This window comes from Flavobacterium sp. CF108, assembly GCF_900129795.1.
In the GTDB taxonomy this organism is placed as follows: domain Bacteria; phylum Bacteroidota; class Bacteroidia; order Flavobacteriales; family Flavobacteriaceae; genus Flavobacterium.
Genome location: NZ_FQWW01000001.1, coordinates 576,714 through 634,384 on the forward strand (window position 1 = coordinate 576,714; position 57,671 = coordinate 634,384).

The following is a 57,671-nucleotide window of genomic DNA, read 5'->3' on the forward strand; positions in this document are numbered from 1 at the left end:
GCTGATCCCAGCCAATTGCGGGCAGATTTAAATACGGAACATCGCCTCTTGTTACAAACTGTCCGTAAGCCCAAATTCCGAGAATGTAACGTGGATTTTTCTGCGAAAGCGGAATAAAACTTCGATATTCTGCATACAAAACGTTGCTGTATTTTTGATTGTCAAAAAATACCGGATTAAAACGATAATTGATATTCGCAAACCAGCCTCTGGAAGAATTTACCTGATTGTCTCTCGAATCGTAAACCATATTAAAACTTACTCCGGTTAGAAAATATTCTAAATTATCAAAACCATGTTCCTGATTGTAATTATAATGATAGGTTAGATTTCCGTTTTCAACATCTAATTCTTTGTCTTTTATATTGGTGTACCAATCGATATTGATTCCTGCGCCTACATAAAAATTCTTTCTTACTTCGAAAGAAGCGGTTTGATGAAATTTGAAATAATTATAATCCATTTCCTGTGCCAAAGAATCAACGCTAAAACCAGGTTCCTGATCGTGATGCGGCGGAATTATATCAGTTCCGAGTCCGTAGTTGGGTTGCGAAAATATATAAAGCCTGTAATCGCCGCTTAAAAAGATTCGGTTATTTTTTAGCAGAATATTGTTTTTGACATTAATCAGCCATTGCTTTTTTACAGTATACGTTATGCCCAGATTTGCGACTGAATATTTATCTGATTCTTGTTTTCCTTTAAAAGTATACTGTGCCACGGCTCCAAAAAAGAATCCCGTTGCGGGCTGTGAACCAATTGCGGGAATTACGAGGAAAAAGTTGTTTTTTGTGGGTTTAACCACTAAAGTAGAATCGGTTTTTTTAAAGATTTCTAAAATAGTTTTGGGAGGACATATTTCTTTGTTTTGAGAATCTGTTTCGGTTTGAGCAATTAGAAATAATGGAAATAGAAATAGAAAAAGCAGAACTGCCATTTTAATTTTATGCTGAAAACTTATTTTTTTTAAGAATTTCATTCGGCAAAAATTTTAATTTCTATTTAAAAAATCAAACCTCTTGTAAATATAACTCTTATTTTCAACATTTTTCAGAACAAAACATTCGGAATACCTCTTTCAATAAAATCTTATTCTGCAATTTTTTAAACTTTTACAATCAAAACGAATTTACAGTTGAAATTAATTTTGCAAAATGTTTTAAGAAACATAAATATTTCATTTAAAAACATTTACAAAAAAATAGATACTATAATGAAAAATACTTTTGAATTTAAACTTCCTCATTTTCCAACTGATAATTTTGAATTTGAAAATAATATCTTTTCAGGAAAAGCAACATTAAAACAAAACGGAGTTATTGTAGAACAAAGTAAAGAAAGAGGAAAACCTTTTTTAATAAAAAGAGTTAATGATGAAATTGTAGAAGCTTTTCCTAAAATGAACATTCCGGATATTTCTACGCAGGTATTGAGCATAGACGGAAAAAGATGTGTTATGGCTGCCCAATTAAAATGGCATGAATATATAATTGGTGCACTGTCTTTTCTTTCCTTTTTTAGCGTAGGTGCAATTGGCATTATTGTGGGAAGCACCGCTACTATTATTAATTATAATTTTTTCAGAGAAAATACTTCCCCAAAACATAAATATCTTAAAGTTTTTGGAGTAAACATAATTTGTTTGATTTTATATTTAATAGCAGTAAATCTAAAAATGAATCAATAAATAATTAAGGAATTTAGAAAAAAGCCGCAAGTAAATTGACGGCTTGTTATTATATTTTTTATAGCAATTTTACTTTGTGATAAATTTTGGATGAATTAAATTTTCTAAAGAATAGATTTCATCCCATTTTTCCTGTGTAATCAGCTTTCTTTCTAAAACAGCAATTTGATGTACACTTTTGTTTGTTTTTAAAGCTTCGCCCGCAATACTCGCACTTTCTTCGTAACCAATAATTGGATTTAACTGTGTCACGATTCCTATACTGTTCATGACCATATTATAACAGTGGTCAACATTTGCAGTGATTCCGTTAATACATTTGTCAATTAAGGTTTGAATGGCATTTGAAAGATAATCTAAAGATGTAAACATCGCAAAAGCAATAACGGGTTCCATTACATTCAATTGCAATTGCCCTGCTTCTGCCGCCATTGTTACGGTTAAATCCTGACCAATTACATAAAAACAAGTTTGATTTACGACTTCTGGAATTACCGGATTTACTTTCCCCGGCATAATTGATGAACCTGGCTGGCGTGCCGGTAAATTGATTTCGTTTAAACCTGTTCTTGGCCCTGAACTCAACAATCGTAAATCGTTACAAATTTTAGAAATTTTAACTGCCGAACGTTTTAAAGTTCCCATAATCTGAACATAAGCTCCGGTATCGACCGTTGCTTCGATTAAATCTGGTGAAAGTGTTAAAGGAATTCCAACTTCTTTGGCTAAATAAGCAACACAAATTTCAGGATAACCTTCTGGTGCATTTACTTTTGTTCCAATGGCTGTTGCTCCCATATTGATTTCCAAAAGTAAGTCCTGAGCATTTTTTAAGCGTTGTATATCTTCGCCAATTGTTGTGGCGTAGGCTTTAAATTCCTGTCCTAAAGTCATGGGAACAGCATCTTGCAATTGTGTTCTTCCCATTTTCAGCACTTCTTTAAACTCCACTCCTTTTTTGGCAAAAGCAACTTCTAAGCCTGCAAGTGTTTTAATAAAGCTGTCCATTTTTAAATACAAAGCAATTCTAAATGCCGATGGATAGGCATCGTTTGTAGATTGTGAACAGTTTACATGATTATTTGGATGAAGGAAATTATATTCGCCTTTTTTATGACCTAAATATTCTAATCCGATGTTTGCAATTACTTCATTGGCATTCATGTTAACAGAAGTTCCTGCGCCGCCCTGAATTAAATCGCTTACAAACTCATCATTAAATTTTCCGGCAATAACCTGATCGCTTCCATAGCAAATGGCTTCGGCAATTTTTGGATCGATGGCGCCACAATCTTTATTAGCTAAGGCCGCAGCTTTTTTTACATATCCTAAAGCTTTGATAAACAAAGGTTCTTTTGAAATGGGAATTCCGGTAATATTGAAGTTTTCTACCGCTCTAAAAGTTTGGATTCCGTAGTACAGATGATTCGGAATTTCTAATTCTCCTAAAAAATCATGCTCCTTTCTTGTTGGTTCCATATAATTAAAATTGATGTTTTTTAACTTAAAAAATAAGCGTAAAGCTACATCAAATTCTAAATTTTGTTCACAACTTTTACTTAATATTTTGGCTTAAATTACTACCTTTTCGGTCTTAAAAAATTCAAAATAAACTTGAAAAAAGAGAGCGAATATTTTCTTGATAAAGAATATAATACGATTATTTATGCCAAAGACGATCTTAATTTTAAAGATTTCGAATGCTGTGTTTTTAATAATTGTAATTTTTCTGCCTGCACTTTTTTAGCCGTTACTTTTATCGATTGTGTTTTTAACGACTGCATTTTTACTGAGGCAAAAATTAATTACGTCGCTTTTAGAACCGTGACTTTTAACCAATGCGAAATTAAAGAGGTAAATTTTGCCATGTGTGATAAACTGATTTTTGAAGTTCGTTTTAATGACTGCATTCTTGATTTTTCAAAATTTTATACTTTAAAAATAAAAGGAACACCATTTACGAATTGCAGTTTAATTGCAGTTGATTTTATGGCCGCAGATCTCACAGGCGTTTTATTTGATAATTGCGATTTATACCGTTCAGAATTCGATAGAGCCATCGCCAATAAAACCGATTTTAAAACGAGTTATAATTATACGATTGATCCATCTAAAACTAAACTTAAAAAGGCTGTTTTTGCTTTGAAGGAATTGAAAGGATTATTGTTTAAGCATGATATTCTTGTAACGTAGTTTCTAATAAATAGAACACGGATGACACAGATTTGCTTCGCAAAGACACGGATTTAAACGGGTTTGATTTTTCAAATTATGATAAAAAAATCAGTTTTATCTGCGCTTTTGCGAAGCAAATCTGTGTCATCCGTGTTCTATTTATTAAAGCTTTTTCCCCATCACATAATCTTCCATTAAATAACCATTTCCAATTTCTATATCGACTGTTTCCTTAATTTCGAAACCTAGCTTTTTATAGAAATTTAATGCTGTATTAAAACGGTTTACGTTTAATAAAAGGGCTGTCGAATTGTTTTCTAAAGCTAATTTTTCAATGGATTCAAAAACTATTTTTCCGTAACCTTTTCCTTGTGTTTCCGGCAAAAGATAGATTTTATGAATTTTGGTTATGGCTTTATTATTATAATTATGCTCAATTCCGATAAATCCAATTGTTGATTCTGAGTCTGAAATTAGATAAAATAATTGTTCTTTATTCTCGATTTGCTTTGCTAAAGCTTCTTCTGAATAAAATAAACCCAGCATATAATCTAACTGTTCTTTAGTCAAAATTTCGCCGTAAGTAATTGGCCAAGTTATATTTGTGATTTCCTGAATTATTTTAATGTCACTTAAACCTGCTTCTGAAATGGTAATCATATTATATTCTAAAATATTTTAATTTGTAAAAATCTGATTTTCTTGTTCGCTTACGCGGATGAAAGTGGTACGCTTAGTAAGTTCTTTTAATTTTGACGCACCAACATACGTACAAGTGCTTCGTAATCCGCCTAAAATGTCTAAAACTGTAGCAATAACATTTCCTTTAAACGGAACTTTTACTGTTTTTCCTTCACTTGCTCTATATTCTGCAACGCCTCCAACATGTTTTTCCATTGCGGTTGCTGAACTCATTCCGTAGAACTGTTTGTATTTTTCGCCGTTTATTTCGATTAGCTCTCCTCCGCTTTCGGCATGTCCGGCAAGCATTCCGCCTAACATTACAAAATCTGAACCTGCACCAAAAGCTTTTGCAACGTCACCCGGAGTTGAGCAGCCGCCGTCGCTTATAATATGTCCGCCTAAACCGTGAGCTGCGTCGGCACATTCGATAATGGCAGAAAGCTGCGGATAACCAACGCCTGTTTTGACACGTGTGGTGCAGACAGAACCCGGCCCGATTCCCACTTTTACAATATCGGCTCCAGCCAAAAGTAATTCTTCGACCATTTCGCCTGTAACTACATTTCCGGCAATAATTACTTTATCGGGATATTGTTTTCGGGTTTGTTTTAGAAACTGAACAAAGTGTTCTGAATAACCGTTTGCAACATCAATACAAATAAATCTCAATAACGGATTTGCTGTAATTACTTTACCGATTTTATCAAAATCTTCTTTTCCGGTTCCAGTGCTTATGGCAATATAATTGTAGAAATCAGGCGTTACATTTTTCAAAAAACTATTCCATTCTTCTAAAGTGTAATGTTTGTGAATGGCGGTAAAAAGCTTTTCTTTTGCCAAAACCTGAGCCATTTCAAAAGTACCAACTGTATCCATATTGGCAGCCATTATAGGAATTCCTGTCCAATCTGAAGTGCTGTGTAAAAACTTAAAATTTCGTTCTAATGAAACTTCAGATCTGCTTTTGAGCGTTGACCTTTTTGGGCGAATCATTACGTCTTTAAATCCTAATTTCAGATCGGTTTCTATTCTCATGGCTTTGAATTTTGGTTACTTTCAAAGATAGGAATTTTTAGATTGCAGATTTTAGAATTTAGAATTTAGATTGCTAAACTTTGCGCTTAATTGGCACACGGATGACACGGATTCGCTTTCGCGAAAGCGCGGATTTTGTACGGATTTTTTAATTTGGTTTTGTTTCAAGTTTCACGTTTGTCACGTTGAGCGAAGTCGAAACGCGTTCCAATGAGAAACCTGAAACTTGAAACCTGAAACAAAACTAAAACTACCCGTGAATAGTTTCGTTTTTCCCATAATTTTTAATAATCGATTCTTCAAACTCCAGCCATTCTCTCCAGCGTTTTTCAACGTCGATTCCGGTTCCGTATTTACGTGCGTAAGTGATAAATGTGGTGTAATGTCCAGCTTCGCTTTCCATTAATTCTCTGTAGAAAACAGCTAATTCTTCATCTTGAATATTTTCAGATAAAACTTTGAAACGTTCGCAGCTTCTTGCTTCGATCATTGCTGAGAATAATAATCTTTCTACAAGACCTGAAACACGGCTTCCGTCACCGCTTTTTTTCATGTATTGGTATAGTTCGTTTACGTATTCGTCTTTACGTTCGCGTCCTAGTTTTAATCCTCTTTTGATGATGATATTGTGAACCTGCTCAAAATGATCGATTTCTTCTTTGGCTAAAGCCAATAAATCTTTTACCAAATCCTGATGTTCAGAGTTATTGGTAATAATTGTAATCGCATTTGTTGCTGCTTTTTGCTCGCACCAAGCGTGATCTGTTAAGATTTCTTCTATGTTTTTCTCAACGATATTTACCCATCTTGGATCGGTTGGCAATTGTAATCTTAATACGCCCATGTCATTTATTTTGTTTCAAGTTTGTTTTGTTTCAGGTTGCAGGTTTCTTAAAGCTAAAAAAGTTTAAAGTCATGTAATACGTTTATTTTCGCATTACAAAACTTTAAACTTGAAACCTGAAACTTTAAACTAATTAATATGCAAAAATCGGTCTTTCGCTCATTAATTCGTTTACTTGTTCAGCAACTTCTTCGATAACGTCTTCATTTGTATGATCAGTAAGAACTTTATCGATTAAAGCTACGATAGTTTCCATATCTTTTTCAACTAAACCACGAGTTGTGATTGCAGCTGTTCCAACACGAATTCCAGAAGTGATAAATGGTGATTTATCGTCAAATGGAACCATGTTTTTATTTACTGTAATTTCTGCTTTTACTAATGCGTTTTCAGCTTCTTTTCCAGAAATGTTTTTATTTCTTAAATCAATAAGCATCATGTGGTTATCAGTTCCGCCAGAGATAATGTTGTAACCTCTTTTTACGAAAGCATCTGCCATTGCGTTTGCATTTTTTTGTAATTGCATTGCATAAGTAAAGAATTCATCTTTTAATGCTTCACCAAAAGCAACAGCTTTAGCAGCAATAATGTGCATTAAAGGTCCACCTTGATTTCCTGGGAAAACAGCTAAGTCTAATAATGAAGACATCATTCTGATTTCTCCTTTTGGAGTTTTTAATCCTTGTGGGTTTTCGAAATCTTTCCCCATTAAAATCAAACCTCCACGAGGTCCGCGTAATGTTTTATGAGTCGTTGTAGAAACGATATGACAATGTGGAATTGGATCGTTTAATAATCCTTTTGCAATAAGACCTGCAGGGTGAGAAATATCAGCAAATAAAATTGCTCCTACGCTGTCAGCGATTTGTCTGAAACGAGCAAAATCCATATCACGAGAATATGCCGAAGCTCCTGCGATGATTAATTTTGGCTGTTCTTTAGTTGCAATTTCCTGAATTTTATCATAATCTAAACGACCAGTTTCAGCATCTACACCGTAAAAAACCGGACGGTATAAACGTCCTGAAAAGTTTACAGGAGAACCGTGCGTTAAGTGTCCACCGTGAGATAAATCGAAACCTAAAATAGTATCACCAGGATTTAAACAAGCATGATAAACAGCTGTATTTGCCTGAGAACCTGAGTGAGGCTGTACGTTTGCGTATTCAGCACCAAATAATTCTTTAGCTCTGTCAATAGCAATTTGCTCGATAACGTCAACTACTTCGCAACCGCCGTAGTATCTTTTGCCAGGATACCCCTCAGCATATTTGTTAGTTAAAACAGACCCTGCTGCTTCCATTACCTGATCACTTACAAAATTTTCTGAAGCAATTAGTTCTAATCCGTGAATTTGTCTATCTTTTTCTTCTAGAATAAGATCAAAAATTTGTTCGTCGCGTTGCATTTCTTCGTTTTTCGTTAATTTCCTGCAAAAATACAAAAAAACGTTTGTGATACTGTTAGATTATGATATATTTGACATGTAATTTTTCAACAAATAATTAACATCTCACATGCCAATAACCGCCAACGATACTAAAAGAAAATCATGGTTAGAAGTACCAGAAAATAGCGACTTCCCTATTCAAAACATCCCATTCGGTGTATTTCTTACCAAAGAAAATGTCGTTACAGTAGGAACTAGAATTGGCGATTATGCTATAGATTTAGGGGCTTTACAACAATTAAACTATTTTGAAGGAATAGATTTAACCGATGATATGTTTATGCAGGACACGCTTAATGATTTTATTTCTGATGGAAAAAAAACATGGCGTCTGGTACGAAATCGTATCGCAGAAATTTTCGACGAGACTAATTCACAACTTAGAGATTCAACAAAAGACCGCGATATTGTTATTTTTAATATCGACGATGTCGAAATGCAACTGCCCGTTTTAATTGGTGATTATACTGATTTTTATTCAAGCAAAGAACACGCTACAAACGTAGGTAAAATGTTCCGCGATCCAGAGAACGCGCTTCTTCCAAACTGGTTACATATTCCGGTTGGATATCACGGAAGAAGTTCTACAATTGTTCCGTCTGGAATTCCGGTTCACCGACCAATGGGACAAACGATGCCTGCCGGCGGAGATTATCCTGTTTTTGGTCCGTCCCGTTTAGTAGATTTCGAACTTGAAACTGCTTTTATTACTACTGATGTGAATATTATGGGAGAAAATATCCCAACGTATGAAACAGAAGATTATATTTTCGGGATGGTTTTATTGAATGACTGGAGCGCGCGCGATATTCAAAAATGGGAATATGTACCTCTTGGACCATTCTTAGCAAAAAACTTTGCAACGTCAATTTCTCCGTGGATTGTAACTATGGATGCTTTAGAACCTTTTAGAACAAAAGGGCCAAAACAAGATCCATCACCGCTTCCGTATTTACAAACAAAAGGAAAAAAAGCTTTTGATATTCATTTAGAGGTTTCAATTAAACCTGAAGATCAAGAAGAAACTGTGGTTTCAAAATCTAACTTTAAATATTTATACTGGTCAATGAGTCAGCAATTGGCACATCATACTTCAAACGGATGCCGTGTAAATTCTGGTGACATGATGGGATCAGGAACTATTTCGGGGCCAACTCCTGATAGTTTTGGTTCAATGTTAGAATTGACTTGGGGCGGAAAAAATCCGCTTACCTTAAAAGATGGAAGTGAACGTAAGTTTATTGAAGATAATGACACTGTAATCATTAGAGGTTTCTGTGAAAATACTGAAGTAAGAATTGGTTTTGGAGAAGTTTCTAGTCAATTGTTACCTCCCTTCATTAAACAATGAAGAGCAGATAAATTATCTGAAGAGATATAGAAATAAAAAACCTTGGTTATTGCCAAGGTTTTTTTTATGTTTTTTCTGCCACAGATTAAAAGGATTAGAAATGATTTTTTTTTACAGTTTATGTCATTTCACTTTTAAGGTTGGCTTATTCTGAATGTTTTGAATCTCGCAATCGCCAAGACGCAAAGTTTTTTTTAAGTTGCCTCCTGTTTTAACTGGAGGTATTTATTTGCTATAACGAAAAAAGGCTTTAGCCAAACTCATTTTTTAGCTAAAGCCCTTAATGTGACTTTATTTTCCCTCCAGTTAAAACTGGAGGCTATTTAATAAATTATAAAAACTTTGCGTCTTTGCGAGATTAAATCTGTATACAATACTTTGACGAAAAACTTTGTGGGACTTCGACTTCGCTCAGCCTGACAAGACTACTAAAAAAACTTCGTGTCTTTGTGTCTTCGTGGCAATAAGCTAAGCAGGAATCTGCTGACTTAAGCAATGTAATGTTCCGAATCCCCAGATAAAATCAATACAGTTTATCCCGATTACTTCTCTGTCTGGGAAACATTCTGACAATATATTTAGTGCTACACGATCGTTGCTGTCATTAAATGTTGGAACTAAAACGCAATTATTTAAAATTAAGAAATTAGCATAACTAGCAGGTAATCTTAAATCTTCAAAATCTACACGTTTTGGCATTGGTAAGGCTACAATAACTGGAGATTTTCCGTTTTCTAGTTTTGCGTTTTGCAAACGTTTCAAATTATCCTGCAAAGGTTTGTAATTTGAATCGTTTTTATCTGTTTCTACAATTGTTACGATAGTATCTTCATTTACAAATCGGCATAAATCGTCGATGTGACCGTGTGTATCATCGCCTTCTATTCCGTCTCCAAGCCAGATAACATTGGTAACTCCAAGATATTCTTTAAAAACAGCTTCGTAATCTTCTTTGGTAAAACCTTGATTTCTAACCTGAATTGTTGGATGCATTAAACATTCTTCAGAAGTCAATAAAGTTCCCCTTCCGTTTACATCAATTGCACCACCTTCAACTATTACAGCTTTTCCTTTATAAGTAACCTGAGTTAACGGTACATCAATAAAATCAGCAACTTTACCCGGAACAAATTTATCTAATTGATAGTTTTTATATTTTGCCCAACCATTGAAGTTGAAATTTAATGCTTCTCTTTTTGAACCATCTTTTACAATAATCGGCCCGGAATCACGCATCCAGCTTCTGTTGGTTTTATGAATTATATAGGAAACGTTTTTGATATTTACACGAGCTCTTTCAAGCATTTCGGCTACTTTTTCTTTTAGTTTTTCATCGGCTACGACCAAAAAAACAGTTTCAAACGTCGCTACTTTTTTAATAAATTCTACAAAAGCCCATTGAACTGCTTCGTATTTTCCCGGCCAGTCATTACCGTTATGCGGAAAACATAATACAATTCCTTGTTGTTTTTCCCACTCTGCTGGAAATCTTCTATTATTTGCTGCCATAAAAGGTTCTAATTTTTAAAAGTGTACAAAGATAAGCATTCGTTAGGATTTTAAAACATCTGATTAAAAATGATATATTATTTCACAAATAATATCTTCCAAAAATTAAGTTAAAGATTAAATAATGAAGGCTTAATATTTGACCGAGATTCGCTAATTACTTTTGGCGAAACTAAAAAACTAACAAATGAAAAAAGTAACTCTATCATTATTAGCAGCTTTATTTTTAATGGCTAGCTGTAATAACGATGAAAACTCTAACAACGAAGAACCAGAAGTTGTTGTAAATGAAAATCCTGCCACTTTTAAAGAAATTGGTTCGATTAAAATTGGAGATGCTGCTGCAGCAGAAATCTCTGCTTACTGCGAAAAAACAAAAAGACTTTTTACTGTAAATAACAGTGGAACTAATCAAATTGATGTTATTGATTTAGCTGATCCAACAAAACCGGTTAAAATTGGTAAAATTGATTTAGCTGTATACGAAGGTGCATCAAACAGTGTTTCTGTTTATGACGGAAAACTGGCTGTTGCTTTAGAATCAACGACAAACAAACAAGGAAACGGAAAAGTTGTGGTTTTTAATACAAGCGATTACAGCTTAATAAAACAAGTTACAGTTGGTGCATTACCAGATATGATTACATTTTCTGCTGACGGAAAATATATTATGACTGCTAATGAGGGTGAGCCAAATACTGATTATTCTCAAGATCCTAACGGAACTATTTCTATTATCGAAACTAGCAATTATAGTGTTACAACTCTTGATTTTGTTTCTTTCAGCAGTCAGGCAGCGGCATTGGCTAAAGACGGATTCAGAATTTCTAAGTTTGCTAAAAGCTTCGCTCAGGATATTGAACCAGAATACATTACAATTTCTGATGATTCAAAAACGGCTTGGGTAACTTTGCAGGAAAACAATGGTGTTGCAAAAGTGGATTTGGCTTCAAAAACTATTACTGCAATTTATCCTTTAGGATTAAAAGATTACAATACGGCAGAAAATGCTATTGATGTAAGTGATAGTGACGATAAAATTGCATTTGGCCCATGGAAAGTAAAAGGATTGTATATGCCGGATGCTATAAGCCATTTTTCTTCTAATAGTGTTCCTTATTTTGTTACAGCTAATGAAGGTGATGCGAGAGAATATGATGCTTATACTGACATTAAACGTATGAAAAGTTTGAAGCTTGATGCAACGGTTTTTCCTGATGCTGCTACTTTAAAACTAGACGCTAATTTAGGAAGATTGAATCTTATTACTGATATGGGAGATACTGATGGTGATGGAGATTTAGATGAAATGGTAAGTTTTGGTGCAAGATCATTCACTATCTGGAATGGAAACACTGGAAAAATTGTTTATGACAGTAAAAATGATGTTGACAAAAAAACAAATGAATTAGGAACTTACGATGACAAACGAAGTGATGATAAAGGTTCTGAACCAGAAGCTGTAGTTGTTACAAAAATGGGGAATCAAAATATTTTGTTTGTAGGTCTTGAAAGATCTGACGCTTTTATGACTTATGATGTTACGAATCCTGCTTCGCCTCAATATTTACAAACTGTAAAAACGGGAGATGCTCCAGAAGGTCTTCTTTATATTCCTGCTTCAAAAAGTCCAACTAAAAGAAGTTTAGTTGTTGTGAGCAGCGAAGGCGACGGAACTATAAAAATTTTCCAGCCAGATTTAAAATAACCAGTATTTTAAATATTAAAAAGGCGGTTTCAATAATTTGAAACCGCCTTTTATTTTATATCAAGATAAATCCTAAATTATTTATCAATTGCTCTTTTTGTAATATCTCCAAAAGCATCAATTCTTCTATCTCTGAAGAATGGCCAGTTTTGACGAACATTTTCCTGTAAATCTAAGTCAACCTCAGCAATTAAGATTTCTTCTTTATCGTGAGATGCCTGCGCTAAAATTTCTCCTTGCGGACCAGCGATAAATGACGCTCCCCAAAATTGAATTCCTTCTGTTCCTTCAAGATATTTTTCAAGTCCAATTCGGTTTGCTGCCGCAACAAAAACACCATTTGCAACGGCGTGGCCTTTCATTACGTTCATCCAGGCTCCGTATTGATTTTCTCCGTATTGCTCTTTTTCTTTTGGATGCCATCCAATTGCTGTTGGATAGAATAAAACCTCAGCACCTTTTAAAGCTGTAATACGAGCTGCTTCCGGATACCATTGATCCCAGCAGATTAAAGTTCCAACTGTTCCTTTTTTAGTTTCTATTGCCTGGAAACCTAAATCCCCTGGAGTAAAATAGAATTTTTCGTAGAAATGCGGATCATCCGGAATGTGCATTTTACGATATAAACCAGCCTCTGTACCATCTGTATCAATGATATAAGCGCTGTTGTGGTAAATTCCTGCCATTCTTTTTTCGAAGAAAGGAACAATAATTACTACTCCTAATTCTTTTGCCAATTCGCTGAAAGCAATAAATGAAGTGCTGTAAAGCGGTTCTGCTAATGCAAAATTATCTACATCTTCGCTTTGGCAGAAATAATGACTGCTATATAATTCTGGAAGTAAGATAACTTCTGCGCCTTGACCTGCCGCGTCTCTTACCCAGCTGACACATTTTTTTAAATTATTTTCGGCTACATCATTCAGGTTTAACTGAATTACCGATATTTTATATTTTCTTTTCGACATGACATAAAATTTAGAGTGCAAAAATAGTAAATTTTAGAGGGATTTTAGAACTTATATAAATAGCCCCTTGATAATTTATTTAAGAATAACTTTTTTATTGATTTTTGCACTATTATCTAAAATGAATTCCAGATAATAAATACCTGTAGGCTTATGAGAAAGATCAATTATTTTTAAATCTTCTAAGTTAACATTGTTTCTATGAGAAATCACTCTTCCCGACTGATCAATCACTTTTAAAGAAGTTATTTTTTTATTTTCATTTAATTGAATATTTACCACTCCATTAGTTGGATTAGGATATAGCATAACATTTTTTTCATAATTAAAATCTTCTATACCTAAATTTCCAGTACTAAATGATAAAACATCAGAGTATACAATATTGCTTCCGTTAGAAGCTTTTAATCTATAATAATATTTTTGATTAGGGAGAAGATTTTCTAAATTAACTTTAACAACTGAAGTAGTCGTTCCATAGAAATAAGGGGAACTTACTGGTAAAGCTGACCCAAAATTTTCTGTTGTTCCATACTGAAATTCCACATTTGTTAAAAAATAGCCTGCTGGATTTAGTATACCTTTTAATTCAATAGAATTATTTTGGGGATTGCTAACTGCTTCAGGAGCCAATACTATTGTTTTAGAATAATTTAAAATTTCCGTATTACTGTATATTACCTTATCTCCATTCAGTGCTTTTAACCTATAAAAATATACTTTCGTTTTATCGAGATCTGTTAAAACTGCGTTTACAAAAGTTGGGCTATTCGCTGTAACTTTGTCTGGAGTTGTAGAAATGCTTTTTTCATAATTCATGACTCCGTATTCAAAAACGATATTAGAAATATCTTTATCATTCGAAAGTACATAGGCATTTAAAACTGTTCCATTTTCATTTTCATTAGGATAATATAACATTATTTCGTAATCAGACTTTGTAGTAAAAGAAATAACATCACTGTAAATCACATTTCCATTTTGAACTGCTTTAACCCTAACATAATAAAGTGTTTTAGGCTTTAAATCTAATAATTTCCCATTGATCTTTTCTGTTGTATTTGCCTTAACAATGGTGTTTTTTAAACTGAGTTTTGAAAAATCAATTTCGTTACTACATTCAATTTCAATATCTGAAATATCATCTTCATAAGATGTTATTGAACCTGAAATCACAGCATTTGTGGCAGAAAATTCATTGATTGGATCAATTACAATTTTATAATTCTTTTCGGTTTTAAAATGTAAAGATTCACTGTAAATTTTAATATTGTTATGAATTGCAGTAATTCTATACACATAATATGTATCCGGGTTTAAGTCCCAAACAGGAATCTTGAAATCTAGAGAAGAGTTTGAACTAACTTTATTAGGCTCTACTTCTACTGTTTTTACAATAGCATTATTATTTAAAACTTCTATTTTAATATTATCAATTTCCCCGTCATTAGACATAATAGTTCCTGGCAAATTGGCAAACCTGGTGTGTACATCTACTGCGGGATCTAATTCTAGGTAATATGGTTTAAAATCAACTTGACTTTTCATTATTTTACCATTAACCCCTGCTAAGTAAATATCTTTATCTATAATATGAATACTTTGAGGATTAGTGAAACCTGTTACAAAATTGATATTTTTCTCCCAGGTTATCCCACCATTCTCAGTTTTAAATAATTGCCCTTCTTCGTCAAATATATAGCCAACATTTTTAGAGAAAAACTTCACATATGTGTAATATTCATAAGGAATAGTAAGTTTTTGCCAATTTAAACCTCCATTTTTTGTTTTATAAATCAAAGCATTTGAACCCACAATATATCCATTATCAATATCTGTAAAATCAATTGACTGAATCTCTTCATCTCCGGTAAAAACAGCTCTCCAGTTATATCCTCCATCAATAGTTTTGTATATCTTCTTATCATAACGATTATGAGCATAGGCAATATCTTCAGTTAAAAACTGCATTCGATAAAAGCTATATTGGGAGCGTTCTTCCCACGTATTCCCGCCATCAATACTCTTCATCATTTTTTGCTGATTATAACCGCCGCTTATATATATTGTTTGTTGGTTTATAACAACCATAGTATTGATTCCTTCATCAATAACATCTCCCAGCATCTCCCAAGTAACTCCGCCATCCTTTGTTTTAAAAAATTGTCCTCCATAAGTACCACCAGTTGCGGCATATCCATTATTTTCATCAATGAAATCAAAAGTACTTACACTATAAAAACTTTGTCCGTCAATCTGCCCGACAAAACTCCATTTTTTTCCGGCATTTACTGTTTTGTAAAACGAATTACCTACCTGAGCATAGCCAATATCTTTCGTTAAAAAATCAAGTTTGTTAATACTGTTATAGGTTGGAGAATTCTCAGTCCACGTTTTTCCACCATCTGTAGTCTTTACAATCCTTCCTCTTTGGCCAGTTGCAAATCCGGTATTCTCATCTAAAAAATACAATCCATAAATGTGAGTTCCATCAATTCTACCATTTTGAAAACTAACCCAATTCCAGGTTATCCCTCCATCTGTTGTTTTAAAGAGAGATCCATGCTCACCTGCTGCATAACCAACATTCTCATTCAAAAACGAAAATGAAAACAATGCATCTGTTATATTATTAATCTGGATCCATGTTTCACCACCATCAATAGTTTTGTATAAATCGTCATGTTCTTGTGTTGCAAAACCAATATTTTTATTAATAAAATAAACTGTAAAAAAATTAGAAGGAGTAACATTTGAAGTCATCGTAGCGTACCAATTGACTCCTCCATCTATAGTTTTTAGCATTGTCCCATTTTTGCAAGCTGCATGACCAATCAAATTACTCGTAAAAAAAGTTTTTACTACAGATCCTTTTGAAATTTGTTTGTATTCCCAAGTATTTCCTCCATCTAAAGAAGTAATTAAACTATTCGCACTTGAAACTATAATGGTATTACCATCAATAACATTAACAGTATTAAGATTATCATTATAACCAATTTGTATCTGCGTCCAAGAAGCTCCAGAATCTGTCGATTTTAAGACATATCCCAAATTCCCAACTATAAAGCCAATATTATTATGAAATTTCAAATCATTCCCACTAACAATGTCTTGTTTTTTCTTCCAGGAAATCCCTGAATCTAATGTTTCAAGTATTTCGGTATCTGTTATTATATATCCTATATTATTTGATACAAATTGAACATTTTTACCTGTTTTTGAAGTAGGAGTTGGATTTAATAATTCCCAGTTTTGCTGTGAAAATATATTTGAACTAAATCCCAAAAAGAAGAGTAGGACAATTAACCAACAACGTAAAGTTTTTATCATAAGTAATTTTTATATGTTTAAATAATAGAATTCAAAAATAAGATTTTATTATTAGCAGAAGATTATCATTAATTTAAATACAAAATAAAAAACCATTTTGCTTTAGTTTTAAACTAATGTGCAAAATGGTTCTTTTTCTAGTACCTAAATTTTATTTAAAAAACTAATCGATAACAACTGACTTAGTTATAAATTCTGTTTCTGATTTTTTGAATTTGATAACATACGTCCCTTTTGATGGTGCTAAAAAAGTATATGTTGTATGCAAAGCAGTTGGTGTTTGGTTTGGACAAGTTGTTGTAGGATATTTTGCTTCTACTTGAAATCCTTCGTCTTTGCCAAGTGATATATCAGCGATTCTATCAAATTGACCACATGCGTTATCTACAATAAAAGATATTTCATAATTAATTTCGACATTAACTTTCCCTGTCGCCGGTCCACTGATTGCCGTAACATTTGCTGCTCTAGAAGTAGTTTGAGAGTCTTCTTTTTTATCATCGTCGCTACTGCATGAAACCAAAGAAACAGATAAAAATAATACTGCTAAAACTGACTGTAATTTAAAAATCTTCATATAAAATTAGTTATTGTTTGTTATTATAAGATGAGGCTAAAGTACAAAGGTTGCTTGAAAAAATGCTAAATTATTTACAATATCTTAAAAATAAAAAACCATTTTACATCGGTTTAAAAATTATACGTCTGCAAAATGGTTTTACCACCTAAAGTAATCAACTAAGAAATGTTAGTCTATAACAACTGACTTAGTAATAAATTCTGTTTCTGATTTTTTGAATTTGATATCAAAAGTTCCTTTTGCAGTTGCTTTAAATTTATAAACTGTTTTTTTAGGATCTGGAACTTGCTGCGTGCAAACTCCTGTTGGATATTTCGCTATAACTTGTAATCCAGTTACGGTTCCAATTTTTACTTCAGAAATTTTATCGAATTCTCCACAAGCATTATCAACAACGTAAGTTACTTCATAGCTCAATTCGTCATTCACTTTTCCTGTAGCTGGCCCACTAATCCCAGTAACCAATGCTGCTTTCAAAACTGGATTGTCTACTGGTTTCTCATCGTCGTCATTATTGCATGAAACAAATACAATTGACAAGAATAAAACTACTAAAACTGATTTTAATTTAAAACTTTTCATATAAAATAATAATTTAATGTTATAATATGAAGATGCAGGATAAATAAAATGGTTGCTTTGGCTAAATGTTAATTTGGATAATAAAAAGAGTAAACTTTTGTAATTGAGAAACTTATTCGATAAAAATAATTTCAAAAAGAAGCATAATTTCTTATGAAAACAAAAAATTCTCGTTTAGCCCCGATAGAAACGGTATCCTTTTATGGCGGGGTTCGCCATAAAAGATATAGTGGATAGCGGGACTGCTTTTCTTATGAAAAACAAAAAAACTGCTTCAAAAAAAAACACCAGCCTTAAGACTGGTGTTTCATAATTATTTAATGTTTTTTTTAGACTATTGGTTTTCTCTTTTTGAATATTTTTTTGAAGACATTTACAAATCCTAAAACCACAAGTCCTAAAGCCAATCCAATTACAAATTCTTTAATAATTGAAGGAATATTAATTTCTGCTGCTAAATGATGGAAGTATGGAATGTAATGCACGAAAATACCTCCGGCAACTAGTATTAAAGCGATTGTACCAATTACAGTTAAACTTTTAATAACTAACGGAAGTGCTTTAACCAAAATATTCCCGATGAATTTCGATATACTTTTTTCTCTTTTACTAAATTTGATAAGCTTATACCCTGCTTCATCCATTCTAACAATAAGGGCTACAATACCATAAACTCCTATAGTTGCGATTACTGCAATTATTGAAGTTACGATAATTTGCTGTGAAATAGGTTTACCAATAACAGTTCCCAACGCTATAATTACGATTTCGACAGATAAGATAAAATCGGTTACAATTGCTGATTTTATTTTGCCTTTTTCAGCTTCTAAAATTTGTTCTTCTGTTAAAATTTCTTCGGTAATTCCTTCTGATTCTTCGTGACTATGAGGAAAAATAAATTCGTAAATTTTTTCGGCTCCTTCATACGCCAGAAAAAGTCCTCCAAGAACCAGAATTACAATAATAGCAATAGGAAAAAATGCACTTAATAGAAAAGCGACAGGTAAAATAATGATTTTATTAAGAAGAGAACCTTTGCTTATTGCCCACAATACCGGAAGCTCTCTCGATGAAGCAAATCCAGAAGCTTTCTCGGCATTAACTGCTAAGTCATCGCCCAGAATACCTGCTGTTTTTTTTGCTGCAACTTTACTCATTACTGCAACGTCGTCCATAATTGCTGCTATATCGTCTAATAGTACAAAAAAACCTGATGCCATTATATTTTGTCTTTATTTAAAATTTAGTTGTGCGAATTTAAGACTTTTTATGCTGATGTTTTTAATGATTTCATGGATTTAATTTTTAACTGCACTGACCTAATAAAAGCCAGATAATTACAAATACGAGTATGGTTCCAAAACATCCGCCTCCTAATTTTTTCGCTCCATATCCGGCGATTAATCCTCTAAATATATTGTTCATGATAATTAGTTTTATGTTACAGTAAATTTGAGAATTAAATCAGATTTCTTGTTTATAGGACTTTTGAAAAAAGTTTCATTATTCACGGATATTAAAAAAAACACCAGCCTTTCGACTGGTGTTTCTTCCTCAAAAAATAATTAACTAAACAAATTATAGTGCGGGTTGTGTTTGATTTCTAAAAACCAAATTACCATCAAAAGCATCCAGTAAAATAATACTGTCTGTTGTTATATTTCCTGCCAAAATCTCTTTTGACAATTGATTCAAGACTTCTCTCTGAACCACGCGTTTTACAGGTCTCGCACCAAAATGGGGATCATAACCTTTGTCTGACAAGTAGGCAATTGCTTCTGGAGTTGCATCCATCGTAATACCTTGAAGTGCCAGCATTTTTGTAACGCTTTTTAATTGCAGACTCACAATTTTTGAAATATTCTCAACTGTAAGCGGCGTAAACATTACAATTTCATCAATACGGTTTATAAATTCAGGACGAACTGTTTGTTTCAACAATCCTAAAACTTCATTTTTTGCAGCTTCTGTAGCAGCTTCAACGCTTCCTTTTAGATTTTCAAATTTTTCCTGAATAATATGACTTCCCATATTTGAGGTCATAATGATAATCGTGTTTTTGAAATCGGCCAGACGGCCTTTATTATCTGTTAATCTACCTTCATCCAAAACCTGCAATAAAATATTGAACATATCCGGGTGCGCTTTTTCGATCTCGTCTAACAAAATAACGGAATATGGTTTCCTACGAACGGCTTCTGTCAACTGTCCGCCTTCATCGTAACCTACATATCCCGGAGGCGCACCAACTAAACGGCTCACACTATGACGTTCCTGATACTCACTCATATCAATACGGGTCATCGCATTTTCGTCATCAAAAAGATATTCTGCCAATGCTTTTGCTAACTCTGTTTTACCAACTCCGGTTGTTCCTAAAAACAGGAATGTTCCAACTGGTTTTTTCATATCCTGCAAACCGGCACGGCTTCTGCGAACAGCATCACTCACAGCTTCTATTGCTTCTTCCTGACCAACCACACGTTTATGTAATTCGTCTTCAAGATGTAACAGTTTTTCTCTTTCTGTCTGAAGCATTTTCATAACCGGAATTCCTGTCCATTTCGCCACAACTTCGGCAATGTCTTCTCTTGTAACTTCTTCCTTAATTAAAGAATTACCAGATTGAAATTCTAACAATTGTTTCTGCAATGCTTCCTGACGTTCTTGAGCTTCTTTTATTTTACCATAACGAATTTCAGCTACTTTTCCGTAATCTCCGTCACGTTCTGCACGTTCTGCTTCGTATTTAAAATCTTCGATTTCTAATTTTACAGCCTGAATTCCGTCAACAATATCTTTTTCAGATTTCCATCTTGCGTAGATTTCGTTGCGTTCTTCTTTCAGGTTTGCCAAATCCATACGAAGAATTTTCAGCTTACTTTCTTCTTTCTCACGTTTAATCGCTTCGATTTCAATTTCTAACTGCATGATTTTACGATCCAAAACATCTAATTCCTCAGGTTTTGAATTGATTTCCATACGTAGTTTCGAAGCCGCTTCGTCCATTAAATCAATCGCTTTATCTGGTAAAAAACGGTTTGTAATATAACGCTGCGAAAGTTCAACAGCTGCAATAATTGCTTCGTCTTTGATTTGTACTTTATGGTGCGTTTCGTATTTTTCTTTAATTCCACGTAAAATTGAAATCGCACTTTCGGTATCTGGTTCGTCAATTAAAACTTTTTGAAAACGTCTTTCAAGCGCTTTATCTTTTTCAAAATATTTTTGATATTCGTCTAAAGTTGTTGCACCAATTGCTCTCAATTCTCCACGAGCCAAAGCTGGTTTCAGAATATTAGCCGCATCCATTGCGCCTTCTCCTCCACCCGCGCCTACAAGCGTGTGAATTTCGTCGATAAACAAAACGATATCTCCTTCAGCAGAAGTTACTTCTTTTACCACCGATTTTAAACGTTCTTCAAATTCCCCTTTAAATTTTGCTCCGGCAATCAAAGCTCCCATATCTAATGAGAAGACGATTTTATCTTTTAAGTTTTCCGGAACGTCTCCGTCAACAATTCTGTGTGCTAAACCTTCTGCAATTGCGGTTTTACCAACTCCTGGTTCTCCAATAAGCATTGGATTATTTTTTGTTCTACGAGTCAAAATTTGCAATACACGACGAATTTCCTCGTCGCGGCCAATAACCGGATCCAGTTTTCCTGTACGCGCTAATTCGTTTAAATTTTTAGCGTATTTGTTTAATGAATTATAGGTTTCTTCGGCAGAAGCAGATGTTACTCTTTCGCCTTTACGTAATTCTTCAATAGCAGCTTTTAAACCTTTTCCTGTTACGCCCTGATCTTTTAAAATTTGAGAAACTTTGCTTTTTGAATCGAAAATTGCTAAGATTAAATGTTCGATCGAAACGTATTCGTCGTTCATTTTTTGCGCAATGATTTCGGCTTCATTCAAAGCTTTGTTTGCGTCTCTTGAAAGCAGAATGTCGCCTCCTGAAACTTTTGGAAAACTCTGAATTGTACTGTCTAAAATTTGTAAAAACAACGGCACATTTACATTTAATTTCTTCAAAATAAATGGTGCGACGTTTTCATCAACTTCAAAAATAGCTTTGAAAATGTGCTCATTTTCAATTTGCTGCTGGCCGTTTCGCTGTGCTAATTGCTGCGACAACTGAATGGCTTCCTGCGATTTAATAGTAAATTTATTTATGTTCATATTATTAAGATTTGATTGATTTTTTGTTTTAAATATTCGATTACATTAAAGTTAAGACTTATTGGGATATTTTTTTAACTCAAAAGATTTAACTTTGCTTTCGAATATTCAAATTATATTCCACAGTAAAAACAAAGACAAAATGACGCAAAAACTCTGATTTTAATCAGTTTTAGATGTCAAAAAGTCACAAAACAAGCCAAATATGAGTTTTTTAAATTCAATCTTCGGAAATTCTGAGAACTCAGATGCTCCAAAAAGCAAAGTTAATTGGACAGAATTGACCGATATTCATCAGTTAATGGAAATCGAAGCCATATCTAATGAAAAACCTGTTGTAATTTTTAAACATAGTACAAGATGCAGCATCAGCCGTATGGCGTTGAAACAATTTGAGAGAGAGTTTGATCTTGAAGAAGTTGTTGATGCTTATTTTCTTGATCTAATTGCGCATAGAGATATTTCTAATGAAATTGCAGACCGATTTGGGGTTTATCATGAATCGCCGCAATTAATTTTAATCAAAAACGGAAAAGCAGTTTACAATGTTTCGCATAGTGATATTGACGCTGAAGCATTGAAAAGTAAAGTATAGTTTTTTGCCACAGATTAAAAGGATTAAAAATGATTTTCTACTCTTTGTAAAGTCGCCACGAATTACACAAATTTACACAAATCAATTCGTGAAAATTTGTGTAATTCGTGGCTAAAAAAAATCATTTTTAATCCTTTTAATCTGTGGCAACTTAATTTAAAAGCTCTCTCCAGATCCGCCGCCGCTAAATCCTCCTCCTCCAAAATCTATTGGCGATTCGGTTTTAACTTCTGGTTTCATACCAAAAGTTGAAGCGACGATTAAAGCCTGAGCATTTAAAATTGCAGTTGAATGATTGATTCTGTCCGGTTTAAAAGTTAATCCTGACTCTTTATTTTTTAATTTTTGGATGGAGAAATAAGCAATTACAAACATTACTAATCCGCCAATAGTCAATGCCGCTTCAATTGGCAAAACCGAATAATAAAATCGGATGGTGAAAACGGTAAATGCAATTGCTGCAAAACTAATCCAAAGCATAATTCTGTCTTTGGTTTTTAAAGCCTGAACCAAATACACAATGGGAACTATAAACGTAAATGCGTAAAAGAAATAAGCAAACGGAATATCATGTTCCGGCTGAACGTCAACTCCTAAAAGTTCTGCAGAAAGTTCTCTAACTACTAAATAATTACAGGAAAGATAAAACAGAATCAAACAGAAACTATTGGCTAATAAAAGTCCGTTGTAATAGTAAACTTCTTTTAAATTCTTGATTCTATGCTTCGTAAAAAAATAAAAACCTGCCGAGGCTAACATTGCCACAAAAGGCAAAATTGTTTTGCCAATATCTCCAATTTCAAACAGACCGAAAAATAGAACTGCTGAACTTGCCAAACAAAAAACAAGCATAGAAAGCAGATGCAGGTATCTTTTATAAGTTAAAAAAGAAGCAATGGCAACAAAAATAGCGGGAGTTAATCCCGTTTCAAAATCTTCTGTAAGTATGAAAACTGCTCCGCCTACATTTAAAAGTATCCCTAAAATAAAAGCATCATCTAAGCCGTGTCTGTAATATTTGCTATTCGACAAAAATTCAGCACCTGCAATACCAACACCTGCAAAAAGAAAGCAGCAAATTTTGAAAAAAGATTCCGCGCCTGATAATGCAATTAAAGAGATAAAGCTGCAAATCGATGAATATAGAAATGATCCCAACAGAAAAAATCCTAAACGCACTAAAATATTATTTTGGATTTTGAAAGATGGCAATTGATTTCGGATAATTTTCTTTTGTTCTTTGCTGATAAATCCTCCACTTTCAAGAGAATCTGCTTCTTCGGTTAAAAATAAATTATTTAGTAAATTTTTATCGTGTACTATCATTCGGCTATTTCTTTATTGAAGTTTTTAATCAGTTTAATAAACAATACTATTGAACCGATGAAGTAAGCTGGTAATATCATGATAAATAACACCCATATATCGCCAAAATCAACGTGTTCAAAAATTTTAAATATGAAAATATTAATGCCAATGTAGGCGTAAACAATCATAAAAATGTATAGTGAAATTGCTTTGAGCTGATGACTTATTTTATAAAAGTAAACAGATGAACCTGCTAAAATCACGGAGAAAAGAAGCCAGATAATATCTTCACTAACCATATTGCTTATCGATGCAATACTTATAATATGCAAAGCAAATGTGAGATAGACGAGCGCAAAATGTGTTTTTAAATTAATTCTGAAACTATAAAATGTCCATAAAATAAGTAAAACACCAAGCATAATGGCCGAGTAACTTAAACTCTGGCTGGCATAAAAATTATTATTGCTATTAAAAATATCCTGCGGAGTTACCGAAAGCCCTACATAAGCCGCCAAACCTGTAACTGCAATGGTTAAAACGCTTTTGTTATCAAAATAATAAGCACAAAAGAAGCTGACAATTGTTGGGACTAAAGTCGCCAAACCATAATGTGTTCCAAATAACTCATATTGAACCTGCAGATATCCTATAAAAATACAAGTGAGAACATTGGCTGTTAAAACTATATATTCTAGAAAATAACTTTCCGTAGTAGTTTCTGTTTTCTGGAAACCTTTTGAATTTTTAAAACAGTAATAAAAACAACCGCAAATAAGAACAAACAAAATAGCTAGAAGGGCAATATGACCAACGCTGTCAATATTGTCATAAATAAGAATTCCAATTCCCGATGTGAACATTAAAACCGAAATGGAAAGTAATAGTTTTAATTCGACATTGAGCGAGAAAATATTAAGACTTCGATATTCTTTTATTTCCTGAAATTGATTCTCTGTAATTAAGTTTTTCTCAAAAAGGCCTTGAGATGCCAGTTCGTCAAATTGCGTCATATTTTTGATTTAGAAATAATAGATTCTCAAATTTAGAGAATTAGGTCGAAATTTCTTAACATTCAAAAATATATTTAAAGAAATAAAAAAACCGATTTGCATTAGCAGCAAATCGGTTTCGTATTATTTAGGAAATAAGCTTTTAGAAAGCTGCTTTCATTTTATCTTTAATCGCATCAAGGCATAAGTTATTGATACTTCCCTCATGCGTGTGTTTTGTTTGTTTTGGAGATTTGTATGTTCCAGCTTCTAATTGTTCTGCAACGGCTTTATACGCATCTCTAAACGGCATTCCATCTACAACCATTTCGTTTAAAGTATCTACGGTAAACAAGTAATCATATTTTTTATCTTCCAAAATATGATCTTTAACCGTAATATCTTTTATTGAAAATATAGCAATATCCAAGCAAGATTTTAAAGTTTGAATTGCCGGAAACAAACCTTCTTTTAAAAGCTGCAAATCTCTGTGATATCCGCTTGGAAGATTATTGGTAATTAAAGTGATTTCGTATGGAAGTGCCTGAATTTTATTACATTTTCCTCTGATCAATTCGAAAACATCCGGATTCTTTTTATGAGGCATAATACTTGAGCCTGTTGTAAGATGCGCCGGTAAACCAATAAAATCAAAGTTTTGGCTCATATACAAACAAACGTCCATTGCAAATTTTGATAACGTTCCAGCCACGCTTGTCATGGCAAAAGCAACTGTTTTCTCTGCTTTTCCACGGCTCATTTGTGCTGCTACAGCATTGTATTTTAAGGTTTCAAAACCTAATTCTTTTGTTGTAAATGTTCTGTTTATTGGAAACGAACTTCCGTAACCTGCCGCAGACCCTAACGGATTCTGATCTACAATTTTTGAAGCTGCATTCAACATCGTGATATCATCAATTAAACTTTCGGCGTAAGCCGAAAACCACATTCCGAATGATGATGGCATTGCGATTTGTAAATGCGTATAACCTGGCAATAATACATTTTGATGTTTTTCTGCTGATTCCATCAACAAATCAAACAATGTTTTTACCTGCTCTTTTATAGCTTTTAATTCGTCTTTTAAATACAAATGAACATCTACTAAAACCTGATCGTTACGAGAACGTGCCGTGTGGATTTTCTTTCCTGCATCGCCAAGTTTTACGGTTAGCAGATATTCTATTTTAGAATGTACGTCTTCAAAACTGTCTTCGATTTCGAAATTTCCAACTACGATATCCGCGATGATTTCGTTTAAGGCATCAACCAAAGAAGTTGTTTCTTCCTGAGTCAATAAACCAATCTGCCCCAACATTTTGGCATGTGCGATTGAACCTAAAGCATCATATTTTGCTAAAACTAAATCCAGTTCACGATCGTTTCCTACTGTGAATTGTTCGATTTGTTTATCTGTTGGTATTCCTTTTTCCCAAAGTTTCATAAGATGTATATTTTTTGTTTCACAGAGATACTCAAAGTAAGCCCAGAGATTTACAAAGTTTCTTTTTTTACGTAATGTTTCTTAATTCCTGAGTGTCCTAGCCCCGATAGTAGTGGAAATCCTTTTTCTGGCTTCTTTATCCAGGAAAAGATTGTAACGGATAGCGGGATTAGCTCCTAAAAAATATTATAATTTAAAGAAATCAGTTAGTATTTTAATGTACAAGTCGACTCCTTCTTCAATTTCATTTACAAAAATAAATTCGTCTGCTGAATGCGAACGTAACGTTTCTCCTGGGCCTAATTTCAAAGACTGACAGCTTAAAACTGATTGATCTGAAAGTGTCGGCGAACCATAAGTTGTTCTTCCTAATGCAATTCCCGCCTGAACTAAACCATGTGAAACTGGAATAGAAGATGCGTTTAAATGCATTGATCTTGGCGTTACTTCGGCATTTACATTTGCTTTTACAACTTCCAGAATTTCGGCATTTGTATAACGGTCTGTTACACGAATATCTACAACCAAATCACATTCTGACGGTACAACGTTGTGTTGTTTTCCTGCACTGATTTGTGTTACGGTCATCTTTACAGGACCTAAAACGTCTGAGATTTTGTCGAATTTATAGTTTTTAAACCATTCCATTACCGGAATTGATTTATATATTGAATTATCATCGTTTTGATGGGCAGCGTGGCTCGCGGTTCCTTTTACTTTTACATCAAGAACTAATAAACCTTTTTCTGCAACTGCTAATTGCATTAATGTTGGTTCTCCTACAATCGCACAATCTAATTCTGGTAAATGCTGTAAAACGCTGTTTAAACCATTTTTCCCGCTGCTTTCTTCTTCGGCGGAAGCCACAATTACAATATTGTGCGAAAGATTTTGATTTTCGTAAAAATGAATAAAGGTTGCTAATAATGAAACTAAGCATCCACCTGCGTCATTACTTCCTAATCCGAATAATTTGCCGTCTTTTTCAATAGATTTAAACGGATCGTTTGTATACGCTTGATTTGGACGTACAGTATCGTGATGTGAGTTTAGTAAAAGTGTTGGTTTATTTTCGTCGAAATACTTGTTGAAAGCCCACACATTATTATTTTCTCTTTTGAAAGGAATCTCGTTTTGATTGAACCAATTTTCGATTAAAAGGGCCGTTTGGTCTTCTTCACTTGAAAATGAAGGGGTTTCGATTAGGCTTTTTAATAAACTAATTGCTTCCTGGGTAAGCGTTGCAATATTTTTCATAGTTATGTAGGTTCTTGCCACGAAGGCTCAAAGTCACAAAGTTTTTATTAAATCTGTGACATTTTTAATTTGCGCAAATTTCTTAAATTAATATTTAAAATGCTTTGCGCAGTTGTATTTTTTTTGCCACGAATTACACTAATTTTCACTAATTTTTTATTTCGATGAATTATAATTCGTGGAAATTAGTGTAATTCGTGGCACCCTTTTTATAACGTAATTGTTGTATGTAAAACGTCTGGATTTTGAAGCATCTTATGATGCCCAATTTTGATTTTCTGTACACCTCTTGATAAACTGTTGAAGCAATTGTCCAGTTTTGGAATCATTCCGGAATGGATTACTTTTTCTTCTTTTAGTTTATTGTATAGTGTTTCGTTGATTTGGGTTATTACAGATGAATCGTCTTCTGAATCTTGTAAAACACCTTGTTTTTCAAAACAATATGTCAGTGTAACATCAAAAACTTCTGATAATGCAATTGATAATTCACTTGCAATGGTGTCTGCATTTGTGTTTAATAATTGTCCGTTTTTGTCGTGTGTAATCGCACAGAAAACAGGAACAACTCCAGTTTCTAATAAAGTTGCCAGTAATTTTGTATTGACTTGTTTTACATCGCCTACAAATCCGTAATCAATTGTTGGGTGATTTCTTTTTACTGATTGGATCAAATTCCCGTCAGCTCCCGAAAAACCAATTGCATTATTGTCTTTTGCCTGCAATTGCGCTACAATATGTTTGTTGATTTGTCCGGCGTAAATCATTACTACAACATCAAGCATTGGAGCATCTGTAATTCGGCGTCCGTCAATCATCTGCGGAACCAAACCAATACTCTGCGCCATCTTTGTAGCCGATTTTCCACCGCCGTGAACTAAAACTTTATAGCCTTCAATTTTAGAAAAATCGATTAAGAATTGTTCTAACTCTGCTGGATTGTCGATGATGTTTCCACCTATTTTTATTACTGATACGTTCATTTCTTTCAAGGTTCAAAGGGTCAGAGGTACAGAGGGACAAAGGTATTTGTTACGGCTTTTAAAACCTTTGAACCTTTGTCTCTCTGAACCTTTGAACCTTAATTTACAATTTCTTCAAAATCTTCTGTAAAACTAATTGTGCAGAATACGTTCTGTTATTCGCTTGTTCGATTACGATTGAATTTTCTCCGTCTAGAACTTCGTCGCTTACAATTACGTTACGACGAACTGGAAGACAGTGCATGAATTTTCCGTTGTTGGTTAAAGCCATTTTTTCGGCTGTAACAGTCCAGTTTGGATCGCTGTTAGTTACTTTTCCGTAATCATTGAAGTTGCTCCAGTTTTTTACGTAAACGAAATCAGCATTTTCGAAAGCTTTGTTTTGGTCGTATTCGATTTTGCTATCTTTTGTAATTTCCGGGCTTAGTTCGTAACCTTCTGGATGCGTGATTACAAAATCCATATCTTTTTGCATTTGCATCATTTCTACAAATGAATTTGCAACTGCCTGAGGCAAAGCTTTTGGATGCGGCGCCCATGAAAGTACTACTTTTGGTTTGTGTTTCGTTTTATGCTCTTCCATTGTAATGGCGTCTGCTAAAGACTGCATTGGGTGACGAACAGCACTCTCCATATTTACAATTGGCACTGTAGCGTATTTCAGAAATCCTGAAATTACAGTTTCCTGATAATCTTTTTCTTTGTCTACCAAACCTGCAAAGGCACGGATTGCGATGATGTCACAATATTGTGAAACTACTTCTGCAGCTTCTTTAATATGTTCTGAAGCACCAGAATTCATTACTGCTCCATCTTCGAATTCTAATGTCCATCCTTCGTTGGTAAAATTCATTACCATAACGTTCATTCCTAAATTTAAAGCCGCTTTTTGTGTACTCAAACGCGTTCTTAAACTTGGGTTGAAGAATAACATTCCTAAGGTTTTGTTTTTACCTAATTTTTTATTTTTAAGCGGATCTTTTTTAATCTTGATCGCACTTTTTACCCATTTTGATAATGAGTCGATATCTTTTATTGAAATATAATTCATCTTTTTGTTTTCTTATTAGTTTCTAAAAATTTAAACGCGGATTTTACTGATTCGCTATCGCGAAGACGCAGATTAACGCGGATTCTTTTTATATTCTTATTTTTCTACTATTCTCAAATACTTTTCGTCTAAATTCTGGTTTTGTTCCAAAATTTAAAAGTAAACCTACTTCACAGTTTGTCCCTTTTAAATAATTCAAAATTTGATTTTCAAACTCGATTACAATACAATTAGCTGCTTTTAGCTCTAAAATAATTAAATCTTCAACTACTAAATCTGCATAATATTCTCCAACTTCAATACCTTTATAATAAACTTTAATTTTTTTCTGAGCTTCAACATACAAACCTTTATTTTTCAATTCCAAATACAAGGAATTTTGATAAACTCTTTCTAAAAATCCATGTCCTAATTCATTATATACTTCATAAAAAGTTTTAATAATGACTTCAGTTAACTCTCGATGTAATAATTCCATAAAAAATAAATCTGAATGAAATATACTACATAAAATTAAAATTCAAAGATAAAATCCGATTTAATCCGCGTCTTCGCGATAGCGAATCCGTTTCATCCGCGTTCAATATCACACAATCTTAGTAAAAGGAATTTCGTCCTTTAATGCCTTTAAAATAAAATTATCATTTAATCCGTTGACGATCCAAGTTTCGATATTCGCCGCTTTTGCGATTCCGGCTGCTTCTATTTTGGACTGCATTCCTCCTGTTCCGTGTGATGATTTTGATTCGCCGATTTCTTTTTCTAATGACTTCAAATCATTAACTAATTTAATCGTTTCCGGAATTTCATCGTGAATTGAATCTTTCGTATAAATCCCGTTTGTATTGGTGGCAATTATCAGAATATCAACATTTAAAAGAACTGCTGTCAACGCCGCTAATTTGTCATTATCTCCAAACCGGATCTCATCTGTGGCAACGGTATCATTTTCATTGATAATGGGAATGTAATTGTTTTTAACCAATACATTAATCGTATTTACAATGTTCTTTTTGGTCTGCTCTTTTTCGAAATCAGAATAAGAAAGTAAACACTGTGAAGTATTTAATCCTAAATCCTTAAAATTTTCATTGTAAATCCGCATTAAATGTGGCTGTCCGATTGAAGCCAAAGCCTGCTTTACAAAAACATCTTTATCCTGATTGTCCAGTTTTACAAACTGTTTTGCCGCCGCAATTGCTCCAGAACTTACTATAATAAATTCATATTCGTCGTTTAAAGCCGCAATCTGTATTCCGAGATCTTCAATCTTTCCCCGCGAAATGTGATTGGTTTCTTTGGTTAAAGTATTACTTCCTATTTTTAATAAAATCCGTTTTTTTGCCATGTCTTTTGTTTTTGCCACGAAGGCGCTAAGGCACTAAGTTTTTTTTTTAACGCAAAGGGCGCAAGGTTTTTTTATATTGTTTGTGTTTGCAAACGGTAAGTTCGCAAAGCTTTGTCTATATTAAATTCCAATAAATAAATTCCAAATTCCAATAATATGAAATCAAAAATCGTTAATCATCAATCTAAAATCTGAACTCTAAAATCTAAAATTATCGTATCTGTCCTTCTCCATAAACGTACCATTTGTTCGTTACCAAATGTTGTAAACCAATTGGTCCTCTTTGATGCAATTTATCAGTGCTTATCGCTAATTCTCCACCAAGACCGAATTGTCCGCCGTCTGTAAAACGAGTTGAGGCATTTTGGTAAACTGCTGCAGCATCTATGGCTTCCATAAATTGCTGTGCGGCTTCGTTATCTCTTGAAATGATTGCTGCAGAATGTCCGCCGCAATATTTATTAATCATTTCGATTGCATTTTCCTCAGAATCAATTGTTCCAATTACGATTTTATAATCTAAAAATTCTTCGTACCAAATATCTTCGTTTTGAAGTGTTTTGGTGTTTTCGAAATTTTCTAATGATTTATCTACAATAACTTCCACTTTTGCTTCTATTAAAGCTTCAATAAGCATTGCAGTAAAACCTTCAAAGTTTGGCAATTTGGAATCGATTAAAACTTTATCTAAAGCATTACAGGCCGAAATTTTAGCTGTTTTAGCATTTAAAATTACTTTTAAAGCCAAATCTGTATCTGCTTTTTCATGAACGTAAACAAAATTATTTCCGCGTCCGCTTACAATTACTGGACAAGTTGCGTGTGCTTTTACAAACTCAATTAGCTTTTCTCCGCCCCTTGGAACTATTAAATCAACTTTTTGAGTTGGTTTTTCTAAAAATGCCTGAGTTTCTGTTCTGTTGTAATTCAGATATTCCACCCAGTCTTTTGAAACTCCGTTTTCCTCTAAAGCTTTATGCCAAAGACTTACGATTTTCAAATTTGATTTTAGAGATTCTTTTCCTCCTTTTAATAAAATCTTATTTCCGGATTTAAAGGCAATTCCACCCGCTTCGATTGTAACATCCGGACGAGATTCATAAATGATTAAAATTGTTCCGAAAGCAGCGGTTTTATTTATTACTTTAATTCCATTATCATGAGTAAAATGAAAACGCTCAACGCCAACAGGGTCTTCCTGAGAAGCTAATTGGTTTAATGATAAAATCATTTCGTCGACTTTTTTATCATCTACTTTTAAGCGTTCTTCCATCGCTAAATCTGAGCCGTCGTAATCAGCAAGATCTTCCTGATTCGTCAAGATAATCTGACTCCGCTCCTGCTCGACCAGCTTTGCCATAGATCGCAAAACGAGATTGCGTTTTTCAATTGATAATGGATTCATAATTTCTAGTTGGTTGGTTGGTTGTTTTTTGGTTGTTTCTTTTAGGAAACTTTATTTTAAACCTGACGGGTTTTAAAAACCCGTCAGGTTTACGTAACGAGAATTAGTTTTTTAATTCTTCTAAACTTTCTTTTAAAGCTACAACAAAAGCATCTATGTCTGATTTTTTCACTGTAAGCGGTGGTAAAATTCTAAGCAGATTTTTGTTGTTGGCGCTTCCTGTAAAAATGTGTTTTTCGATAATTAGTTTTTTTCTTAAAGCTGCTACGTCAAAATCAAATTCTACTCCAAGCATTAAACCTTTTCCTTTTACTTGTTTAATACCTTCAACTTCTTTGATTTTTTCTAAGAAATATTCATAAACCTCATTTACATTCTTTTGTAAATCAAGTTTTTCAATTACATCTAAAACAGCAATTCCTGCTGCACAAGATAGATGGCTTCCGCCGAAAGTTGTTCCTAATAATCCGAAACTTGCTTCAAATTTTGGAGAAATTAAGATCGCCCCAACAGGAAATCCGTTCCCCATTCCTTTTGCTACTGAAATAATATCAGCATTAATTCCGTGATGTTGGAAAGCGAAGAATTTTCCGCTTCTTCCGTATCCTGACTGCACTTCGTCTAAAATTAAAACAACATCGTGTTTTTTACATGCTTTTTCCAAAGCCTGAAAAAATTCGGTTGTTCCTTGGTCTAAACCTCCAACTCCTTGAATTCCTTCGATAATTACTGCTGTAACATCACCTTTTGTTAGTTCAGCTTCAACTAATTCGATTTGGTTTAGCGGTAAAAAAGTAACTACTTGCTGTGCATTTAAAGGCGCAACAATTTTTTTATTGTCAGTAACGGCAACTGCCGCAGAAGTTCTTCCGTGAAAAGAATTATCAAAAGCTACAACTCTTGATTTTCCGTTATGGAAAGAGGCTAATTTTAAAGCATTTTCATTGGCTTCGGCACCAGAACTGCATAAAAACAATTCGTAGTCTTCTAAACCAGAAAGCTTTCCTAATTTCTGTGCCAACTCAACCTGTAAAGGATTCTGAATTGCATTCGAATAAAATCCTAAATGGTCTAATTGATTCTTCAATTTTGCTACATAATCCGGCTGTGTGTGTCCAATAGAAATCACACCATGTCCGCTGTATAAATCTAAGTATTCTACTCCTTTGTCGTCAATAATGGTACAATCGACTGCTTTTACTGGAGTTATGTTGTATAATGGGTAAACGTTGAATAAGTTCATTTTTTGTTTTTTGTTTTTTGTTTATTTTGTTTCAGGTTTCAAATTTCAGGTTACGTACAGAACGTGAAACCTGAAACTTAAAACTTGAAACTATTATTAAAATCCGCTTGGTCTCAAATTTAAACCTGTGGTTTCTTCTAAACCGAACATTAAATTCATGTTTTGAATCGCTTGTCCCGAAGCACCTTTGGTTAAGTTATCTATAATTGATGTTATGAGAACCCGGTTTCCTTTTTTCAATAAACTAATGATACATTTATTCGTTTGCACCACTTGCTTTAGGTTAATATTTGTTGTGGTAACAGTTACAAAAGGTTCGTTTTTATAGAAATCGTCGTATTTCTCTACTAATTGTTCCAAACTATCATCACATAATGTATATAAAGTTGCAAAAATTCCTCTTGGAAAATCTCCTCTATTCGGAATAAAAAGCAATTCGCTTTCGAAATCATCTTGCAGCTGAACCAAACTTTCTGAAATTTCACCTAAATGCTGGTGTTCAAAAGCTTTATAATGCGACATATTATTGTTTCTCCAGCTGAAATGAGAAGTTTCTGAAAGCCCGACTCCTGCACCAGTACTTCCGGTTGTAGCATTAATATGAACATCATTATTTAGCATATTATGTTCTGCTAATGGCAATAAAGCCAATTGTATAGCTGTTGCAAAACAACCAGGATTTGCAATATAATTTGCTTTTTTGATTTCTGCTTTGTTCAATTCCGGTAAACCGTAAACAAAATCTTTTCCTTGAAAATGAGCGTCTTTATTCAATCTGAAATCATTTCCTAAATCGATAATTTTAGTGTGACTTGCAAATGCCTTTTCCTGTAAAAATGAAATTGATTTTCCGTGGCCTAAACATAAAAACACCACATTTACGTTAGGATTTATTATATCTGTAAAATTCATTTCGATGTCACCCATCAAATCGTGGTGCGCCACAGAAAGTGGTTTTCCGGCATTTGTTGTACTGTAAACAAAATCGATGTTTACTTTTGGGTGATACATTAAAATTCTGATGAGTTCTCCGGCTGTATAACCCGAACCACCAATTATTCCGACATTAATCATGATCTAAGTGATTTACAGATGAAAATATGTTTTGTGCATTTCCAAGAATCTTGATAAATCCTTTTGCATCATCAGATGTCCATGCGTTGTTCATTTCTCCGTATTGACCAAAACCTGTGTTCATTAAATCGTTTTTAGATTCGATTCCGTCAAGTGAGAAATGGTATGGTTTTAATGAAACTGTAACAGTTCCGTTTACTGTTTTTTGAGTGTCTTGCAGGAAAGTTTCAATGTTTCTCATAACCGGATCTAAGAACTGACCTTCATGAAATAACATTCCGTACCAGTTTCCTAATTGTTCTTTCCAGTATTGCTGCCATTTTCCTAGCGTATGTTTCTCTAATAAATGGTGTGCTTTGATGATAATTAAAGGTGCTGCAGCTTCAAAACCAACTCTTCCTTTAATTCCGATAATGGTATCTCCTACGTGAATATCTCTACCAATTGCGTACGCATTTGCTAGTTTTTCCAACGCCACAATATTGTTTGATGGTTTGTCTGTTTTACCATTTATTCCAACTAATTCTCCCTGTTCAAAATGTAAGGTTACTTTTTCTTCTCCTTCTTTTTTCAATTGAGACGGATAAGCTTCACTTGGCAATGGCTGACCAGAAGTTAAAGTTTCTTTTCCTCCTACGCTTGTTCCCCAAAGTCCTTTATTGATAGAATATTGTGCTTTTTCCCAAGAATAGTGAACTCCGTTTTGAGCTAAATAATCCACTTCTTCTTGTCTTGAAAGTTTTAAATCTCTAATTGGTGTAATGATTTCGATCTCCGGCGCAATGGTTTGGAAAATTAAATCAAAACGAATTTGGTCATTTCCAGCACCTGTACTTCCGTGTGCGATTGCGCTTGCTCCAACTTTTTTAGCATATTTTATAGCTTCAATTGCTTGAAAAACACGTTCTGCACTTACAGATAACGGATAAGTATTGTTTTTTAATACGTTTCCGAAAATCAAATATTTTATAGCTTTATCATAATATTTGTCTACGATGGTAAGGTTTGCGTGTTGTGCGCTTCCTAATTCGTAAGCTCTTTTTTCAATGGCTGATAATTCTTCTGCGTCAAATCCTCCTGTATCTACAAGTACAGTGTGAACTTCGTATCCTTTTTCATTTTTTAAATATTTCAAACAATACGAGGTATCTAATCCTCCGCTATAAGCTAATACTACTTTTTTCATTTTTTATAATTTTGGCCAATACTTTCGTATTTAGCAGTTTGAGATTTCTTTTTGGTTAAATTTTAAATAAAAAAACAAATGACAATATTTTGTTTAAAAACAAAGCTTGTTTGATTTTTTTAAGTCTGCTTAAAACAGCCTCGTTAAAAGGATGTCTTGGCGGTGTTTTTTGTTTTTCTTTTGGATCGTACAACATTCCGGTGCAAAGGCACATTTTGTTTTCCTTGCTTTGCAGGATTTCATAGTTCGTGCAAGTTTTACAACCCGACCAAAAACTAGGATCTGTCGTTAATTCTGAGAAAGGAACGGGTTTATAACCTAATTCAGAATTGATTTTCATAACTGCCAAACCAGTTGTGATTCCGAATATTTTAGCGTCTGGATATCTCTTCAAAGAGTAATCAAAAACTTTAGATTTTATCTTTTTTGCCAAACCTAAACTTCTGTAGTCAGGATGTACAATTAATCCAGAATGTGCCACAAATTTTCCGTGCTGCCAACTTTCGATGTAACAAAAACCAGCAAATTTCCCGTCTGCCAGAGCAATCATCGCATCGCCATTCGACATTTTTTTCTGAATATACTCAGGAGTTCTTTTAGCAATCCCTGTACCTCTTAACAAGGCAGATGATTCTATCGTATCGCAGATTTCTTGTGCGAATTTGAAGTGTTCTTCCTGGGTAACAACAATAGAGATCTTCATTTCAATAATTGAAGTTAGAGTTAAAAATTAAAGCATATTGTTTAGTTTGAAATCCAGAATTGAATCCAATAAAATTAAGCAAAATAGAAGTAACATCTTCAAAATCAAAAAGTTGATCAAGAAAATTTACAAAATAATAAATACTTTTAGGATATGTTTGTCCAATGGACAAATTATGTGATTTCAAAATGAAAAATGGATATGAATAAATATACGGCTATAAAACTCAGTGAATACTATAAAGATAGTATCCGTACTTCGGGAGAAGTACTAGGTGAGTTTGTCCGTGACAAAGAAGTTGTATGTAAACTTATTTTATTCATCGGTGCAAAAGTACATTATTTTTTTATTCACAAAACAAAAAATCAAAATTCTAACATTTTTTTAATGAAAAGTTATTTTTTAGAAAGGTACAAAGGTGCAAAGGTTCTGAGGAACTAAGGTTTTAAATCTGGGCGCAAAAACCTGAAACCTGAAACCTGAAACTTAAAAACAAAATAAAAACCCGATAGTCATTATAACTATCGGGTTTTTAAATATTTCTATTTTTGAATTATTACTTTTTCGTAAATGGAATTACTTGTCCATTATCTATAAGTGTCATATCGAAACCTGTTTTAGCTTCATTAAATTTGAATTTCAATCCTGCTCTTTTTGATTCAAATGTATCTTTTTCACCTGCAACAGGAGTTAAAGTAAATTTTGGGTAGTTTGGAAGTTCAGCATTTAAAACGCTGTTTTTCTCTGTCAATTCAATTGTTAAAGGCGATTTTGTAGTACCATAAGTCCCAACAAAACCATCTAAAATAATATCTTTTTCAACTTTTCCCTTTCCCGCAGTCCACACATTATTACTTTCGTTATAATCTGGGAAAGCGTGATCTGGATCTAGTGTAATACTTTCAATTTCTTCTGTTGAGTTGTGTTTGAAAGACCACTCGTTGTTACGCTGCCAAATTTCTACCGGAAGTTTAACTCTTGTTACTTTTCCGCTTTTTGTTTTAACGTCTAAAACAATTGGCATTGGCATTTTGTCGAAGTTCTCAACATTGATTACAACACCTTTTGCCGGATCATTTTTTACATATTTAATCCAGTTGATTCCTTGGTCAAATCTCCAGTTGTTTACGAACCAGCTTCTCCAGAACCAGCTTAAATCTTCACCAGCAACATTTTCAATTGTTCTAAAGAAATCGTCCGGAGTTGGGTGTTTGTAAGCCCAGCGCTCTACATAAGTACGTAATGCCTTATCAAAACGCTCTTGTCCTAAAACCTGCTCTCTTAAAATAACTAATCCTGCACTTGGTTTTGCATAACATAAAACGCCAATATTAGCTTCCTTCATATTATCAGGAGAGCTCATAATGGTTTCTAATTTAGGGTCTGTGAAATATTCTGCTTCTTCATGCAAATTAGATGCAGGCTGTTTGTATTCACCATTATTAAAATCGTAAGAACTTACAGAGTTAATAAAGGTATTGAAACCTTCATCCATCCAGGCAAAATAACGCTCGTTTGAACCTACAATCATTGGAAACCAAATATGTCCAAATTCGTGATCTGTAACTCCCCATAAATCATCTCCTTTAGATTTCCATCCGCAGAAAACAATTCCAGGATATTCCATTCCACCCTCGTTTCCTGCTACGTTGGTAGCTGCAGGATAAGGATATTCGAACCATCTTTTAGAATAATTTTCGATTGACGCTTTAGTATATTCTGTAGAACGTCCCCAAGCATCATTTCCTGAACTTTCTACAGGATATGCTGATAATGCTAAAGATTTTTTTCCGCTTGGTAAGTTTATTTTTGCTCCATCTAAAATAAAAGCCGGAGATGATGCCCAAGAAAAATCACGTGCATTTTTAATTTTATAATGCCAGGTTTTTTGTGCCGAAGCATTACTGTTTGCAGTTGCAGCAACTTCATCTGCAGAACGAATTATAACGGTTTTATCACTTTGAGAAGCATCTTTATATCTTTTCAATTGTTCTGCAGAAAAAACTTCTGCTCCGTTTATTAATTCTCCAGAACCTACAACATAATGGTTTGCAGGAACAGTCAATTTCACATCAAAATCTCCATATTCTAAATAAAACTCAGAAGCTCCTAAATACGGTGCCGTATTCCAGCCTCTTACATCATCATACACACACATACGCGGATACCATTGTGCAATTGTGAATATTTTTCCGTTTTTAGTTTCTAAAACTCCCATTCTGTCTGAACCTTCAAATGGTGCAATGAATGAGAATTCAATTTTAATTTTTACAGAAGCTCCTTTTGCAGCTAATTCCTGTGGAAGGAAAATCTGCATTCTGGTATCTGTAACAATATATTTAGCGTCAACTTCAGTTTTGGTTTTTCCTCCAGAAATTACTTTTACTGATTTAATCTTATTTCCTCCGTCAAAAACCTGACCTTGAGCTCCGTTACGGCTTCCGGTTAAAGGCACAACAGCATTTCCTCTAGAATCTTCTTTAAATAAATTTTGATCTAAATTCAGCCAAAGAAATCCAAGTTTATCAGGACTATTATTTGTATATGTAATTTCATCTGTACCTACAATTTCATTTGTAGTTCCGTTTAGCTTCGCCGTTATTTGATAATCAGCTCTGTTTTGCCAGTATTCAACTCCCGGCTGACCGCTTGCTGTACGCGTCGAAGTACCGTTTTTAGTATAAAAATGTGGTGCAAATGCATCGTGATAATTATAATTGTTTGCTGGATTTGCTGTCGTCGCCGGCGGAGTCTGCTGCGCCCAAACTGAAGAAATCCCAACAAGTAAAGCCATGGTTAAAAAGGCTCTTGAAGATTGTTTTTTCATATTTTTTAGCTGTTTATGTAGCAAATTAATGAAAAAAAAAGCTATTTACAGAGAAAACGAAAAGGATAAATTTAATTTTAGCAAAAATTTATTAAAAAAATAATTCTAAGCTTTTTCCTAAAAAAATAAAATTTATAAAATATATTTACATCAAGATTTAAGACTAATTCTTTTCAATAAACAACATTTTGAGCACAACTATATCAAATTCAACACTTAAGGCTTCGATTAAAAATGCCGGAGCAGAATTGTTCTCTTTAAAAGACAATCAAAATAAAGAATATATCTGGGAAGGAAATCCTGATTTTTGGGGCAAACACTCTCCTATTCTTTTCCCTATTGTTGGTACTTTAAAAAACAATACTTACACTATTGATAAAAAAGAATATCAATTGCCAAGACATGGTTTTGCAAGAGATATGGAATTTCAACTAATTGAAAAAAGCGGAAATAGTGCTGTTTTTTCTTTAGAATCAAATGCCGAAACTTTAAAAAAATATCCTTTTGAATTTGAACTGCAGCTTATTTATACGTTAGAAAATACTACGTTAAATATAGAATATGTAGTCATCAATAAAAGTGAATCAAAAATGCCTTTCTCAATTGGGGCGCATCCGGCAATTGCTCTTCCTGAAAAGTTTGAAAATTATGCTTTTAAGTTTGAAAAAGCTGAACCTTTGAAATATAATCTTCTTGAAAATGATTTGATTTCGAATAAAACCGAAACTTTAAAAACTACTGAGAATGTTGTTCCGCTAAACTATAAACTTTTTGAAAATGATGCTTTGGTTTTTAAAACCTTAGAATCTAATTCCTTAACCATTCTCGAAAATTCAAAACCTTATGTACAGGTTGAATTTGAAGATTTTCCGAGTTTAGGAATCTGGACAAAAGACCAAGCTCCTTTTGTTTGTATTGAACCTTGGTTTGGATATTCGGATACAGCAGATAATTCAGGGGATTTGTTTAAAAAAGAAGGAATTTTGATTCTAGATGTAGATCAGTCATTTCATTCAAAATTCAGTATTAAAATAGTATAATTTAAGATGTTAGAATTTAACTTTCACCCATTTCCGGTAATCGAAACGGAGCGTTTACTTTTAAGAAGAATTACGAATGATGATGTAAATGAAGTTTTCGAATTGCGTTCGAATCCTGAAACTATGAAATATATTCCGCGACCATTAGTTAAAAATAATGAAGATGCTCTGGAACATATTGCTATGATTGAGGAGAAGATTGAAACCAATGTTGGAATTAATTGGGGAATTACATTAAAGGATAATCCAAAACTTCTTGGGATTATTGGTTATTACAGAATGCAGCCCGAAAATCATCGTGCCGAAATTGGTTATATGTTATCGCCTGATTTTCATGGAAAAGGTATTATTCCAGAAGCTGTAAATAGATTAATACAATATGGTTTTGAAGATTTAAAACTGCATTCGATCGAAGCCGTAATTGATCCGGAAAATTATGCATCTGAAAAAGTATTACAAAAATGTGGTTTCGTGAAAGAAGCTCATTTAAAAGAAGCTGAACTTTATGAAGGCAAATTTCTGGATAAAGTAATTTATTCTTTACTCCAGAATTAACCCTTTTACTATTCCGCACAAAAAACATTTCTTGTTAAAATCATCTATTCCTGCAATAGTAAATGCGCTATTGCGTTATATTTGTGGCCAAAAACAGATTACGTCCGCGATCACAAAAAAATACCATGAAAAAATTATTCGCCTTTATTGTTCTTTTTTTATCCATACAATTACAAAGTCAAACCTTTATAAAATTTAACGGAGCTACTGCTTTAGTAGGTATTCCAAATGTTGGTATCGAAACCAGTATTGGCGAAAAAACTACCTTTAGTTTTGATGTTATGGCTTCTTTCTGGAAATCGTTTAACGGAAATAGCCCAATGGAATTTTACACTTTTACTCCAGAAGTTCGTTATCATTTTAAAGAAAAATATAACGGATTTTATGTTGGTGCTCACGCAGGTCCTGATTTTTATCAATTACAAAAATGGAATTACTGGAATACTAACAAGTACGAACACGGTTTTGGCTACCGTTTAGGAGTTACAGTAGGTTATAATATTAAATTGAACGATAAATTTTTACTGGATATTTTTGCCGGAGGCGGATGGCATCAGGGTTTTTATCATGGATATTATAATGACGGAACGCCAGGAAGGTATGAAAAAGCGCAACACTGGAACAAAAGCGGAGAATGGCTTCCGTATCGCGGCGGTGTAATGCTTTCGTATAAACTGAACTAAAATCAGCTGAATTTAGGAAGCGTTTTTACATATAATTCTTCTACTTTTTTTCGCGCCCAATCGGTTTTTCTTAAAAAAGTAAGGCTTGATTTTACACTCGGGTTTGACATAAAGCATTTTACAGGAATTAATTCTCCTAAAGTGTCAAAACCATAATAATCAACCAAAGTTTCTACAATTCTTTGAAGTGTGATTCCGTGCAGCGGATCTTTAGATTTATTTTCCATTTTATATAATTTAAATAATACAAAAGACCGTCCTCAAAAAGAACGGTCTTTTTTGCAAAATTAACGAATTCACCTAATACAATTCGCTAAATTAGAATATGAATTTAAATCCAAAAGAAAGCGGAGAAGTTAAATTTGGTTTACTTCCTGCTAAAGTTGTGTTATAAAACGGATCTACATTTGCAACATGCGCCAACCCAAAATTTGTAACCGTCGTTTTTTCTCCATCTTTAGGCTCAAGCGTTGTAGAAGTAAAATTAGCCAAATCATAAGAGAACTCAACTGAGAAGTTTTTCGTTACAAAATAATCAAAACCTCCTGATACTGATAATCCTACCTGATTAACTTTTAATCCGCTTTCTTTTTCTTTTCCGGTAATAACTGGTACAGCCGCTTGTCCAAAAAAGTACAACGAACCCGCTACATTCCAATATTTTCTTGCCAAAGGCTGAATCACAAATAAATCTGTTTTTGCAGCTGTTCCAGCGTTAGAATCTGCTTTTATATTAATAAACCCAATTCCTGCTCCAACAGCAACTGAAGGCGTAACAAATGTACCAACAACTGGAAGTACAGATAAACTTGTGTTTTTCAAATCTGCAGTTTTTGTCTGCTGATAACCAAATTGCGAAGTCGCAAACCAAGCTCCTTTTAAACCTTGAGCCGAATCCTGAGCTTTTACAGATAAACCAATTAATGCAATACCAACTAATGTAAAAATCTTTTTCATTTTAAGTTTGTTTTATAATTACAGAACAAACTTATGAGTAAGGTTTTGTGCCAAAGCTGATTAAAATCATAGATTAAAAGAAATCTTTAATTATATTTGACAGTATGAATGTCTTGCAATTTTCTTACTTTTGCCACCATGTTAAAATCAGTCAATATACTTAATAAGAGAGCTCGTTTTGATTACGAGATAATCGACACTTATACTGCCGGAATTGTTTTGGCGGGAACCGAAATTAAATCGATACGTTTAGGAAAAGCGAATATTACAGAAAGCTTTTGCGAATTTAGCGGTTTGGAGCTTTTTGCTATCAATACTTATATAGAAGAATATTCTTTTGGAAATCAGTTTAATCATAAATCAAGAAGCGAACGTAAATTGCTTTTAAACAAAAAAGAATTAAAAACACTTCATAAAAGCGTTCAGGCAAAAGGTCTTACTATTGTTCCGCTTAAGTTATTTACGAACGAAAAAGGTCTTGCAAAACTGCAAATTGGTCTTTGTAAAGGAAAGAAAAACTACGACAAACGTGAATCTCTAAAAGAACAAGATACAAAACGCGACTTAGACAGGATTAAAAAAGCGTACAACTAATCTTTCATTTATTCTAGCTAAATCTATGTTTATCAAAATTTTATAGTTATTTTTATAGAAACAATATAACTGTAAAATATGAAAAAGTACTTAATTCTACTCATTGCAATTCTGTCACTTTCAGGTTGTGGCAGTAACACCACTATTGTAAACAGTTGGAGAGATCCAAAAATAACGGTTGCTCAGGAACACTTTAAAAAAGTCTTAGTTGTTGCTTTAGTTAAAGATGAAGCTTCGAGGAGAATTACCGAAAATCGAATTGCATCAAGTAATCCGATTTTTAAAACTTCTTACCAATACTTAAACGAAACTACCAAAGAACTTACAAAGGAGCAAAAGCTAAAAATTCTTCAGGACGAAAATTTTGACGGCGTTGTAACCATGCGTTTGGTAAGCACCGAAAAAGAAACTACTTATGTTCCCGGATCTTACACAGGAATGTATTACGGCGGTTTCGACGGCTTATATTCTGGAGTTTATGGTTATGGTTTCGGAAATTGGTACGGAATGTATTCTCCTGCTTACTATGATCCTGGTTATTATCAGGAAACAACCTATTATATGGTTGAAACCAATATTTTTTCTTTAAAAGAAAATAAACTAATCTGGACCGGAACTACAAAATCAGATTATGTTACAGACTTAGGCCAAACTGTAGATGCTATTATGCAGGCCGTAGTTAAAGAAATGAGAAAAGACGGTTCTTTACCTCCAAAATAAAATAAGAGAAAGCAATATTTAAAGTATTGCTTTTTTTATAACTTTTAGAATGACTAAATTTGTCAAGACTTTAATTTTCATAAATGAAATCGTTACTAAAAAATGCCAGAGAACAAAAAGGATTAAAAACCCGTGAAGTTGCTCAACTTCTGAGAATTGATCAGGCATTAATCAGCAAATTTGAATCTGGAACCAGAAAACCAACCAAAGATCAAATTATAAAACTCGCCCAGCTTTTAGAAATTGATTACGAAACTTTAATGATTGCCTGGCTCAAAGAAAAAATTCTTTATGAAATTGGTGATGAAGAATTTGCATTAAAAGCTCTAATTTTAGTGGAACAAGAAATTCAAAACAATAAAAAAGAAATTAACTCTACAATCGTTTCTTCCGTTCAAAATATCTTAGATGAAATTGAAATATTAAAAAATAAAATTCAATCTTTTAATCATTTTGAATTACGTCAAATTTCAAAGACATTAGAATTAGAATTTATTTTTAAAAGCATTCGTTTAAACGGAAATTCTTTGACGTTGGAAGAAACTAAATCTGTTATAAATGATGGTTTAACCATTTCTGACAAAAGCATTCAAAATCATCTTGAAGCTATAAATTTTCAAGAAACAGCATTATACATCAAAGATTTAAATCAAAAGAAAATATCTTTAAATGAAAAAGATTTTCTTTCTATTCATAATTTAATTTTTAGAGGGATTGAATCTGAAAATTCAGGGAAATATAAAAATGATTCATTGATTTTACGTAAAATGAATTTATTTTTTAATTGGTACGAATCACATAAAAACAATCTTCATCCCATAATTCTTGCATCTGAAGCACATCTAAAAATACTTGAAATCAATCCTTTTGAAAATGGAAATCTTCAAATGGCAAATTTGACATTGAATTGGATCTTACTTCAACATAATTATGTGTATGCTTCAATTGAAGACAATCAAGAAAATATAAATGAATATTTATCTGTTTTGGAAGAAAGTCAACTTCAAAAGGATCAATCGATTTTTATAAATTATATCTTAAAAATTGAAAAGGAAAATCTAAATCGAGCTATCCAATTAATTGTAAAATAAGAAAAAGCCCAGCTAACCGGGCTTTCTTATTAATTTTTATCTTCTAATAAAGGAACAAATCTAAATTCTCCAAACTCATGTTTTTCAAATTGAGTTTCATTCTTTCTAATTAACAAAGTCATAATCTGAACATCCTCTCCAAGCGGAATTACCAGCCTTCCACCTATTTTTAACTGCGCCATTAACGGCTGTGGAATAAATGGCGCGCCTGCCGTTACAATAATACTATCAAACGGAGCATAATGCGGCAACCCTTTATAACCATCACCAAAAGAAACATGTTTAGGGCGAATATTTAATTTCGGAAATAAAATTGAAGTCTGTTTAAACAATTCGTTTTGTCTTTCGATAGTATACACTTTTGCACCCAAAGCAAATAAAACTGCCGTTTGGTAACCTGAACCAGTTCCAATTTCCAGAATTTTGTGATCTTTTTTTACTTCTAACAGCTGCGATTGAAACGCCACAGTGTACGGCTGCGAAATAGTCTGCCCCGCACCAATAGGAAAAGCCTTATCCTGATAGGCAAAATCTTCAAAACTTGAATTCAAAAAAAGGTGTCTTGGGATTTTTTTTATCGCATCCAGAACCGTTCTATCAGTAATTCCTTTTTGTTCTAAAGTACTTACTAATTGATTACGAAGTCCTTGATGTTTGGCAGTGTCTTTCAAAATGGGTAGGTTTTATTCTCGCAAAAATAAGAAAACAAATCATCAATTATCAAGTACTTTTTAATCATTTAATTTCTATTTTTGATTTATTCTCTAACCTGAATGAATTCTAATATTTTATGAAAAAAATTATACTCGTTTTATCTTTACTTTTTTCGCTCTTAGGCATTTTAAGATCCTTTTTTTTCGTTTTTTATGATTTTGAAGAGGTAACAGAATTTCTAAATTTTATAGTATTCAGGATTCAGCCATATGGTTTCGCAGGAATGGATATCTATGTTCCAAGACACTTAATTAATGGAAATGCAGAAGGCGGTTCAATTTCAATGGGACTTATAAATTTGTCTTTTTTTCTAACTTTTCTTTCGGGTACTATTATTTATTATTTTTCAAAATATAAGGAAACAAAGCTGTTAGTTTTCAATTACAGCTTAATGTTTTTAGATTCTATAATAAAAGTATTTTATTTTATTGCTCTTTTTAATATTAGCAAACTCCGCGTTTATGATGTTCTCTATATTATAGTTACTTTATTATACATTTTTATACCCTATTATTTCATAACCAAGGAATTAAATCCTAACATTATTGATAATGACAATCAAATAACAGAAAGCAATCTTGACAACTCTTCAAATTCTAAGCGTTTTATAAATTTACTTATTGATTCTTTCGTTATAATTGTTATTGTTTTTGGATTTATCAGTTATGCGGAAAGAAATCAAGAATCAGCTTCTGTTTTCACTTATTTTAGAATGGTATTTGGAGATAAATTTGCTGCTATAGCATTCTTTTGCACCATTAAATTTATTTATTACTTAGTATTTGAATCTATATTTAAAACTACGCCTGCTAAAGCCATAACAGCATGCAATGTGATAGATGAAGAAGGAAATTCTCCTAATTTTTCGATCATTTTAAAACGAACATTATTACGATTTGTTCCTTTTGAAAGTTTCTCTTTTTTAATGGGTAAAAATCTGCATGACGACTATTCAGATACATATGTTGTCAATAAAAAAATAGATCGTAAAATTGAAGATCGATATACACTATTTTTAGCAGTTGCATTCGGTATACTCATCGTTACTTATTTTTTTATGTCTAGCAGATATCCATACTAGTTCATAAAAACAAACAAGTAAGATTGATTTTTAATTTATAGAATCACTAAATCTTTACTACATTCATTTTCACGTTCGACAAATAAATTATATTTTTGTTTAAAATACATTCTCATGTTAAAAGTAGGAGTTTTAGGTGCTGGTCATCTTGGTAAAATACATTTACGCTTATTACAACAATCTGACAAATACGAATTAGTTGGATTTTACGACGAAAATCAAGAAAATGCCGAAAGAATCTCAAAAGAATTTGGCTATAAAAATTTCAGCACAATTGCAAAACTTATACACGCTGTCGATGTAATCGACATTGTAACTCCAACACTTTCTCACTACAAATGTGCAAAAGTGGCAATTAAATCAGGAAAACATATCTTTATTGAAAAGCCAATTGCCAATACCGTTGAAGAAGCCGAAGAAATTATCGCTTTAGCAAAAGAATACAACGTAAAAGGACAAGTTGGTCATGTTGAGCGTTTTAACCCAGCTTTTATCGCTACAAAAAACATGATCGAAAATCCAATGTTTATTGAAACGCATCGTTTGGCAGAGTTTAATCCGCGTGGTACAGACGTTCCTGTAGTTTTGGATTTAATGATTCATGATATTGATGCAATTTTAAGTGTTGTCAAATCAAAAGTAAAAAACATTAATGCAAGCGGCGTTTCGGTTATCAGCGAAACTCCTGATATTGCAAATGCCCGAATTGAATTCGAAAATGGCTGCGTTGCGAATTTAACTGCCAGCAGAATCTCTTTAAAGAATATGCGTAAATCACGTTTCTTTCAAAAAGATGCCTACATTTCAGTTGACTTTTTAGAGAAAAAATGTGAAGTAGTTCGTATGAAAGATGCGCCAGAAGTTCCCGGAGATTTTGATATGATCCTGCAAAATGCCGAAGGTGTAAAAAAACAAATCTATTTTACAAATCCAGATGTAGAGCAAAACAACGCAATTCTTGACGAATTAGAATCTTTTGCAGATGCTATAAACACAGATACAACTCCGGTTGTAACACTTGAGCAGGCAACAGATGCATTGCGTGTAGCTTATCAAATTATTGATTGTTTCGATAAATAATATAAAAATATAACTCATTATTTTTAAGGTTTAAAGCTGGCAGAAAAGCCACTTTAAACCTTAACTTTTAAAATTTAAATACCAAAACAAAATGAAAACTATAGCTGTAATTGGTGCAGGAACAATGGGTAACGGAATTGCTCATACATTTGCACAAAGCGGATTTACCGTAAAACTAATCGACGTTTCTGAAAAATCATTAGATAAAGGAATGGCAACTATTGCGGCCAATTTAGACCGTATGCTTGCAAAAGGAACAATTACACAGGAAGATGTTGCTAAAACAATCACCAATATTATTACCTACACTGATATTAAAGATGGCGTTGTTGGCGCTGATTTAGTTGTAGAAGCGGCAACCGAAAATGTAGAATTAAAACTAAACATTTTCAAGCAGTTAAACGAAGCTTGTTCTCACAATACCATTTTAGCAACCAATACATCTTCAATCTCAATTACGCAAATTGGTTCTGTAGTTGCACATCCTGAGCGTGTTATCGGAATGCACTTTATGAATCCGGTGCCAATTATGAAATTGGTTGAAATCATTCGCGGTTACAATACCAGCGATGAAGTAACAAAAATCATCATGGACTTATCTGTAAAACTTGGTAAAGTTCCAGTTGAAGTAAACGATTATCCAGGTTTCGTAGCAAATAGAATTTTAATGCCAATGCTAAATGAATCAATCGAAACGTTATATAATAAAGTTGCCGGAGTTTACGAAATTGACACGGTAATGAAATTAGGAATGGGACACCCAATGGGACCACTTCAATTAGCTGATTTTATTGGTCTTGATGTTTGTCTTGCTATTTTAAACGTAATGTACGAAGGTTTCAAAAATCCAAAATATGCTCCTTGCCCATTATTAGTAAATATGGTTAGAGCCGGAAAACTGGGTGTAAAATCTGGTGAAGGTTTTTACAATTACAGCGAAAGTAAAAAAGCAGAGAAAATCTCTAAGCAGTTTATCTAGAAAATAATTATGAGGAATCTGTTTTTAATTGTGGTGCATTTTACAACAATCATTTGTATATCTCAAAACACAAATCCAGATTCTGATAAAAAGTTTACAATTCATGAAATTGACAGCATCTCTGACAAAAATGGCAGATATATAATTTCAGAAGGAAAAATAGAAGCAATTCTCGAAACTAAAGCTAAGAAGCAAAAGACAAAAATTCTAAACGGAAGCGGAGGTTTCTCATACAATCTTTATCAGTATCATTTTAATGAAGAGAAATACAATGCGTTATCACAAATAGAACAGAGAAAATATAATTTTGATAAATACACTAATTTAATAAAAGGAAAATATCATCAGGCAATTCATTATGAAAATGCGTATTCTGAAAATATTTATGGTGAGTTTTATTATTTTAAAACATTGCTTTTTTATGTAAAAATTAGAATTATTAAATCAGAAAATAATAAAGAAGATATTTCAGAAACATTCAGCTTGAGTCTTGCAGAATTAGACGATCCAAAAGAAATAAAAAGTTTTTTCATTATTGTAAAAAGCTGGGTGAACGAAAAAAATAATGAAATATTAAAGATTTACAACCGAAAATGAGTGCAATAAAGCAAAATCTGATTCAAATAAAATCAACACTTCCTGAAAATGTAACTCTAGTTGCCGTTTCAAAAACAAAACCTGTTTCAGATTTGATACAGGCTTATGAAGCCGGACAGCGTATTTTTGGAGAAAACAAAATTCAGGAAATGACTGAAAAATGGGAACAAATGCCAAAAGACATTCAATGGCATATGATTGGTCATGTTCAGTCGAATAAAGTCAAATTTATGGCACCGTTTGTGAGTTTGATTCATGGAGTTGACAGTTTGAAATTATTACAGGAAATCAACAAGCAAGCTTTAAAAAATAACAGAACAATAGATTGCCTTCTTCAAATGTATATTGCCGAAGAAGAATCTAAATTTGGTTTAGACGAAAAAGAACTAAATGAACTTTTAACTTCTGTGGAGTTTAAAGAGTTAAAAAATATTCGTATCTTAGGTTTAATGGGAATGGCAACCTTTACAGAAGATCAAAATCAAATAAAAAAAGAATTTACTCATTTAAAATCAATTTTTGATTCACTAAAAAATATTGACGGATATGGTAAAGACGCACTGCAGTTCGTCTCTACAATTTCAATGGGAATGTCCGGAGATTATCAACTTGCAATAGAATGCGGCAGCACAATGGTTCGCATTGGAAGCAGCATTTTTGGAGGAAGATAATTTTCAATATCAATTGCAATTACAAAAATCAATATCAATTGCAAAAGTCAAAAGTTAGTAATTTAAATGGAAAAAATATTCAATTTTGAAGATCGATTAGTTCGTTTTGCAGGAGAATGTATTTTCTTTACAAGACAATTAGAAAAAATATTTGAAAACGAATATTATAAAAATCAATTGATCAGATCATCTGGAAGTGCATCTTTAAATTTTGGAGAAGCACAAGGAACAATAACTGATAAAGATTTTATTTTTAAAGTTTCTTTAGTTGTAAAAGAGCTAAAAGAATCCAGAAACTCATTAAAAATTCTAGATTATATTAAAGAAGGTGAAAACGAAAAAAGAAATAAACTTTTAATTGAAGTAGAACAGCTTATCGCAATTTCATCAAAAATGATAATAAATAAAAGATAACCTTTCAATGACAATTACAATAACAATTGCAAATTTCATTATTGACTTTTGAAATTGAAATTGATTTTTGAAATTGACATTGACATTGAATATGTACGCAATACTTGACATAGAAACTACTGGAGGACAGTTTAATGAAGAAGGAATTACTGAAATTGCCATCTATAAATTTGATGGACATGAAGTAATAGACCAGTTCATAAGCCTTGTCAATCCTGAAATTCCGATTCAGCCTTTCGTAGTAAAACTGACCGGAATCAACAATGCTATGTTACGCTCAGCTCCAAAGTTTTACGAAGTTGCCAAACGCATAATCGAAATAACTACCGACTGCGTTATTGTCGCTCACAACGCATCTTTTGACTACCGAATTTTACGAACTGAATTCAGACGTTTAGGCTACGATTTTGAAGCCAGAACACTTTGTACGGTAGAATTAGCAAAAAAACTAATTCCAGAACAACCATCATACAGCTTAGGAAAACTAGTGCGTGCCCTCGGAATCCCAATGGCCGACAGACATCGCGCCAGCGGAGACGCCATGGCAACCACAAAGCTTTTTAAAATGCTTCTTGAAAAAGACGTCGAAAAAACAATTGTAAAAGACTTTATAAAACTTGAAATCGAAAAAGGAATTGCGCCAAAATTCCTTGACCTTTTAAGCCAAATGCCAGCAAAAACCGGTGTTTATTACATTTATAATGAAAGCGGAACTCTAATATACATTGGCAAAAGCCAAAATATTAAAAAGAGAATCAATCAGCATTTTACCGGAATCACAACTAAAAGCAAAAAAATTCAAGCTGAAGTTTTCACCATTACTTATGATGAAACTGGAAGTGAATTAATTGCACTTTTAAAAGAAAGCGAAGAAATTAAAATAAACAGACCAAGATACAATCGTGCACAGCGTAAAACAATTTTTCAATACGCTTTATATGCCGAAAAAGATGCTCAGGGATATTTGAACCTAAAACTTGAAAAAGCCGACGGGCGTAAAAAAGAAATCAGCTCTTATGCTTCTTTGCAGGAAGGCAAAAACGCACTTTTTAAATTCACGGCAAAATATCATTTGTGTCAAAAATTAACCGGATTATACCAAACTAAAAAAGAGTGTTTTCAATATAAAATAAAAGAATGCGACGGAGCCTGTATTGGCGAAGTTACTCCGGAAATATATAATTTAAGAGTAAAGCAATTCATCTCAGAAAACAGTTTCGAAAACAAAAGCCTGATTTTGATCGACAGAGGTCGAAATGTAAATGAACGAAGCGCTATTTTAATAGAAAAAGGTGTCTATAAAGGTTACGCCTATTACGATCTTAATTATCAGATTACAAACATCGATATCCTAAAAAATATCCTAACACCCATGCAGCACAATCGCGATGTAAAAAACATAATTCAAAGCTACATCCGTAAAAGTAAATCTCTTAAAATCCTCAATTTTTAACAAAACAAAACTTTCATTATCTTCGCAGATATGAAAAACAGAAAATCAAAATACGAAATCTTTAGAGAAAAAATCAAAATTATCCTGTATGGTACAAACACCATTTTAGGACGAATGTTCGATTTAGTTCTTTTAGGTTTGATTTTATTAAGTGTTCTTTTGATTATGATGGAAACTGTTCAGGGAATCAATCAAAAATACCATGAACAACTTATTATATGCGAATGGATTATAACTGTCTTTTTCACAATCGAATATATCTTAAGAATTATATCCATTCAAAAACCAATAAAATACATTTTCAGCTTTTACGGAATCATCGATTTACTTGCCGTATTACCCATGTATTTATCAATATTTTTTCCCGGCGCAAGCGTCTTATCAGTTATTAGAGCATTACGTTTCTTCAGATTATTCAAAATATTACATATTCCGCAAATCTCCCATCAATCGGCACAACTTCGGGATGCGATCGAAGCCAGTAAAGAAAAGATTTTAGTATTCATCTATTTTGTACTCATCAGCACCGTAATCATTGGTACAATTATGTACTTAGTCGAAGGCAAAGAATCAGGATTTACCAGTATCCCAATGGCGATTTACTGGACAATAGTAACCTTAACAACAGTTGGTTACGGCGACATTTCACCTCAATCCCCTTTAGGGCAGTTTATTGCAGCACTGGTAATGATTTTAGGTTACGGAATCATTGCAGTTCCAACCGGAATTGTAACAGCAGAATTTGCAAAAAACACTTTAAAAAACAACACAGTAAGCGGTAAAAAAACATGCAGAAAATGTCAATCGCAAGTACATTTTGACAACGCCAAATACTGCTACGAATGCGGAACCCAATTGCCAAATAATTAATTTATGGAGCTAATCCAGCTGTACATTGCAACTCCTCCTTATCTTTGTTGTTTTTTTAAGGCATAAAAGGAGCTTCCGCTGGTCGCTCTTTTACACCAAAAAAAACGAACAAATATAAGTCCGGGGCTTCCATTTTCATCTGGGCTAAAAAATATGAAATACCTAATCACCATTGTCGGACCAACAGCTATAGGCAAAACAGCCTTGAGTATTGCTTTAGCACAACATTTTAAATGCGAAATCGTTTCTTGCGACAGTCGTCAGTTTTTTAAAGAAATGACAATTGGAACCGCAGTTCCCAATCAAGACGAACTCAATTCGGCCAAACATCATTTCATTCAAAATAAATCCATCTTCGAAAATTACACTGTTGGCGATTACGAAAAAGAAGCTTTAGCAAAAATTGAAGAACTATTTCAAAACAATGATTTTGTAATTCTTATTGGCGGATCTGGTTTATACGTTGATGCAATTTTAAAGGGTTTCGATGAATTTCCGGAAATTGATCCCGAAGTCCGTTCTCAAGTAAACTCAAATTATGAAAAACGCGGAATTGAATATCTTCAGGAACAATTAAAAAACCTAGATCCAGATTATTATCAAAAAATAACTTTAGAAAACCCGCAGACGCTGCAAAATCCACAGCGAATGATGCGTTTTGTAGAAGTCTGCATTGGAACACAAAAACCATATTCTTCTTTTTTAAATCAGAAGAAAAACAATAGAAACTTCACTCCTATTTTAATTGGTTTAGACGCTGACAGAGAAATCATTTACAGCCGAATTAACCAACGCGTTGATATTATGATAAACGAAGGTTTACTTGAAGAAGCAAAAGCCTTGTATCCTAACAAAGCGTTAAATGCGCTCCAAACCGTCGGTTATAGAGAATTATTTAGTTATTTTGACGAAGAATTCACGTTGCCTTTTGCCATTGAAGAAATCAAGAAAAACACCCGAAGATTCTCCAAAAGGCAATTAACGTGGTTCAAAAGAAACGAAAATACAAAATGGTTTGATTATGAAACAGATAGAAAAAACATTATAGATTACATAGAAAATCTTCTAAAGTAAAATCAAAAATCTTTTTTCTATACTCTTTCTTCTATTCTCAAATAGAAAAAATCTAAACTCAACAATCTAAAATCTAAAATAATAAAATGCCAATATCTCCAAATTTCACATCAGTTTTAAGTAAGGACTGGGAAATCAATTTCACACAATGCACGCCAGCAGGTTTCTTAAAATATACCGATTTGTGTAATATTTTACAATTAACCGCTGCCGCACATTCAGAAATTGGAGGAATTAGTTTTTATGATATGCAGGAATTTCACCAAGCCTGGGTTTTAAGCCGAATGCGAGTTGAAGTTCATGCCTTACCAAAATGGCAGGACGTTGTAACCGTAAAAACATGGATTAACAGTTTAGAGAATTCACGTTCTGTTCGTGCATTGGAAATGTATGTAAACGGAAAAAAAATCGTAGGCTGCGAAACCTATTGGGCAGTTTTCAATACACAAGCGCGCCGTCCAGAAGCTTTAGCACTTCCGTATGAGCATTTCGAATTATTCCCAGAAAAAAGAGCTACAGAAGAAGGATTTTCTAAAATAAACATCAATCACGAAAAAGAGGCCGTTTTTGAAAAAATAGTTTATTTATCTGATTTAGACATTGTAAATCATGTAAATAACGTAAAATATCTGGAATGGTGCCTTGATCACGTTGATCCAAAAAGAATCATGAAACAAGAAGTTAAAAGCTTCGAAATGAATTTCATGAAAGAACTTTCCCTAAAAGATAATGTTGTAATTCACGAAAGCGAAGATGATGATCATACTACAGCAACATTCAGCATTACAAAAGGTGAAAAAACTTGCTTTGCTTTGGAACTGCATTGGAAATAAAATTGCTATTTCATTCCTGCAAGGTTTTCAAAACCTTGTAGGTATTTGCATTTGAAAGCGTTCACTCAAATTTCGATATCAATATCTAAATAACAAACCTACAAGGTTTTGAAAACCTTGCAGGAACTTATACTAAATAAAAAACGATGCAAATTGCATCGTTTTTTATTTAAAATCATTTCAATTTCTTTTTAGAATCTTTTTTAGATTTCTTTTTCTTTTTTAGCAAATCAATTTTGCCTTCAATTCTTTTCTCTACATCGCTAATATTACATTCGTATGCAAATTGTAAAGAATGAAGTTTAGCATTTTTAATTTCCTTCAAAGCTTTCTTAAACTCATGCTGTGCTTCAAAAAGAATCGCTTTTTTAACGTAAATATCAGATTTATTAATCCCTTTTATCGTTAAAGCAAAATCAATTAATTTTTGTGCTTCTTCATAATCTTCATTCAAAATTAAAGTCTGCAAATAATACGGATAAACTTCAAGCGCATGAATATTAATCGATAAAGCCTCCTGAAAATAGGTTTTAGCCTCTTCATAATTCATTAATTGTTCTGCCTGAATTCTTCCGTACAAACACAAAACCATTGTATTTTTTGCATCATAAGAAAAAGCATAATCTAAAGATTCAATCGTTTCTTCAAGCGAATACGGATAGTTATCCAAAGCCTGAAAAAGGTATTTATCAATTGTTTTCATTTCGTAAATCGTTTTTTAATTTCTGACGAGTTCCTTTGTAATTTTTCTCTACTTTGTTCTTTTTAAAGTCACTTCCGGTAAAAACCCTCACAGGATTGCCACGCTCAATATTCAGCTGATTTTCCCATTGTTTCCCAACGTAATTTTTAAGTTGAACCAGTTTCTCGTCTTCTAGTTTTTTTAATAATCTTTCTGTTGCCAGTTTTTTGTTTTGGTGCTGCGAACGACTGTCCATAGAAACAACCGCAATTCCTGTTGGAATATGCGTTGCCCGAATTGCCGAACTCACCTTGTTCACATGCTGACCGCCCGCTCCTGAACTTCGCATTGCCTGATATTGAATATCATTTTCTGAAACTAATGCATTTTTCTGCGGTTCGATTTCAAAAATTCCAATAAACCAGTTCTTGCGTTTATGCATTTTCCTAAACTGACTCTGACCAATCCATTGAATAGTTCCAATCCAAGATTTTATAAAGCTCTCAGCATTTTTTCCTTTTACAGAAATTGAAACTGTTTCAACGGTTCCGTTTTCTTCTCCAACTTCTCGTTGTAGTAAGACAACATCTAATTGCTGATCCTGCGCTTCTTCCAACACTTTTTTAAGTACTTGGGCAACAACCCAAGTGCATTCTGCAGGTCCACGACCCGCTGTTATTTGAATTATTCTTTCCATTTCTTTAAAATTTTAAGTAGCTTTTCTCTGTTTTTTGCTACTTTTACAAATTGTGGTAAATACGCCACTAAACTCGACGTATAATTGACCTTTGAATTTCTTTCTCTTAAACCAGCTTGAATATATCTTTCCAGATAATCAATATGATCCTGATTATAAGCCCAGAAAATGTTACCATCGATTTCTTTTTGAAACCAAAGTGGTAAATTATACCACGTGTCCCTAACTAAACCATCATCAAGCTTTGACTCTATTTTAATTTCATTAATCTTAGGCTTAACTTCTTCCTGAAAATTGCAATGCGGGCATCTGGTTTTATAAATCAAAGGCTTTATTTTAAAGGCCCGAGATTCAAATTCAAATTTCTCAAAGCACTTACTACAATATATTTTTCCATAAGCAACATACTTGAAAATAGGCGGTTTAGATTTAGAAAAACACTGTTTGCATTCAAAATACATCGACTTACATCTACCGCATTTACAATCATCTTTTAACTTTTTTATAATAGCTGATTTAGATTCACATTTTGGGCACTTTACCGAAATTTCATCAACAAAATTTCTCAACCATTTATTTTCATCTTGAAATCTTTCCATAATTTTACTTTTTTAACGATCCATTCTAACAATCTTCGGCGTAAAAGTTCCTAAGACTTCGACCAAATCAGTTTGGTTTGCCATCACTTTTGTAATGTCTTTGTATGCCATTGGAGCTTCATCAATATTTCCTCCAATCAAGGTTACATCATTCGCTTTCAAAACCTTTTTGATTTCGCTTTGCGTAAAAGTACTTTTGCATTTTGCTCTCGAAAACAAACGTCCGGCGCCATGAGAAGCAGAATTTAAACTCTCTGCATTTCCTTTCCCTTTCACAATGTAACCCGGAGCAGTCATTGATCCGGGAATAATTCCCAATTGACCTTCTCCAGCAGGAGTTGCTCCTTTTCTGTGCACAATACATTCCTGACCATTTACCATTTCTTTCCATGCAAAATTGTGATGGTTTTCAATTGTAACCACTACTCTTTTTCCAATTGCTTTAGCAATTCGTCTGTGAATATCATCGTGACACGCTTTTGCATATTCTCCAGCTAAATTCATTGCCAGCCAATATTCCTGACCATCGTGTGTATTCAAATCCAGCCAGGCCAAATGCTGTACATTTTTTGGCAACGGACATTGTTTTATTGCCAAATAGGTATAATGTTTCGCAATATTTGCACCTAAACCACGAGAGCCACTATGTGAAAGAACTGCGAAATATTCGCCTTTTTCAAGCTTCCATTCATTCTCCGGATTATCAATTTTGGCAATTCCAAATTCTACAAAATGGTTTCCTCCGCCTGAGCTTCCTAATTGTTTATAGGCTTTTGGCAAAAG

56 protein-coding genes (2 of these 56 cut by a window edge) are annotated in these 57,671 nt (G+C 33.2%); 22 read left to right on the forward strand and 34 right to left on the reverse strand.

Annotation, left to right across the window (positions count from 1 at the left end; all coding sequences use genetic code 11):
* On the reverse strand, window positions 1-979 hold the 5' portion of the coding sequence (locus BUE10_RS02555; protein WP_073482035.1) for a BamA/TamA family outer membrane protein. 302 nt of this gene lie to the left of the window's left edge; 979 of the gene's 1,281 nt are visible here — the first part of the coding sequence; its start codon is at window positions 977-979; its stop codon lies off the left edge, out of view.
* Between the two features lie 234 nt (window positions 980-1,213).
* Here BUE10_RS02555 and BUE10_RS02560 point away from each other — a divergent pair, with 234 nt between their 5' ends.
* Entirely contained in the window at window positions 1,214-1,687 is a 474-nt protein-coding gene (locus BUE10_RS02560; RefSeq protein WP_143055966.1) for a hypothetical protein, read from the forward strand.
* A gap of 69 nt (window positions 1,688-1,756) precedes the next feature.
* On the opposite strand, the gene aspA is transcribed toward BUE10_RS02560, so the two are convergent.
* The gene (aspA, locus tag BUE10_RS02565; RefSeq protein ID WP_073482041.1) at window positions 1,757-3,166 is read right to left on the reverse strand and encodes an aspartate ammonia-lyase; all 1,410 of its coding nucleotides are present in this window, start codon (window positions 3,164-3,166) and stop codon (window positions 1,757-1,759) included.
* A gap of 135 nt (window positions 3,167-3,301) precedes the next feature.
* Between aspA and BUE10_RS02570 the strand changes: the two genes are divergently transcribed.
* Window positions 3,302-3,880, forward strand: coding sequence for a pentapeptide repeat-containing protein (locus BUE10_RS02570; protein ID WP_073482043.1), 579 nt, complete (start codon window positions 3,302-3,304; stop codon window positions 3,878-3,880).
* A gap of 144 nt (window positions 3,881-4,024) precedes the next feature.
* On the opposite strand, the gene BUE10_RS02575 is transcribed toward BUE10_RS02570, so the two are convergent.
* The 4 genes from BUE10_RS02575 to glyA form a co-directional block, all read right to left on the reverse strand.
* Complete coding sequence (locus tag BUE10_RS02575; RefSeq protein ID WP_073482046.1) at window positions 4,025-4,522, reverse strand: GNAT family N-acetyltransferase; 498 nt, start codon at window positions 4,520-4,522, stop codon at window positions 4,025-4,027.
* Between the two features lie 18 nt (window positions 4,523-4,540).
* On the reverse strand, window positions 4,541-5,581 hold the full coding sequence (locus BUE10_RS02580) for a GMP reductase (RefSeq protein WP_073482050.1): 1,041 nt from the start codon (window positions 5,579-5,581) through the stop codon (window positions 4,541-4,543).
* A 250-nt stretch (window positions 5,582-5,831) separates the two neighbouring features.
* Window positions 5,832-6,425, reverse strand: a complete 594-nt coding sequence (locus BUE10_RS02585; protein WP_053472194.1) for a MiaE family protein — start codon at window positions 6,423-6,425, stop codon at window positions 5,832-5,834.
* 133 nt (window positions 6,426-6,558) lie between these two features.
* Window positions 6,559-7,833: a serine hydroxymethyltransferase gene (glyA, locus tag BUE10_RS02590; RefSeq protein WP_073482052.1), complete on the reverse strand. Its 1,275-nt coding sequence runs from the start codon at window positions 7,831-7,833 to the stop codon at window positions 6,559-6,561.
* A gap of 109 nt (window positions 7,834-7,942) precedes the next feature.
* Between glyA and fahA the strand changes: the two genes are divergently transcribed.
* Window positions 7,943-9,226, forward strand: a complete 1,284-nt coding sequence (gene fahA, locus BUE10_RS02595; protein ID WP_073482055.1) for a fumarylacetoacetase — start codon at window positions 7,943-7,945, stop codon at window positions 9,224-9,226.
* A 468-nt stretch (window positions 9,227-9,694) separates the two neighbouring features.
* Here fahA and BUE10_RS02600 read toward each other — a convergent pair whose 3' ends face one another.
* Window positions 9,695-10,735, reverse strand: a complete 1,041-nt coding sequence (locus tag BUE10_RS02600) for an agmatine deiminase family protein (protein WP_073482057.1) — start codon at window positions 10,733-10,735, stop codon at window positions 9,695-9,697.
* 187 nt (window positions 10,736-10,922) lie between these two features.
* Between BUE10_RS02600 and BUE10_RS02605 the strand changes: the two genes are divergently transcribed.
* On the forward strand, window positions 10,923-12,443 hold the full coding sequence (locus BUE10_RS02605; RefSeq protein WP_073482060.1) for a choice-of-anchor I family protein: 1,521 nt from the start codon (window positions 10,923-10,925) through the stop codon (window positions 12,441-12,443).
* 77 nt (window positions 12,444-12,520) lie between these two features.
* Here the strand turns inward: BUE10_RS02605 and BUE10_RS02610 are convergent, their stop codons facing one another.
* From BUE10_RS02610 to clpB, 6 genes are all read right to left on the reverse strand, one after another.
* Window positions 12,521-13,411, reverse strand: a complete 891-nt coding sequence (locus tag BUE10_RS02610; protein WP_073482062.1) for a carbon-nitrogen hydrolase — start codon at window positions 13,409-13,411, stop codon at window positions 12,521-12,523.
* A 75-nt stretch (window positions 13,412-13,486) separates the two neighbouring features.
* Window positions 13,487-16,744 carry a YCF48-related protein gene (locus BUE10_RS02615; RefSeq protein ID WP_083597939.1) on the reverse strand — a complete coding sequence of 1,086 codons (3,258 nt, stop codon included), beginning with the start codon at window positions 16,742-16,744 and terminating at the stop codon, window positions 13,487-13,489.
* Between the two features lie 163 nt (window positions 16,745-16,907).
* Window positions 16,908-17,321 (reverse strand): hypothetical protein, encoded by a 414-nt coding sequence (locus BUE10_RS02620; RefSeq protein WP_073482067.1) that lies wholly within the window; start codon window positions 17,319-17,321, stop codon window positions 16,908-16,910.
* 171 nt (window positions 17,322-17,492) lie between these two features.
* A complete protein-coding gene (locus BUE10_RS02625; RefSeq protein WP_073482070.1) occupies window positions 17,493-17,906 on the reverse strand; it encodes a hypothetical protein in 414 nt (137 codons plus the stop codon).
* 329 nt (window positions 17,907-18,235) lie between these two features.
* On the reverse strand, window positions 18,236-19,126 hold the full coding sequence (locus BUE10_RS02630; RefSeq protein ID WP_073482073.1) for a DUF808 domain-containing protein: 891 nt from the start codon (window positions 19,124-19,126) through the stop codon (window positions 18,236-18,238).
* A gap of 358 nt (window positions 19,127-19,484) precedes the next feature.
* Window positions 19,485-22,088: an ATP-dependent chaperone ClpB gene (gene clpB / locus BUE10_RS02635; protein WP_073482076.1), complete on the reverse strand. Its 2,604-nt coding sequence runs from the start codon at window positions 22,086-22,088 to the stop codon at window positions 19,485-19,487.
* A gap of 205 nt (window positions 22,089-22,293) precedes the next feature.
* On the opposite strand from clpB, the gene ytxJ reads away from it, so the two are divergent.
* Window positions 22,294-22,683, forward strand: a complete 390-nt coding sequence (gene ytxJ / locus BUE10_RS02640; RefSeq protein WP_073482078.1) for a bacillithiol system redox-active protein YtxJ — start codon at window positions 22,294-22,296, stop codon at window positions 22,681-22,683.
* A 156-nt stretch (window positions 22,684-22,839) separates the two neighbouring features.
* Here the strand turns inward: ytxJ and BUE10_RS02645 are convergent, their stop codons facing one another.
* From BUE10_RS02645 to BUE10_RS02705, 13 genes are all read right to left on the reverse strand, one after another.
* The gene (locus tag BUE10_RS02645) at window positions 22,840-24,009 is read right to left on the reverse strand and encodes a hypothetical protein (protein ID WP_073482081.1); all 1,170 of its coding nucleotides are present in this window, start codon (window positions 24,007-24,009) and stop codon (window positions 22,840-22,842) included.
* Window positions 24,006-25,004: a DUF2157 domain-containing protein gene (locus tag BUE10_RS02650; RefSeq protein ID WP_073482084.1), complete on the reverse strand. Its 999-nt coding sequence runs from the start codon at window positions 25,002-25,004 to the stop codon at window positions 24,006-24,008. Before BUE10_RS02650 ends, BUE10_RS02645 begins: the two co-directional genes overlap by 4 nt.
* Window positions 25,005-25,146: 142 nt before the next feature.
* A complete protein-coding gene (argH, locus tag BUE10_RS02655; protein ID WP_073482086.1) occupies window positions 25,147-26,427 on the reverse strand; it encodes an argininosuccinate lyase in 1,281 nt (426 codons plus the stop codon).
* A gap of 186 nt (window positions 26,428-26,613) precedes the next feature.
* Window positions 26,614-27,684, reverse strand: coding sequence for a M20 family metallo-hydrolase (locus BUE10_RS02660; RefSeq protein ID WP_073482089.1), 1,071 nt, complete (start codon window positions 27,682-27,684; stop codon window positions 26,614-26,616).
* 209 nt (window positions 27,685-27,893) lie between these two features.
* A complete protein-coding gene (gene argB, locus BUE10_RS02665) occupies window positions 27,894-28,667 on the reverse strand; it encodes an acetylglutamate kinase (protein WP_073482092.1) in 774 nt (257 codons plus the stop codon).
* A gap of 103 nt (window positions 28,668-28,770) precedes the next feature.
* Window positions 28,771-29,718: an N-acetylornithine carbamoyltransferase gene (locus tag BUE10_RS02670; RefSeq protein WP_073482095.1), complete on the reverse strand. Its 948-nt coding sequence runs from the start codon at window positions 29,716-29,718 to the stop codon at window positions 28,771-28,773.
* 88 nt (window positions 29,719-29,806) lie between these two features.
* Window positions 29,807-30,196, reverse strand: a complete 390-nt coding sequence (locus tag BUE10_RS02675; RefSeq protein WP_073482098.1) for a GxxExxY protein — start codon at window positions 30,194-30,196, stop codon at window positions 29,807-29,809.
* 108 nt (window positions 30,197-30,304) lie between these two features.
* The gene (gene proB / locus BUE10_RS02680; RefSeq protein WP_073483021.1) at window positions 30,305-31,066 is read right to left on the reverse strand and encodes a glutamate 5-kinase; all 762 of its coding nucleotides are present in this window, start codon (window positions 31,064-31,066) and stop codon (window positions 30,305-30,307) included.
* 211 nt (window positions 31,067-31,277) lie between these two features.
* Window positions 31,278-32,471 carry a glutamate-5-semialdehyde dehydrogenase gene (locus BUE10_RS02685; protein WP_073482101.1) on the reverse strand — a complete coding sequence of 398 codons (1,194 nt, stop codon included), beginning with the start codon at window positions 32,469-32,471 and terminating at the stop codon, window positions 31,278-31,280.
* 103 nt (window positions 32,472-32,574) lie between these two features.
* Window positions 32,575-33,714, reverse strand: a complete 1,140-nt coding sequence (locus tag BUE10_RS02690; protein ID WP_073482113.1) for an aspartate aminotransferase family protein — start codon at window positions 33,712-33,714, stop codon at window positions 32,575-32,577.
* A gap of 96 nt (window positions 33,715-33,810) precedes the next feature.
* The gene (argC, locus tag BUE10_RS02695; protein ID WP_073482114.1) at window positions 33,811-34,788 is read right to left on the reverse strand and encodes an N-acetyl-gamma-glutamyl-phosphate reductase; all 978 of its coding nucleotides are present in this window, start codon (window positions 34,786-34,788) and stop codon (window positions 33,811-33,813) included.
* Window positions 34,781-35,974 (reverse strand): argininosuccinate synthase, encoded by a 1,194-nt coding sequence (locus tag BUE10_RS02700; protein ID WP_073482116.1) that lies wholly within the window; start codon window positions 35,972-35,974, stop codon window positions 34,781-34,783. The genes argC and BUE10_RS02700 overlap by 8 nt, the downstream gene beginning before the upstream one ends.
* Before the next feature lie 55 nt (window positions 35,975-36,029).
* Entirely contained in the window at window positions 36,030-36,677 is a 648-nt protein-coding gene (locus tag BUE10_RS02705) for a GNAT family N-acetyltransferase (protein WP_073482118.1), read from the reverse strand.
* 201 nt (window positions 36,678-36,878) lie between these two features.
* Here BUE10_RS02705 and BUE10_RS02710 point away from each other — a divergent pair, with 201 nt between their 5' ends.
* A complete protein-coding gene (locus tag BUE10_RS02710; RefSeq protein ID WP_143055965.1) occupies window positions 36,879-37,118 on the forward strand; it encodes a hypothetical protein in 240 nt (79 codons plus the stop codon).
* Window positions 37,119-37,233: 115 nt separating this feature from the next.
* Here the strand turns inward: BUE10_RS02710 and BUE10_RS02715 are convergent, their stop codons facing one another.
* The gene (locus BUE10_RS02715) at window positions 37,234-39,504 is read right to left on the reverse strand and encodes a M1 family metallopeptidase (RefSeq protein ID WP_073482122.1); all 2,271 of its coding nucleotides are present in this window, start codon (window positions 39,502-39,504) and stop codon (window positions 37,234-37,236) included.
* Between the two features lie 188 nt (window positions 39,505-39,692).
* On the opposite strand from BUE10_RS02715, the gene BUE10_RS02720 reads away from it, so the two are divergent.
* From BUE10_RS02720 to BUE10_RS02730, 3 genes are all read left to right on the forward strand, one after another.
* Window positions 39,693-40,544 (forward strand): aldose 1-epimerase family protein, encoded by an 852-nt coding sequence (locus BUE10_RS02720; RefSeq protein ID WP_073482124.1) that lies wholly within the window; start codon window positions 39,693-39,695, stop codon window positions 40,542-40,544.
* Window positions 40,545-40,550: 6 nt separating this feature from the next.
* A complete protein-coding gene (locus BUE10_RS02725) occupies window positions 40,551-41,099 on the forward strand; it encodes a GNAT family N-acetyltransferase (protein WP_053472166.1) in 549 nt (182 codons plus the stop codon).
* A 125-nt stretch (window positions 41,100-41,224) separates the two neighbouring features.
* Complete coding sequence (locus BUE10_RS02730) at window positions 41,225-41,782, forward strand: DUF3575 domain-containing protein (RefSeq protein ID WP_073483023.1); 558 nt, start codon at window positions 41,225-41,227, stop codon at window positions 41,780-41,782.
* Window positions 41,783-41,784: 2 nt separating this feature from the next.
* Here BUE10_RS02730 and BUE10_RS02735 read toward each other — a convergent pair whose 3' ends face one another.
* Both BUE10_RS02735 and BUE10_RS02740 read right to left on the reverse strand, forming a co-directional pair.
* On the reverse strand, window positions 41,785-42,009 hold the full coding sequence (locus tag BUE10_RS02735; protein WP_073482126.1) for a VF530 family protein: 225 nt from the start codon (window positions 42,007-42,009) through the stop codon (window positions 41,785-41,787).
* A 91-nt stretch (window positions 42,010-42,100) separates the two neighbouring features.
* Window positions 42,101-42,739, reverse strand: coding sequence for an outer membrane beta-barrel protein (locus BUE10_RS02740; protein ID WP_073482128.1), 639 nt, complete (start codon window positions 42,737-42,739; stop codon window positions 42,101-42,103).
* A gap of 138 nt (window positions 42,740-42,877) precedes the next feature.
* Between BUE10_RS02740 and smpB the strand changes: the two genes are divergently transcribed.
* From smpB to BUE10_RS02755, 3 genes are all read left to right on the forward strand, one after another.
* Window positions 42,878-43,333, forward strand: coding sequence for an SsrA-binding protein SmpB (gene smpB, locus BUE10_RS02745; RefSeq protein ID WP_073482130.1), 456 nt, complete (start codon window positions 42,878-42,880; stop codon window positions 43,331-43,333).
* Between the two features lie 78 nt (window positions 43,334-43,411).
* Window positions 43,412-44,053, forward strand: a complete 642-nt coding sequence (locus BUE10_RS02750; protein WP_073482132.1) for a DUF4136 domain-containing protein — start codon at window positions 43,412-43,414, stop codon at window positions 44,051-44,053.
* 83 nt (window positions 44,054-44,136) lie between these two features.
* Entirely contained in the window at window positions 44,137-45,144 is a 1,008-nt protein-coding gene (locus BUE10_RS02755; protein WP_073482134.1) for a helix-turn-helix domain-containing protein, read from the forward strand.
* Window positions 45,145-45,173: 29 nt separating this feature from the next.
* Here the strand turns inward: BUE10_RS02755 and BUE10_RS02760 are convergent, their stop codons facing one another.
* Complete coding sequence (locus BUE10_RS02760) at window positions 45,174-45,815, reverse strand: protein-L-isoaspartate(D-aspartate) O-methyltransferase (RefSeq protein WP_073482136.1); 642 nt, start codon at window positions 45,813-45,815, stop codon at window positions 45,174-45,176.
* Window positions 45,816-45,934: 119 nt separating this feature from the next.
* Between BUE10_RS02760 and BUE10_RS02765 the strand changes: the two genes are divergently transcribed.
* From BUE10_RS02765 to BUE10_RS02810, 10 genes are all read left to right on the forward strand, one after another.
* Window positions 45,935-46,939 carry an RDD family protein gene (locus BUE10_RS02765; RefSeq protein WP_073482138.1) on the forward strand — a complete coding sequence of 335 codons (1,005 nt, stop codon included), beginning with the start codon at window positions 45,935-45,937 and terminating at the stop codon, window positions 46,937-46,939.
* Window positions 46,940-47,053: 114 nt separating this feature from the next.
* The gene (locus BUE10_RS02770) at window positions 47,054-48,019 is read left to right on the forward strand and encodes a Gfo/Idh/MocA family protein (RefSeq protein WP_073482140.1); all 966 of its coding nucleotides are present in this window, start codon (window positions 47,054-47,056) and stop codon (window positions 48,017-48,019) included.
* Window positions 48,020-48,110: 91 nt separating this feature from the next.
* Window positions 48,111-48,998 carry a 3-hydroxyacyl-CoA dehydrogenase family protein gene (locus BUE10_RS02775; protein WP_073482142.1) on the forward strand — a complete coding sequence of 296 codons (888 nt, stop codon included), beginning with the start codon at window positions 48,111-48,113 and terminating at the stop codon, window positions 48,996-48,998.
* 9 nt (window positions 48,999-49,007) lie between these two features.
* The gene (locus BUE10_RS02780) at window positions 49,008-49,595 is read left to right on the forward strand and encodes a hypothetical protein (protein WP_073482144.1); all 588 of its coding nucleotides are present in this window, start codon (window positions 49,008-49,010) and stop codon (window positions 49,593-49,595) included.
* Window positions 49,592-50,266 carry a YggS family pyridoxal phosphate-dependent enzyme gene (locus tag BUE10_RS02785; RefSeq protein ID WP_073482146.1) on the forward strand — a complete coding sequence of 225 codons (675 nt, stop codon included), beginning with the start codon at window positions 49,592-49,594 and terminating at the stop codon, window positions 50,264-50,266. The genes BUE10_RS02780 and BUE10_RS02785 overlap by 4 nt, the downstream gene beginning before the upstream one ends.
* 66 nt (window positions 50,267-50,332) lie before the next feature.
* Entirely contained in the window at window positions 50,333-50,680 is a 348-nt protein-coding gene (locus BUE10_RS02790; RefSeq protein ID WP_073482148.1) for a four helix bundle protein, read from the forward strand.
* 91 nt (window positions 50,681-50,771) lie between these two features.
* Window positions 50,772-52,133 carry an exonuclease domain-containing protein gene (locus tag BUE10_RS02795; protein WP_073482150.1) on the forward strand — a complete coding sequence of 454 codons (1,362 nt, stop codon included), beginning with the start codon at window positions 50,772-50,774 and terminating at the stop codon, window positions 52,131-52,133.
* Between the two features lie 30 nt (window positions 52,134-52,163).
* Complete coding sequence (locus BUE10_RS02800; protein WP_073482152.1) at window positions 52,164-53,003, forward strand: ion transporter; 840 nt, start codon at window positions 52,164-52,166, stop codon at window positions 53,001-53,003.
* Between the two features lie 153 nt (window positions 53,004-53,156).
* Window positions 53,157-54,077: a tRNA (adenosine(37)-N6)-dimethylallyltransferase MiaA gene (gene miaA, locus BUE10_RS02805; RefSeq protein WP_073482154.1), complete on the forward strand. Its 921-nt coding sequence runs from the start codon at window positions 53,157-53,159 to the stop codon at window positions 54,075-54,077.
* A gap of 86 nt (window positions 54,078-54,163) precedes the next feature.
* Window positions 54,164-54,910 carry an acyl-[acyl-carrier-protein] thioesterase gene (locus tag BUE10_RS02810; protein WP_073482156.1) on the forward strand — a complete coding sequence of 249 codons (747 nt, stop codon included), beginning with the start codon at window positions 54,164-54,166 and terminating at the stop codon, window positions 54,908-54,910.
* A gap of 175 nt (window positions 54,911-55,085) precedes the next feature.
* Here BUE10_RS02810 and BUE10_RS02815 read toward each other — a convergent pair whose 3' ends face one another.
* The 4 genes in view from BUE10_RS02815 to BUE10_RS02830 are tightly spaced (at most 12 nt apart) and all read right to left on the reverse strand, a layout consistent with a single transcriptional unit that may run on beyond the window.
* On the reverse strand, window positions 55,086-55,613 hold the full coding sequence (locus BUE10_RS02815; RefSeq protein WP_073482158.1) for a tetratricopeptide repeat protein: 528 nt from the start codon (window positions 55,611-55,613) through the stop codon (window positions 55,086-55,088).
* A complete protein-coding gene (gene prfH / locus BUE10_RS02820) occupies window positions 55,600-56,289 on the reverse strand; it encodes a peptide chain release factor H (protein ID WP_073482160.1) in 690 nt (229 codons plus the stop codon). The genes BUE10_RS02815 and prfH overlap by 14 nt, the downstream gene beginning before the upstream one ends.
* Window positions 56,277-56,888 (reverse strand): hypothetical protein, encoded by a 612-nt coding sequence (locus tag BUE10_RS02825; protein ID WP_073482162.1) that lies wholly within the window; start codon window positions 56,886-56,888, stop codon window positions 56,277-56,279. The genes prfH and BUE10_RS02825 overlap by 13 nt, the downstream gene beginning before the upstream one ends.
* 12 nt (window positions 56,889-56,900) lie before the next feature.
* On the reverse strand, window positions 56,901-57,671 hold the 3' portion of the coding sequence (locus BUE10_RS02830) for an RtcB family protein (protein ID WP_073482164.1). Its footprint extends 621 nt past the window's final position; only the last 771 of its 1,392 coding nucleotides appear in the window; its start codon lies off the right edge, out of view — the gene reads right to left on this strand; it ends in the stop codon at window positions 56,901-56,903.

What these genes read in the sequence shown, in the direction of transcription:
- BUE10_RS02560 (WP_143055966.1), top strand. Translation starts at nt 1,214, where the DNA reads ATGAAAAATACTTTTGAATTTAAACTTCCTCATTTTCCAACTGATAAT.
- aspA (WP_073482041.1), bottom strand. Translation starts at nt 3,166, where the DNA reads ATGGAACCAACAAGAAAGGAGCATGATTTTTTAGGAGAATTAGAAATT.
- BUE10_RS02575 (WP_073482046.1), bottom strand. Translation starts at nt 4,522, where the DNA reads ATGATTACCATTTCAGAAGCAGGTTTAAGTGACATTAAAATAATTCAG.
- BUE10_RS02580 (WP_073482050.1), bottom strand. Translation starts at nt 5,581, where the DNA reads ATGAGAATAGAAACCGATCTGAAATTAGGATTTAAAGACGTAATGATT.
- BUE10_RS02585 (WP_053472194.1), bottom strand. Translation starts at nt 6,425, where the DNA reads ATGGGCGTATTAAGATTACAATTGCCAACCGATCCAAGATGGGTAAAT.
- glyA (WP_073482052.1), bottom strand. Translation starts at nt 7,833, where the DNA reads ATGCAACGCGACGAACAAATTTTTGATCTTATTCTAGAAGAAAAAGAT.
- fahA (WP_073482055.1), top strand. Translation starts at nt 7,943, where the DNA reads ATGCCAATAACCGCCAACGATACTAAAAGAAAATCATGGTTAGAAGTA.
- BUE10_RS02600 (WP_073482057.1), bottom strand. Translation starts at nt 10,735, where the DNA reads ATGGCAGCAAATAATAGAAGATTTCCAGCAGAGTGGGAAAAACAACAA.
- BUE10_RS02605 (WP_073482060.1), top strand. Translation starts at nt 10,923, where the DNA reads ATGAAAAAAGTAACTCTATCATTATTAGCAGCTTTATTTTTAATGGCT.
- BUE10_RS02610 (WP_073482062.1), bottom strand. Translation starts at nt 13,411, where the DNA reads ATGTCGAAAAGAAAATATAAAATATCGGTAATTCAGTTAAACCTGAAT.
- BUE10_RS02615 (WP_083597939.1), bottom strand. Translation starts at nt 16,744, where the DNA reads ATGATAAAAACTTTACGTTGTTGGTTAATTGTCCTACTCTTCTTTTTG.
- BUE10_RS02620 (WP_073482067.1), bottom strand. Translation starts at nt 17,321, where the DNA reads ATGAAGATTTTTAAATTACAGTCAGTTTTAGCAGTATTATTTTTATCT.
- BUE10_RS02625 (WP_073482070.1), bottom strand. Translation starts at nt 17,906, where the DNA reads ATGAAAAGTTTTAAATTAAAATCAGTTTTAGTAGTTTTATTCTTGTCA.
- BUE10_RS02630 (WP_073482073.1), bottom strand. Translation starts at nt 19,126, where the DNA reads ATGGCATCAGGTTTTTTTGTACTATTAGACGATATAGCAGCAATTATG.
- clpB (WP_073482076.1), bottom strand. Translation starts at nt 22,088, where the DNA reads ATGAACATAAATAAATTTACTATTAAATCGCAGGAAGCCATTCAGTTG.
- ytxJ (WP_073482078.1), top strand. Translation starts at nt 22,294, where the DNA reads ATGAGTTTTTTAAATTCAATCTTCGGAAATTCTGAGAACTCAGATGCT.
- BUE10_RS02645 (WP_073482081.1), bottom strand. Translation starts at nt 24,009, where the DNA reads ATGATAGTACACGATAAAAATTTACTAAATAATTTATTTTTAACCGAA.
- BUE10_RS02650 (WP_073482084.1), bottom strand. Translation starts at nt 25,004, where the DNA reads ATGACGCAATTTGACGAACTGGCATCTCAAGGCCTTTTTGAGAAAAAC.
- argH (WP_073482086.1), bottom strand. Translation starts at nt 26,427, where the DNA reads ATGAAACTTTGGGAAAAAGGAATACCAACAGATAAACAAATCGAACAA.
- BUE10_RS02660 (WP_073482089.1), bottom strand. Translation starts at nt 27,684, where the DNA reads ATGAAAAATATTGCAACGCTTACCCAGGAAGCAATTAGTTTATTAAAA.
- argB (WP_073482092.1), bottom strand. Translation starts at nt 28,667, where the DNA reads ATGAACGTATCAGTAATAAAAATAGGTGGAAACATCATCGACAATCCA.
- BUE10_RS02670 (WP_073482095.1), bottom strand. Translation starts at nt 29,718, where the DNA reads ATGAATTATATTTCAATAAAAGATATCGACTCATTATCAAAATGGGTA.
- BUE10_RS02675 (WP_073482098.1), bottom strand. Translation starts at nt 30,196, where the DNA reads ATGGAATTATTACATCGAGAGTTAACTGAAGTCATTATTAAAACTTTT.
- proB (WP_073483021.1), bottom strand. Translation starts at nt 31,066, where the DNA reads ATGGCAAAAAAACGGATTTTATTAAAAATAGGAAGTAATACTTTAACC.
- BUE10_RS02685 (WP_073482101.1), bottom strand. Translation starts at nt 32,471, where the DNA reads ATGAATCCATTATCAATTGAAAAACGCAATCTCGTTTTGCGATCTATG.
- BUE10_RS02690 (WP_073482113.1), bottom strand. Translation starts at nt 33,714, where the DNA reads ATGAACTTATTCAACGTTTACCCATTATACAACATAACTCCAGTAAAA.
- argC (WP_073482114.1), bottom strand. Translation starts at nt 34,788, where the DNA reads ATGATTAATGTCGGAATAATTGGTGGTTCGGGTTATACAGCCGGAGAA.
- BUE10_RS02700 (WP_073482116.1), bottom strand. Translation starts at nt 35,974, where the DNA reads ATGAAAAAAGTAGTATTAGCTTATAGCGGAGGATTAGATACCTCGTAT.
- BUE10_RS02705 (WP_073482118.1), bottom strand. Translation starts at nt 36,677, where the DNA reads ATGAAGATCTCTATTGTTGTTACCCAGGAAGAACACTTCAAATTCGCA.
- BUE10_RS02710 (WP_143055965.1), top strand. Translation starts at nt 36,879, where the DNA reads ATGAATAAATATACGGCTATAAAACTCAGTGAATACTATAAAGATAGT.
- BUE10_RS02715 (WP_073482122.1), bottom strand. Translation starts at nt 39,504, where the DNA reads ATGAAAAAACAATCTTCAAGAGCCTTTTTAACCATGGCTTTACTTGTT.
- BUE10_RS02725 (WP_053472166.1), top strand. Translation starts at nt 40,551, where the DNA reads ATGTTAGAATTTAACTTTCACCCATTTCCGGTAATCGAAACGGAGCGT.
- BUE10_RS02730 (WP_073483023.1), top strand. Translation starts at nt 41,225, where the DNA reads ATGAAAAAATTATTCGCCTTTATTGTTCTTTTTTTATCCATACAATTA.
- BUE10_RS02735 (WP_073482126.1), bottom strand. Translation starts at nt 42,009, where the DNA reads ATGGAAAATAAATCTAAAGATCCGCTGCACGGAATCACACTTCAAAGA.
- BUE10_RS02740 (WP_073482128.1), bottom strand. Translation starts at nt 42,739, where the DNA reads ATGAAAAAGATTTTTACATTAGTTGGTATTGCATTAATTGGTTTATCT.
- smpB (WP_073482130.1), top strand. Translation starts at nt 42,878, where the DNA reads ATGTTAAAATCAGTCAATATACTTAATAAGAGAGCTCGTTTTGATTAC.
- BUE10_RS02750 (WP_073482132.1), top strand. Translation starts at nt 43,412, where the DNA reads ATGAAAAAGTACTTAATTCTACTCATTGCAATTCTGTCACTTTCAGGT.
- BUE10_RS02755 (WP_073482134.1), top strand. Translation starts at nt 44,137, where the DNA reads ATGAAATCGTTACTAAAAAATGCCAGAGAACAAAAAGGATTAAAAACC.
- BUE10_RS02765 (WP_073482138.1), top strand. Translation starts at nt 45,935, where the DNA reads ATGAAAAAAATTATACTCGTTTTATCTTTACTTTTTTCGCTCTTAGGC.
- BUE10_RS02770 (WP_073482140.1), top strand. Translation starts at nt 47,054, where the DNA reads ATGTTAAAAGTAGGAGTTTTAGGTGCTGGTCATCTTGGTAAAATACAT.
- BUE10_RS02775 (WP_073482142.1), top strand. Translation starts at nt 48,111, where the DNA reads ATGAAAACTATAGCTGTAATTGGTGCAGGAACAATGGGTAACGGAATT.
- BUE10_RS02780 (WP_073482144.1), top strand. Translation starts at nt 49,008, where the DNA reads ATGAGGAATCTGTTTTTAATTGTGGTGCATTTTACAACAATCATTTGT.
- BUE10_RS02785 (WP_073482146.1), top strand. Translation starts at nt 49,592, where the DNA reads ATGAGTGCAATAAAGCAAAATCTGATTCAAATAAAATCAACACTTCCT.
- BUE10_RS02790 (WP_073482148.1), top strand. Translation starts at nt 50,333, where the DNA reads ATGGAAAAAATATTCAATTTTGAAGATCGATTAGTTCGTTTTGCAGGA.
- BUE10_RS02795 (WP_073482150.1), top strand. Translation starts at nt 50,772, where the DNA reads ATGTACGCAATACTTGACATAGAAACTACTGGAGGACAGTTTAATGAA.
- BUE10_RS02800 (WP_073482152.1), top strand. Translation starts at nt 52,164, where the DNA reads ATGAAAAACAGAAAATCAAAATACGAAATCTTTAGAGAAAAAATCAAA.
- miaA (WP_073482154.1), top strand. Translation starts at nt 53,157, where the DNA reads ATGAAATACCTAATCACCATTGTCGGACCAACAGCTATAGGCAAAACA.
- BUE10_RS02810 (WP_073482156.1), top strand. Translation starts at nt 54,164, where the DNA reads ATGCCAATATCTCCAAATTTCACATCAGTTTTAAGTAAGGACTGGGAA.
- BUE10_RS02815 (WP_073482158.1), bottom strand. Translation starts at nt 55,613, where the DNA reads ATGAAAACAATTGATAAATACCTTTTTCAGGCTTTGGATAACTATCCG.
- prfH (WP_073482160.1), bottom strand. Translation starts at nt 56,289, where the DNA reads ATGGAAAGAATAATTCAAATAACAGCGGGTCGTGGACCTGCAGAATGC.
- BUE10_RS02825 (WP_073482162.1), bottom strand. Translation starts at nt 56,888, where the DNA reads ATGGAAAGATTTCAAGATGAAAATAAATGGTTGAGAAATTTTGTTGAT.